The organism is Shewanella sp. WE21 (assembly GCF_002966515.1).
Classification (GTDB): Bacteria; Pseudomonadota; Gammaproteobacteria; order Enterobacterales; family Shewanellaceae; genus Shewanella; species Shewanella oncorhynchi.
Genome location: NZ_CP023019.1, coordinates 1326443 through 1384113, shown reverse-complemented (window position 1 = coordinate 1384113; position 57671 = coordinate 1326443). Strand labels below are relative to the sequence as shown.

41 protein-coding genes, 4 tRNA genes and 2 pseudogenes (1 of these 47 cut by a window edge) are annotated in these 57671 nt (G+C 46.2%); 25 read left to right on the top strand and 22 right to left on the bottom strand.

The annotated features are described in order from the left end of the window. The first annotated feature begins 30 nt into the window (after positions 1-30). Positions 31-639 (top strand): thiol:disulfide interchange protein DsbA/DsbL, encoded by a 609-nt coding sequence (locus tag CKQ84_RS05885; protein ID WP_105250483.1) that lies wholly within the window; start codon positions 31-33, stop codon positions 637-639. 157 nt (positions 640-796) lie between these two features. Further along, a pseudogene (locus CKQ84_RS05880) lies at positions 797-2013 on the top strand (IS3 family transposase). 62 nt (positions 2014-2075) lie between these two features. Here the strand turns inward: CKQ84_RS05880 and CKQ84_RS05875 are convergent. The 6 genes from CKQ84_RS05875 to CKQ84_RS05850 all read right to left on the bottom strand — a co-directional run bounded on the left by CKQ84_RS05875 (position 2076) and on the right by CKQ84_RS05850 (position 13946). After that, complete coding sequence (locus CKQ84_RS05875; protein ID WP_173913217.1) at positions 2076-6602, bottom strand: EAL domain-containing protein; 4527 nt, start codon at positions 6600-6602, stop codon at positions 2076-2078. Positions 6603-6972: 370 nt separating this feature from the next. Continuing rightward, positions 6973-8175 (bottom strand): 2-methylaconitate cis-trans isomerase PrpF, encoded by a 1203-nt coding sequence (prpF, locus tag CKQ84_RS05870; protein ID WP_105250481.1) that lies wholly within the window; start codon positions 8173-8175, stop codon positions 6973-6975. 93 nt (positions 8176-8268) lie between these two features. After that, on the bottom strand, positions 8269-10872 hold the full coding sequence (gene acnD, locus CKQ84_RS05865) for a Fe/S-dependent 2-methylisocitrate dehydratase AcnD (RefSeq protein ID WP_105250480.1): 2604 nt from the start codon (positions 10870-10872) through the stop codon (positions 8269-8271). An 80-nt stretch (positions 10873-10952) separates the two neighbouring features. Further along, the gene (prpC, locus tag CKQ84_RS05860; protein ID WP_011848086.1) at positions 10953-12080 is read right to left on the bottom strand and encodes a 2-methylcitrate synthase; all 1128 of its coding nucleotides are present in this window, start codon (positions 12078-12080) and stop codon (positions 10953-10955) included. A gap of 167 nt (positions 12081-12247) precedes the next feature. Next, entirely contained in the window at positions 12248-13126 is an 879-nt protein-coding gene (prpB, locus tag CKQ84_RS05855) for a methylisocitrate lyase (protein ID WP_105250479.1), read from the bottom strand. Positions 13127-13178: 52 nt separating this feature from the next. After that, positions 13179-13946 (bottom strand): GntR family transcriptional regulator, encoded by a 768-nt coding sequence (locus CKQ84_RS05850; protein WP_006084449.1) that lies wholly within the window; start codon positions 13944-13946, stop codon positions 13179-13181. 300 nt (positions 13947-14246) lie between these two features. Here CKQ84_RS05850 and CKQ84_RS05845 point away from each other — a divergent pair, with 300 nt between their 5' ends. Then, positions 14247-14741 carry a DUF523 domain-containing protein gene (locus CKQ84_RS05845; protein ID WP_105250478.1) on the top strand — a complete coding sequence of 165 codons (495 nt, stop codon included), beginning with the start codon at positions 14247-14249 and terminating at the stop codon, positions 14739-14741. A gap of 7 nt (positions 14742-14748) precedes the next feature. On the opposite strand, the gene CKQ84_RS05840 is transcribed toward CKQ84_RS05845, so the two are convergent. The 3 genes from CKQ84_RS05840 to CKQ84_RS05830 all read right to left on the bottom strand — a co-directional run bounded on the left by CKQ84_RS05840 (position 14749) and on the right by CKQ84_RS05830 (position 18242). Continuing rightward, entirely contained in the window at positions 14749-15693 is a 945-nt protein-coding gene (locus tag CKQ84_RS05840; RefSeq protein WP_105250477.1) for an acyltransferase, read from the bottom strand. A 13-nt stretch (positions 15694-15706) separates the two neighbouring features. Continuing rightward, entirely contained in the window at positions 15707-16603 is an 897-nt protein-coding gene (locus tag CKQ84_RS05835; protein WP_105250476.1) for an acyltransferase, read from the bottom strand. 112 nt (positions 16604-16715) lie between these two features. Continuing rightward, positions 16716-18242: a YifB family Mg chelatase-like AAA ATPase gene (locus CKQ84_RS05830; protein WP_105250475.1), complete on the bottom strand. Its 1527-nt coding sequence runs from the start codon at positions 18240-18242 to the stop codon at positions 16716-16718. A gap of 216 nt (positions 18243-18458) precedes the next feature. Between CKQ84_RS05830 and CKQ84_RS05825 the strand changes: the two genes are divergently transcribed. The 4 genes from CKQ84_RS05825 to CKQ84_RS05810 all read left to right on the top strand — a co-directional run bounded on the left by CKQ84_RS05825 (position 18459) and on the right by CKQ84_RS05810 (position 25229). Further along, positions 18459-19604 (top strand): DUF1963 domain-containing protein, encoded by a 1146-nt coding sequence (locus CKQ84_RS05825; protein WP_105250474.1) that lies wholly within the window; start codon positions 18459-18461, stop codon positions 19602-19604. A 694-nt stretch (positions 19605-20298) separates the two neighbouring features. Continuing rightward, positions 20299-21327: an ABC transporter substrate-binding protein gene (locus CKQ84_RS05820; RefSeq protein WP_105250473.1), complete on the top strand. Its 1029-nt coding sequence runs from the start codon at positions 20299-20301 to the stop codon at positions 21325-21327. A gap of 45 nt (positions 21328-21372) precedes the next feature. Beyond that, positions 21373-23157, top strand: a complete 1785-nt coding sequence (locus tag CKQ84_RS05815) for a GGDEF domain-containing protein (RefSeq protein ID WP_105253010.1) — start codon at positions 21373-21375, stop codon at positions 23155-23157. A gap of 755 nt (positions 23158-23912) precedes the next feature. Continuing rightward, entirely contained in the window at positions 23913-25229 is a 1317-nt protein-coding gene (locus CKQ84_RS05810; protein WP_105250472.1) for a hemolysin family protein, read from the top strand. A gap of 193 nt (positions 25230-25422) precedes the next feature. On the opposite strand, the gene ilvY is transcribed toward CKQ84_RS05810, so the two are convergent. Continuing rightward, positions 25423-26295 (bottom strand): HTH-type transcriptional activator IlvY, encoded by an 873-nt coding sequence (ilvY, locus tag CKQ84_RS05805; RefSeq protein WP_105250471.1) that lies wholly within the window; start codon positions 26293-26295, stop codon positions 25423-25425. Positions 26296-26514: 219 nt separating this feature from the next. Here ilvY and ilvC point away from each other — a divergent pair, with 219 nt between their 5' ends. From ilvC to CKQ84_RS05745, 11 genes are all read left to right on the top strand, one after another. Further along, positions 26515-27993 (top strand): ketol-acid reductoisomerase, encoded by a 1479-nt coding sequence (gene ilvC / locus CKQ84_RS05800; RefSeq protein ID WP_105250470.1) that lies wholly within the window; start codon positions 26515-26517, stop codon positions 27991-27993. A 691-nt stretch (positions 27994-28684) separates the two neighbouring features. Beyond that, positions 28685-30358: an acetolactate synthase 2 catalytic subunit gene (gene ilvG, locus CKQ84_RS05790; RefSeq protein ID WP_173913159.1), complete on the top strand. Its 1674-nt coding sequence runs from the start codon at positions 28685-28687 to the stop codon at positions 30356-30358. Continuing rightward, on the top strand, positions 30355-30612 hold the full coding sequence (ilvM, locus tag CKQ84_RS05785) for an acetolactate synthase 2 small subunit (protein WP_006083459.1): 258 nt from the start codon (positions 30355-30357) through the stop codon (positions 30610-30612). The genes ilvG and ilvM overlap by 4 nt, the downstream gene beginning before the upstream one ends. A 57-nt stretch (positions 30613-30669) precedes the next feature. Then, the gene (ilvD, locus tag CKQ84_RS05780) at positions 30670-32559 is read left to right on the top strand and encodes a dihydroxy-acid dehydratase (RefSeq protein ID WP_105250468.1); all 1890 of its coding nucleotides are present in this window, start codon (positions 30670-30672) and stop codon (positions 32557-32559) included. Between the two features lie 17 nt (positions 32560-32576). Next, on the top strand, positions 32577-34178 hold the full coding sequence (ilvA, locus tag CKQ84_RS05775) for a threonine ammonia-lyase, biosynthetic (protein ID WP_105253009.1): 1602 nt from the start codon (positions 32577-32579) through the stop codon (positions 34176-34178). Positions 34179-34372: 194 nt separating this feature from the next. Further along, a complete protein-coding gene (locus CKQ84_RS05770) occupies positions 34373-35506 on the top strand; it encodes an alanine--glyoxylate aminotransferase family protein (protein ID WP_105250467.1) in 1134 nt (377 codons plus the stop codon). Between the two features lies 1 nt (position 35507). Next, complete coding sequence (locus tag CKQ84_RS05765) at positions 35508-35768, top strand: hypothetical protein (RefSeq protein ID WP_105250466.1); 261 nt, start codon at positions 35508-35510, stop codon at positions 35766-35768. 501 nt (positions 35769-36269) lie between these two features. Further along, entirely contained in the window at positions 36270-36890 is a 621-nt protein-coding gene (locus tag CKQ84_RS05760) for a DUF1629 domain-containing protein (protein WP_105250465.1), read from the top strand. 47 nt (positions 36891-36937) lie between these two features. Beyond that, positions 36938-37456 carry a DUF4303 domain-containing protein gene (locus tag CKQ84_RS05755; RefSeq protein ID WP_105250464.1) on the top strand — a complete coding sequence of 173 codons (519 nt, stop codon included), beginning with the start codon at positions 36938-36940 and terminating at the stop codon, positions 37454-37456. A gap of 603 nt (positions 37457-38059) precedes the next feature. Next, on the top strand, positions 38060-38467 hold the full coding sequence (locus tag CKQ84_RS05750) for a hypothetical protein (protein ID WP_105250463.1): 408 nt from the start codon (positions 38060-38062) through the stop codon (positions 38465-38467). 303 nt (positions 38468-38770) lie between these two features. Further along, complete coding sequence (locus CKQ84_RS05745) at positions 38771-39634, top strand: Tim44 domain-containing protein (protein WP_105250462.1); 864 nt, start codon at positions 38771-38773, stop codon at positions 39632-39634. 240 nt (positions 39635-39874) lie between these two features. On the opposite strand, the gene CKQ84_RS05735 is transcribed toward CKQ84_RS05745, so the two are convergent. Both CKQ84_RS05735 and CKQ84_RS05730 read right to left on the bottom strand, forming a co-directional pair. Beyond that, a complete protein-coding gene (locus tag CKQ84_RS05735) occupies positions 39875-41239 on the bottom strand; it encodes a sodium-dependent transporter (RefSeq protein WP_105250460.1) in 1365 nt (454 codons plus the stop codon). Positions 41240-41579: 340 nt separating this feature from the next. Next, positions 41580-42080: an Lrp/AsnC family transcriptional regulator gene (locus CKQ84_RS05730; RefSeq protein ID WP_105253008.1), complete on the bottom strand. Its 501-nt coding sequence runs from the start codon at positions 42078-42080 to the stop codon at positions 41580-41582. A gap of 190 nt (positions 42081-42270) precedes the next feature. Between CKQ84_RS05730 and CKQ84_RS05725 the strand changes: the two genes are divergently transcribed. Further along, complete coding sequence (locus CKQ84_RS05725) at positions 42271-42996, top strand: ABC transporter substrate-binding protein (protein ID WP_105250459.1); 726 nt, start codon at positions 42271-42273, stop codon at positions 42994-42996. Positions 42997-43079: 83 nt separating this feature from the next. Here the strand turns inward: CKQ84_RS05725 and CKQ84_RS05720 are convergent, their stop codons facing one another. The 3 genes from CKQ84_RS05720 to CKQ84_RS05710 form a co-directional block, all read right to left on the bottom strand. Beyond that, entirely contained in the window at positions 43080-43862 is a 783-nt protein-coding gene (locus CKQ84_RS05720; protein ID WP_105253007.1) for a phosphatase PAP2 family protein, read from the bottom strand. A gap of 120 nt (positions 43863-43982) precedes the next feature. Further along, the gene (creD, locus tag CKQ84_RS05715) at positions 43983-45461 is read right to left on the bottom strand and encodes a cell envelope integrity protein CreD (RefSeq protein ID WP_105250458.1); all 1479 of its coding nucleotides are present in this window, start codon (positions 45459-45461) and stop codon (positions 43983-43985) included. 176 nt (positions 45462-45637) lie between these two features. Next, positions 45638-46168 carry a hypothetical protein gene (locus CKQ84_RS05710; RefSeq protein ID WP_105250457.1) on the bottom strand — a complete coding sequence of 177 codons (531 nt, stop codon included), beginning with the start codon at positions 46166-46168 and terminating at the stop codon, positions 45638-45640. 247 nt (positions 46169-46415) lie between these two features. Between CKQ84_RS05710 and CKQ84_RS05705 the strand changes: the two genes are divergently transcribed. Further along, complete coding sequence (locus CKQ84_RS05705) at positions 46416-47588, top strand: winged helix-turn-helix domain-containing protein (RefSeq protein WP_105250456.1); 1173 nt, start codon at positions 46416-46418, stop codon at positions 47586-47588. Here CKQ84_RS05705 and CKQ84_RS05700 read toward each other — a convergent pair. The 3 genes from CKQ84_RS05700 to CKQ84_RS05690 form a co-directional block, all read right to left on the bottom strand. Next, the gene (locus CKQ84_RS05700; RefSeq protein WP_105250455.1) at positions 47585-47932 is read right to left on the bottom strand and encodes a hypothetical protein; all 348 of its coding nucleotides are present in this window, start codon (positions 47930-47932) and stop codon (positions 47585-47587) included. The two genes, CKQ84_RS05705 and CKQ84_RS05700, sit on opposite strands and share 4 nt — an antisense overlap. Positions 47933-47968: 36 nt before the next feature. Continuing rightward, a complete protein-coding gene (locus CKQ84_RS05695; protein WP_105250454.1) occupies positions 47969-48334 on the bottom strand; it encodes a hypothetical protein in 366 nt (121 codons plus the stop codon). A gap of 93 nt (positions 48335-48427) precedes the next feature. Continuing rightward, positions 48428-48682, bottom strand: a complete 255-nt coding sequence (locus tag CKQ84_RS05690; protein ID WP_006083441.1) for an accessory factor UbiK family protein — start codon at positions 48680-48682, stop codon at positions 48428-48430. Positions 48683-48916: 234 nt separating this feature from the next. On the opposite strand from CKQ84_RS05690, the gene rep reads away from it, so the two are divergent. Beyond that, positions 48917-50929, top strand: a complete 2013-nt coding sequence (rep, locus tag CKQ84_RS05685) for a DNA helicase Rep (protein WP_105250453.1) — start codon at positions 48917-48919, stop codon at positions 50927-50929. A 47-nt stretch (positions 50930-50976) separates the two neighbouring features. Here the strand turns inward: rep and CKQ84_RS05680 are convergent. Continuing rightward, positions 50977-53624 (bottom strand): annotated as a pseudogene (locus CKQ84_RS05680) (diguanylate cyclase). Between the two features lie 206 nt (positions 53625-53830). Here CKQ84_RS05680 and CKQ84_RS05675 point away from each other — a divergent pair. The 4 genes from CKQ84_RS05675 (at position 53831) to CKQ84_RS05660 (ending at position 54278) form a co-directional block, all read left to right on the top strand. Further along, a tRNA-Arg gene (locus CKQ84_RS05675) sits at positions 53831-53907 on the top strand. A 53-nt stretch (positions 53908-53960) separates the two neighbouring features. Beyond that, positions 53961-54036, top strand: a tRNA-His gene (locus CKQ84_RS05670). Positions 54037-54068: 32 nt separating this feature from the next. Then, positions 54069-54145: transfer RNA gene (locus CKQ84_RS05665), tRNA-Pro, on the top strand. Between the two features lie 56 nt (positions 54146-54201). Next, positions 54202-54278 (top strand) — tRNA-Pro (locus tag CKQ84_RS05660). Positions 54279-54542: 264 nt separating this feature from the next. Here the strand turns inward: CKQ84_RS05660 and CKQ84_RS05655 are convergent. The 3 genes in view from CKQ84_RS05655 to CKQ84_RS05645 are tightly spaced (at most 19 nt apart) and all read right to left on the bottom strand, a layout consistent with a single transcriptional unit that may run on beyond the window. Continuing rightward, on the bottom strand, positions 54543-56462 hold the full coding sequence (locus CKQ84_RS05655; protein ID WP_105250451.1) for an EAL domain-containing protein: 1920 nt from the start codon (positions 56460-56462) through the stop codon (positions 54543-54545). An 8-nt stretch (positions 56463-56470) separates the two neighbouring features. Beyond that, the gene (locus tag CKQ84_RS05650) at positions 56471-57178 is read right to left on the bottom strand and encodes a transglutaminase-like cysteine peptidase (protein WP_105250450.1); all 708 of its coding nucleotides are present in this window, start codon (positions 57176-57178) and stop codon (positions 56471-56473) included. Positions 57179-57197: 19 nt separating this feature from the next. Beyond that, positions 57198-57671 carry the 3' portion of an OmpA family protein gene (locus tag CKQ84_RS05645; protein ID WP_105250449.1) on the bottom strand. The gene runs 135 nt beyond the window's last position, so only the last 474 of its 609 coding nucleotides appear in the window; its start codon lies off the right edge, out of view; the stop codon is at positions 57198-57200.

The following is a 57671-nucleotide window of genomic DNA, read 5'->3' as shown; positions in this document are numbered from 1 at the left end:
CAATTTATCAAAATGATTTAAGGAATTTTCATGAAAAAAGTATTACTCATGGCCGCGGCTCTGTTACTGGCGCCACTGGCAGTATCGGCTGTGGAATACCAAGAAGGTGTGCATTACACAGTGATTAACGATGGCCCAGCAACTGCGAAGCCTGAGATTACTGAGTTTTTCTCTTTCTATTGTCCGCATTGTTTTACTTTCTCTAAAACCGTAGTGCCAAAAATTCTCACCGATAAGCCAGAAGGTGTTGCGTTTAACCAAGCACACGTTGATTTTATCGGCAAAGAGATGGGGGTTGAAATGTCACGCGCATTTGCAGTCGCACATCAGTTAAACGTCGATGATAAAATGGATGCGGCGTTATTCTCTGCTATTCATGAGAAGAAACAGCATTTTACTAATCGCGATGATGTTCGTGCTGTGTTTATTGCTAACGGTGTCGATGGTAAAACCTTCGATGCGGCCGCAGAGTCTTTCATGGTAAAGGCACAAATGGCAAAGATGAAGCGTGATACTGAAAACGCTAAGCTGACGGGTGTACCTGCTCTGGTTGTTAACGGTAAGTACCGTGTTGAAACAGGAGCAATCAAATCCTACGACGAGCTGTTAGAAATTGCTTTCTACCTAGCAAAAAAATAGTTCGATAGGCGTTACCTGCACTGCTGTCATATGAGCGGATGATAATGCTGTATCGCTTCCATACAATAAAAAAGCGCAATGTAATTGCGCTTTTTTATGTTTTAATGACCCGTCCTAAATAGCGTTGACACTTTTCAAACTCATTTTGGAGAGTGTAATGACTTCAACAATTAAACGAACTCAACGTGATTATTCCCTCGCTTTTAAATTGGCCGTTGTCGACCAAGTTGAAAAAGGCGAGCTGACCTATAAGCAGGCCCAAGACAAGTACGGTATTCAAGGTCGTTCCACCGTGTTAGTTTGGCTTCGCAAACATGGAAAACTGGATTGGTCCCAAGGGACACCGTCTACATCAATGCGAGGACATTTAATGACTGAGCCCACCACTCTCACTCCCGAGCAAAAGATAAAAGCACTCGAAGCCGAACTTGAGGATACCCGTATGAAAGCCGCGTTCTTCGAAGCCATTGTCGAAAAACTTAGCACTGACTACGGGATTTCTGTCGTAAAAAAGCCACGCGCGAAACGCTCCAAGAAAAAACGGCCATAGGGTATCGCGTCACCCAATGCTGCCGCTACCTCGGGATTAGCCGTCAGGCGTATTATCAGCAATGTCAGCGGCAAAAAATATCAGAGCAGAGGGAGCAACATGTATTGCAAACGGTGCAATATGAACGCTTGTTTCAACCTCGAATAGGTACACGCAAGTTACAATATTTACTGAATAAATCGCATCAAATAGTGATTGGGCGAGACCGGTTATTTAGCAGCCTCAGAGCGCATCGTTTGTTGGTCGCGCCTAAACGGGCGTACCATAAAACGACTCACAGTCATCATCGATTTCGGTGTCATCCCAACTTGCTTAAGCCCAGTGAGCAACAAGTGGACATCACTCGCTCAGAACAAGTCTGGGTGGCTGATATTACCTATCTGCCACTGCAAAATAATGAAGCCTACTGAAGCCTGGTGACCGATGCCTGGTCACGAAAAATCGCGGGCTATCATGTTGATGATAATCTCAAAACAGATGGTGTGCTAACAGCGTACAAACAGGCACTGAGGCAGCGGCAAGACAAAGGTAAACCGCTGATACACCACTCAGACCGAGGAATACAATACTGCTCAAACGCTTATCAAGCGGTTCACACTCATCATGGTGTTACATGCTCAATGATAGACGGATATGACTGCTATCAAAATGCGTTAGCAGAGCGAGTAAATGGCATATTGAAGCAGGAGTTTTTAACACATAAGCCAGCAACGCTGCAGGAGGTGCGACAGATGGTGGCAGAAGCGGTCGCCATCTATAATCAACGACGGCCCCATTTGGCCTTAAAATACAAAACGCCCGATGAGGTTCATCAGGCGTTTTAGGTGGAAATAAGTGTCAACTTATTTCAGGACTAGACAAATGTTTTTGTTGGTAATGCCTTAAATCAAAGTGGCTGTGGCTTAGATTGATTTTTGAGTAAGGTTAAGCAATCTTCGGCATTTAAGGGTTTACTGAGTAAGAAACCTTGTACTTGATCGCAACCCTGCATCGCCAAGAAGTTGAGCTGTTCTTGGGTCTCTACGCCTTCGGCGACTACGTTCAAATCTAAACTGTGGGCGAGGGCGATAATGGCGCTGGTGATGGCCGCATCATCGGGATCATTGGTGATGTCTCTGACGAACTCTCGATCAATTTTCAGTGTGTCTATCGGGAAGCGTTTGAGATAGCTTAGGCTCGAATAACCCGTACCAAAATCATCCACGGCTATGGTCAATCCTAGGGCTTTGAGTTTAGATAGGATGCTGACCGACTCCTGCGGATTGCCCATGATCATTGATTCAGTAAGCTCAAGCTCAAGGGATTGAGCCGGGAGACCTGATACGGCTAAAGCGACTTCGATGGTGGAGATAATGTCCGCCTTCAGTTGGCGAGCCGATAGGTTGACGGCGATAGTGATCCCGTTAAATCCTAGGCTATTCCATTCGGCTAATTGCTGGCAGGCGTGGTTGATCACCCAGTGGCCAATTTGAGTGATGATACCCGTTTCTTCCGCCAGTGGAATAAATTCCACAGGTGAAATAGGACCAAGTTCAGTGTGATACCAACGCAAAAGTGCTTCCAGTCCTGTGAGTGAACCATCTCGTAAACAGAATTTAGGTTGATAAACCAAGCTTAGTTCTTTGCGTTGGATAGCTTCCTTTAAACCGCTTTCGAGTTGTACATGACGGGTGGCGATTTCATTCAACTTAGAGGTATAAAACTGAAAGTTATTTCGACCTGATGATTTTGCGTGGTACATGGCGGTATCGGCAAATTTAATCAGTGAGTCGGCATTGTCCGCATCGTTAGGGTATAAGCTGATACCTATTGAGGTCGAAATGGTCAGCGTTTTATCGTCTAATAGGAAGGGCGTTTGGAATGCTCTGAGTACTTTTTCTGAGATCAGGGTTGCGGCTTTTGTTTTCGCAACACCTTCTAAAATAATAGTAAATTCATCGCCACCTAAGCGTGCGACAGTATCGCCATCACGCACTGCATTTTGCAGTCGTCTTGCCACGGCTTTCAGTAACAAATCCCCGACATGATGACCCATAGAGTCGTTGATATGTTTAAAGCGGTCGAGGTCTAAGAACAGTAAGGCAACGATATTATTCGCTCTGTGCGCTTGAGTAATCGCGTGATTGAGCCTGTCTTGAAATAAGGTTCGGTTCGGTAAGCCAGTTAATGTGTCGAAGCTGGCGAGGAAACGCAGATCTTCTTCGGCTTTTTTCCGCTCTGTGATGTCAGTAAATACTGCAACGAAGTGACTGGTTTCGCCTTTGATATCGATCACTTGGTTGATTTCAAGCCAGACTAAAATGGCCTGACGTTGTTTATTGCGGATCCACAGTTCTCCGACCCAATGTTTGTGACGCAGTAGCTGTTGTTCAATTGTATTGAACAACTCCCGCTGTTGGCGACTAAAGGCTAAGTGAATGAAATGCCTGTCGGTTATTTGGCGTTCTGTGTACCCTGTAATGGCACAAAATGCTGGGTTGACCGAACGAATTCGATAATTTAATCCTCCCACTACAACGGCTTCGTTCATACTGTTGAGCACTTGTGATGACAGTACCAACTCGTTTTCAATCAGTTTGCGCGAGGTAATGTTACGGTTGGTCCCTGTCATGCGGATCGGATTATCTAGGCTATCTTTTTCCACCACTTTACCGCGGTCTAAAATCCATACCCAATTACCGGGGGAGCGTTCGACTCGGTACTCTGCTTCGAAGAAAGGCGAACGACCTTGAAGGTGTTCGTTAAGCTCAAATTTGAATCTTTCCCTATCCTCTGAGTGCATGCTCTCATGGGCTATATTGCTGCTATTCCAATGGGGGACTGAAGAATCCATATTGGTACGATAGACTCGATTTTCTGGTATGTTCCAGTCCCACATGCCATCGCCAGAGGCCCAAAGTGCAAGTTTGAGTCGCTCCTCTGAGGCGCGGATACTTGTTTCAAATTCGCGCTGTTGCTGACGTTTTCTTTTACGCCAGATAATGATCCAAGCCAACAGCCATAGAGAGAGCAAGCTATAGAGGGCGTAGGCGAACTGAGTTCGATAGAAGGGCGCTTTTACATGAAGATCGACAGAAAGGGCGTAGTCACCTTGAGTGTTGTATTGCAGCCCATGGCGAACATGCAGTTGGTAGTGACCAGGATTAATATTAGTGAAGGTGATTTCATTACCTGTGGGGAGCTCATGCCACTCGTTATCAAATCCCTCAAGAAAATAGCTGAAGCGGTTTTTACCCGTATAGCTGAAATCCAATGAGGTCACCTCAAAACTGATCAGCTGATCGCTATAGTCCATTACTATGCTAGGTGGATGACTTAAATCGAGAATAGTGTGCCCTTTACCCGCAATACTATAGCCAGTGAGTGCGACTTTAACATCGGGTCGTTGATCTGGAATTGACTTTGGATTGAAACGATTTATGCCATTAATGCCACCAAACCAGAGATCGCCATCGCTGTCTTCAAGTTTTACGCCACCGTTAAACTCCAGTGCTTGTAGCCCTTCTTGCTCATTAAATATGATGACACGATTGGTTTTAGGATTGAGCTTTCCTATCCCCGCATTACTACTAAACCAAATGTTGTGTTCTTGATCCTCGAGTAAGGCATAGATGGTATCACTTGGTAATCCCTGATTGCGGGTATAGTGGCTAAAACCTGCATCAGTCTCTTGAGACGGTAACTTGCTGATCCCACCATGGGTGGCAAACCATACCTCGCCCGACTTTGTGACTAAAATATCGCGGACACGGTTGTTGATCAGGCTGTTTTTGTCTGAGGATTGATGGAAGTAGGATTTACCTGTGCCTGTTTTCATATCCAGTTTAAGTAGGCCATCGAGAGTACCTATCCATAGCGTGTCTTTGTGTGTTCTGAGGATTAAAAACTGGTTTTGTGCCGGATAGAAATTATCAATATGTGCCAATGAGATAAAAGTAAATTCATCGGTATCTATCGCCTTACGGTAGAGGGCATTGGTTGTTGCCACCCAGAGGCGACCTTGCTCATCAATATCTAAACTACGGATATAATTGGTTTCTGAGCCTTGATCAGTGCGTTCTGTCACCTTGAGTAACTGGAATTGGCCATCTAGCGCCAGTCGACCTAGCCCATAGTTAGTGGCAAACCAAAGCACGCCATTTTTGTCTTGGTCTATATCTCGCAGGATAAGATTCAAGTTGCGTTGATGCATCCCTAAGGCGTTAGCAAAGAGCTCCGTGTAGTGTTCATATTTTCCATTGGCTAACATGCGTTTAAGCCCAGCACCTTCGGTGCCTATCCATAGCGCATTATCTTGGCTGCGGAACAAGGTGCGAATGTTGTTACTTTGTTGCGACAGGTTAGGGGTGGATTCGTAAATATGCTGAAAATACTGACGGCGCGTATTTATTTTATCTAGACCAGAATAACTGGCACCTAACCATAAATTGCCAAAGGGATCTTGCAGTAAGCTCAGTATGTTATTTTCACTGATACTGTTGGTACGCTTAGGATCATACCTGTGGTAAGTCGCAGTAAATGCTTTATCGTTTCTCTCGAGTTGAATGAGACCTGCTTCTGGCCCAACAACCCAAAAGTCACCCTGCTCAGTTTGGATAAAATCTTTAATGTAAAGCACATTATCGTCTGTCTGCCAGAGGATTTCGCCCTGTTGTGAGGCCAAGTTGTAATGCCATAATTGCTCTCCCAGAGCTAAAGTGATCGCATTAGCGGAATGTGCCCTAATTTGATGTGCAGTGAGATTCTGCGGGACATTTAAGCGAGTGATAGTATTGGCACTAACAGCAAAGGTGCCGCTATCTTGTGTTCCTGCCAGAAGGTAAGTGTCTTCAACATTGGCTAAGCTGGTGATGTGGGGTTGAACACTATTACCTAAGTTTACTTGGGTAATGCGTTTGGTTTTGGTCGATAGGGAAAATAGTCCTGCTTTAGTACCAATCCAGAGTGTATTGCCTACAACGCTGAGTTTGGTTGTGCGCGGATCGGTAAGCCCTTGTTCTTGGCCAAAGTGTTCAAAGGTCCCTGTGCTCAAATCGAGTCGATTTACCCCTTGGCTGAAAGTCGAAACCCAGATATTACCTTCTGAGTCTTGAATAATGTCAGAGACATAGCTCTCAGAAATACTCCTCGGATCATTGGGTGAATGGGGGAAAATATTGAAGCTGTGACCGTTATAAGCATGCAAACCATCTTGAGTGCCAATCCATAACATACCTGCATTGTCCATAAACAGGCTAGTAATCGTATTTTGGGTAAGGCCATCTTCACTGCGAATATGTTCAAATTTGAGCTGTGTAGAAGCCGCGCTCAATGGTTGAGCTAATCCATTGCACGAGATCCCCCACAAACTTAGGATAAAAAGCGTACTTAGCATTAGCTTGTGGATTAGTTGACTCAAATTTTCCCCTACCAAAAACGGACCCATCCTGATTAGGTTTCTATTTAGTTTAGTTCTTAGCCTAGACCTTACATGCCATTTTGCTGTAAAAATGCGACTTAAATTGCTGACTTGGTTTAAAAATAACCAAAATCGATGGGCGCGATTCTGTAATAGATCATGCAATATATTAACTGTACCGTTTCACTGCCAATATTCTTTTTATGACGGGTTTGTATTCTGGCGTTTTTGCTAAAGGATCTTAGCATTGTTTCAGGTATGTCAACATATCATGCTAAGACAAATACGGGCGAAGCAGATTAAAATGATGGGCGAGAATAGAAAAAAGACCTTGCCGGAAGGGGGAGAAGCAAGGTCTTTGGTTGAACAGTTTACTTAGATAAAATTACGCAGCGGGCACCCGCACAAAACCTTCCATCAGTACGCGAGCGCTGCGGCTCATAATGGCTTTAACGACTGTCCATTCACCATTCACTAAGTTTGCCTCGGCGCCAACGCGCAAGGTGCCAGAGGGATGACCGAAACGTACCGCATCTATTTTGTCCTTAGTGTCTCCGCCTGCGGCTAAGTTGACTAAAGTGCCGGGAATTGCCGCCGCCGTACCAATCGCAACGGCAGCCGTGCCCATCATAGCGTGGTGCAGTTTGCCCATAGACAAGGCGCGTACCAGTAGGTCAATTTCATCTGCATTGACGGTTTTACCGCTCGATGACACATAGGCTTTAGGCTTAGCGACAAAGGCGAACTTAGGCGTGTGTTGGCGTGCAACTGCTTCATCAATATGCGAAATCAAGCCCATACGCACGGCGCCATAGGCGCGAATGGTTTCAAATTTGGCAAGGGCGGCATTGTCACTATTAATATCATCTTGTAGCTCTGTGCCTGTGTAGCCTAAGTCTTCTGCGTTGATAAAAATGGTGGGAATGCCCGCGTTGATCATAGTAGCGTTAAAACTGCCAATGCCCGGCACTTCTAGCACATCGACAACATTACCCGTAGGGAACATGCTGCCACCGCCGCCATCCTCGTCAGCAGCCGGATTCATAAATTCGATTTGCACTTCGGCGGCAGGAAAGGTCACACCATCGAGCTCAAAATCACCGGTTTCTTGCACTTCACCCTTGGTGATTGGCACATGGGCGATAATCGTTTTGCCTATGTTGGCTTGCCATATTCGGACTGTGCAGATGCCATTGTGTGGAATGCGGGCCGTATCAATTAAGCCATTGCTGATGGCAAAGGCACCGACAGCGGCGGTCAAGTTGCCACAGTTACCGCTCCAATCGACAAAAGGTTTATCGATCGCCACTTGGCCGAAGAGGTAATCGACATCGTGATCGGTTTGGGTGCTAGGGGAGAGGATTACAGTTTTGCTGGTGCTCGAGGTGGCTCCGCCCATGCCATCGATTTGTTTACCGTAAGCGTCTGGGCTGCCTATCACTCGCAGTAACAAGGCATCACGTGCGGCACCTGCAACTTGTGCGGCTTTAGGTAAATCCTGTAGACGGAAAAACACGCCCTTGCTGGTGCCGCCACGCATATAAGTCGCGGCGACTTTGATTTGTGGCGGGAAAAAATTCTTACTCATGCTATTAACTCCAAGGGGAATAGCGATACAGGTTAGCGTTGCTATCAAAGGTGGCGATTCACGTGTGGAGTCGCCACCTGTTGAAAGCGAGTTTTACTTCAGATTCGACTCTAAAAAGTCCTGAGCAAAACGCTGCAATACGCCGCCCGCTTCGTAGATAGACACTTCTTCGGCGGTATCGAGACGACACGTCACCGGCACTTCGATGCGCTCCCCGTTTTTACGGGTGATAACGACAGTTAAGTTTGCTCTTGGCGCTGGTGTGCCGAGGACATCGAACACTTCTGTGCCATCTATTCCATAAGTTGCACGATTGTCACCGGCTTTAAATTCCAGTGGCAACACGCCCATACCGACTAAGTTAGTGCGATGAATACGCTCGAAACCTTCGGCAACAATGGCCTCAACCCCTGCTAAACGCACGCCTTTGGCAGCCCAGTCGCGGGACGAACCTTGGCCGTAATCTGCGCCCGCTATGATGATTAGCGGCTGCTTACGTTCCATATAGGTTTCAATCGCTTCCCACATACGGGTCACTTGACCTTCTGGCTCGATACGCGTCAGTGAGCCTTGTTGCACTTTGCCGTCAACGATTGCCATTTCGTTTTTAAGCTTAGGATTGGCAAAGGTTGCGCGTTGGGCGGTTAAGTGATCGCCCCTGTGGGTGGCGTAGGAGTTAAAGTCTTCCTCCGGCAAGCCCATTTTGTGCAGATATTCGCCCGCGGCGCTGTCCATCATAATGGCGTTAGAAGGCGATAAATGGTCTGTGGTGATGTTGTCACCCAGCACCGCCAGTGGTCGCATACCCTTGAGTGCGCGTTCACCCGCCAATGCGCCTTCCCAGTAAGGTGGGCGACGAATATAAGTAGATTGCGGACGCCAATCGTACAGCGGGCTGATTTTTTCGCCATAATCGACGGCTAAATCGAACATAGGTTCGTACACTTTACGGAACTGCTCAGGTTTAACACTGGTCGCAATGACGGCATCGATTTCTTCATCAGATGGCCAAATGTCGATAAGTTTGACGGGGTTGCCGTCTTTATCTAATCCCAACACATCCTTTTCGATATCGAAACGTATGGTGCCTGCAATCGCGTAGGCGACGACCAATGGCGGCGATGCTAAGAAGGCTTGTTTTGCATAAGGGTGAATACGGCCATCGAAGTTACGGTTACCCGATAACACAGCGGTGGCGTACAAGTCGCGGTCGATCACTTCTTTTTGAATCACAGGATCCAGCGCGCCGCTCATACCGTTACACGTCGTACAGGCAAACCCAACAATCCCAAAACCGAGTTGTTCAAGCTCAGGTAATAGCTTGGCTTCTTCTAAATATAATTGCACCGCTTTAGAGCCGGGTGCCAGTGAGGTTTTGACCCAAGGTTTGCGGCTTAAGCCTTTAGCATTGGCGTTGCGGGCAATGAGACCTGCAGCAATCACGTTGCGTGGGTTGCTGGTATTCGTGCAGCTGGTAATCGCCGCGATAATCACAGCACCATCGGGCATTAAGCCAGGCTCGTTTTCGACTACGCCGCTAATTCCGCGCTCAGCCAATTCTGATGTTGGCACCCGTGCATGTGGGTTTGATGGCCCTGCAATGGTGCGCACCACCGAAGATAAATCAAAACGCAGTACACGTGGATAGTGCACTTCGGTCAAGCTGTCGGCCCACAAACCTGCGGTTTTGGCATAGGTTTCAACCAGTTTAACTTGCTCGGCTTCGCGGCCAGTTAAGGTCAAATAATCTAAGGTTTGCTGGTCGATGTAGAACATGGCCGCAGTAGCGCCAAACTCAGGTGTCATATTCGAAATCGTGGCGCGATCGCCTAATGTCAGCGCCGCTGCGCCTTCGCCGAAGAACTCTAAGTAAGATGACACGACTTTTTGTGCGCGTAAAAATTCGGTCAAGGCCAATACGATATCGGTAGCCGTAATGCCAGGCTGCGGTCTGCCCGTGAGCTCAACACCGATAATGTCCGGTAGACGCATATAAGATGCGCGCCCTAGCATCACGCTTTCGGCTTCTAAGCCGCCGACACCTATGGCGATAACGCCGAGCGCATCAACGTGCGGCGTGTGGCTATCGGTGCCAACTAAGGTATCTGGGAAGGCCACTCCATTGCGTGAATGCACCACAGGCGACATACGTTCTAAGTTAATTTGGTGCATGATGCCGTTACCCTGAGGGATAACATCAATGTTTTTAAAGGCTTTTTGCGTCCAATCAATAAAGTGGAATCTGTCTTCGTTGCGTCTGTCTTCGATGGCGCGGTTTTTGGCAAAGGCGTCTTTATCAAAACCACCAAATTCGACAGCGAGTGAGTGATCCACAATCAGCTGGGTTGGCACAACTGGGTTCACTTTGGCGGGATCGCCACCTTTAGCGGCGATCGCATCACGCAGACCCGCAAGGTCAACTAAAGCGGTTTGCCCCAAAATATCATGGCACACCACGCGTGCAGGAAACCAAGGGAAATCCAGTTCTTGCTTAGATTCGATAATCTGTTTTAGCGAGTCGGTCAAAACGGCCGGATCGCAGCGACGGACTAAGTTTTCGGCTAAAACGCGCGAGGTGTAAGGTAGCTTGGCATACGAGCCAGCTTGAATGGCTTCTACGGCTTCGCGGGTATCGAAGTAATCGAGCTGAGTGCCGGGTAAGGGCTTGCGATATTGGGTATTCATAGCAGTGCTCATAACATCATCCATTTCGGAAAATGAAGTTGGCGCGAGACTTACATTGAGTGAAATCTCGCGCCAAGTGTGGTCAATTTTGCTTAACGGTTGGCAATTGGTACCACTTTGCGCGGCGCCACGCCCACATAATCGGCACTCGGGCGAATGATGCGGTTGTTAGAGCGTTGCTCCATCACGTGCGCCGCCCAGCCAGTGACGCGTGAACACACGAAGATTGGCGTAAACAACTTAGTCGGAATATCCATGTAGTGGTAAGCGCTGGCATGGAAGAAGTCAGCATTACAGAAGAGTTTTTTCTGTTCCCACATCAGGGCTTCGCAGGCAACTGATACTCGGTATAGGCGGTCGTCACCGTTGGCAGCCGCCAGTTTTTCTGACCATTCTTTGATGATGGCGTTACGTGGATCGCTGTCGCGGTAAATCGCGTGACCGAAGCCCATGATCTTATCTTTACGCTCGAGTTTGCCCATTAAGATGTCGCGCGCATCGGCTTCATCTTTCATATCTTGAATGAGTTCCATCGCCGCTTCGTTCGCGCCGCCATGCAGCGGACCGCGCAGTGAACCAATCGCCCCAGTGACGCATGAATGCATATCTGACAGGGTGGAAGCACATACGCGAGCGGTAAAGGTTGATGCGTTAAATTCATGTTCTGCATAAAGAATTAACGATACGTCCATCACTTTAGCATGCAGTGCCGACGGTGCTTTGCCATGCAATAAGTGCAGGAAGTGTGCACCAATTTGATCGTCATCGGTTTCAGTATCGATACGCACGCCATCGTGGCTAAAGCGATACCAGTAACAGATGATCGATGGGAATGCGGCGAGTAAACGGTCGGTGATTTCACTCTGTTCGGCAAAGCTGTGCTCGGCTTCTAAGTTACCTAGCATAGAGCAGCCAGTACGCATCACATCCATAGGATGAGTTTCAGCAGGAATGCGCTCTAATACTTCTTTTAATGCTTGTGGCAGACCGCGAAGGCCCTTGAGTTTGGTTTTGTAGGCATCAAGTTGGGCTTGAGTGGGCAGCTCGCCGTAAAGAATAAGGTAGGCGACTTCTTCGAAGGTGGCATTTTCACCGAGATCTTTCACATCATAACCGCGGTACGTTAGGCCCGAGCCTGACACGCCCACTGTGCTCAATGCCGTTTCGCCTGCGCTCTGGCCACGTAATCCTGCACCGCTTAGTTTTTTAGCTTCTGACATAATCCTTCCCTTCCGTTAACACTATGTGGTTATTGCTGGTGGATGAATGCACTTATTTTTGAGTGTTCATTCGCCGACATTTATTGGTTAAGGCTGCACTTTTTATGTAACGTGTTTAACGTTAAATCTGCATTAACGCCAAACCCTGTAGGGTTGCAGCTTTTCGGTTATTTATCTTGGCTGAACAGTTGATCTAACTTGTCTTCAAAGGCGTGGTAGCCCAAGTATTTATACAAGTCTTTACGGGTCTGCATAGTGTCTAGCACGTTGCGTTGATGACCATCATTCATCAGCGCTTGCATGACGTTCAGTGCGGCTTGGTTGGCTGCACGGAAAGTACCGAGTGGGTAGAGCACCATGTCGGCACCCGCCTCGGCGAGTTCTTCTTTATTGAACAATTGGGTTTGACCAAATTCAGTCATGTTGGCCAAAATCGGCGCTTTTACCTGTGCTTTAAAATGGCGATATTGGTTTAGCTCAGTTAAGGCTTCGGCGAAGATCATGTCGGCACCGGCGGCGATATACGCTTGAGCGCGTTCAATTCCCGCTTCTAAACCTTCCACGGCAACCGCATCGGTACGCGCCATGATCACAAAGTTAGGATCGGTACGGGCATCGACGGCCGCTTTAATGCGATCGACCATTTCTTCAATGCTCACGACTGCTTTGTTGGGTCTGTGACCGCAACGCTTTTGCGACACTTGGTCTTCCATGTGCACAGCAGCGACGCCGATTTTTTCGAATTCTTTGATGGTACGAGCAATGTTGAATGCGCCGCCCCAGCCAGTATCGATATCGACCAATAAAGGCACCTGCGTGGCAGAGGTGATGCGACCAGCATCTATCAGCACGTCATTCATTGAGGTCATGCCCAAGTCAGGCAAACCGTAGGAAGCATTGGCAACGCCAGCGCCCGAAAGATACAAGGCTTGGAAGCCAGTTTGCTCTGCCATTAAGGCAAAATAGGCATTGGTGGTGCCAACGATTTGTAACGGTTTGGCCTTAGCAAGAGCTTGGCGAAAACGTAATCCTGCGCTTTGGGTCATGGTTTTATCCTTTTCCATTTTATGGGAAGTGGGCATATTGAGCCGTAAGAACTTAGCTAATGTTGGCTAAGGTTTCTTTTGCGGCTGCATTGGCTTGCAATTCAATTAAGCGTAATTCGGTATTTTTACGCCCCTGTTCGATATGGCGGCGCATCAGCAAACTGGCCAACTCACCATCGCGCTGGGCAATGGCTTCGACTATGCGTCTGTGTTCGGCAATCGCTTTCACGGGGCGATTTTTATTAGTGCACTGGTAGCGATACATACGTAGCAAGTGATACAGACCACCGACTAAGGTTTCCTGCAGATGCTTGTTACCGCTGGCTTGAATAATTTGGTAGTGGAAGTCGACATCGCCTTCCTCTTGGAAGTAAGTATCGCCCTTGGCGAGCGCCGCTTCTTGCGTTGCGAGCAGATCTTCTAGCTTGGCTAATTGTTCTGGGGTAATACGGCTGGCGGCGAGTTCGCAGGCCATGCCTTCAAGTACGCTACGTAGTTGATATAAATCGTTAAGTTCACTCACCGTCAGTTGGGCGACGCGGGCACCAACATGGGGCGCACGCACCACTAAACGTTGTCTTTCTAAGGTTTGCAGTGCTTCGCGGGTAGGGCCGCGGCTGATGCCGTATTTTTCGGCCAGTGCTTGCTCGTTAATCTTGCTGCCTGCAGGCAGTTCGCCCTTGATAATGCTGGTTTGGATCTGCACCAAAATTTGATCGGCTAATGTGGTCGACGTCTTATCTGCCGAGGTCGATTTGACCTTGTGCAGGTGGGGAACTTGAGTGTCATCAGAAACGAACGTCGTGTCTTGCTTCAACATAGAGCGCATCACTATTAATAGGATTGTCGACAATGGGTAAAAAATAGCCCTCCCTTGGTGGATTGTCAACAATGTGTTTACTTAGACGTAAGTCTATATTTCAATGGCTTTCTATTTTTATAATTGATTTTTATCATTTTATTTTTATTATCTCGTTATTAATATTTTATGTTATGAATATTTAAATATTAAATTGTCAACAATAGCGTGATTTTAACCTTCCAACCTCGTTGCGGATGTTGATGGTTTTGGAGAAAATCGTCCAAATGCATTTGGCATGTTTATCCTTCGCGTTATGCTATGGGCGGAATGAGACATTTGGGGATGATAGTGGAAAAAGTGTTAGTGAGCAGTTGTTTACTCGGACAAGCGGTGCGCTACGACGGTGGCCATAACTTGATGGAGAGCGAGCTGGTGCAAACGTGGCTCGAGCAAGGGCGGATTGTGGCGATTTGTCCCGAATGTGCAGGCGGTTTGCCAACACCTAGACCGCCAGCGGAGCGGATTGGACAGCGCATCTTAACTGCCCAAGGTGAGGATGTGACCCACGCTTTTAGTCTGGGAGCCGATCTCGCGCTTAAGCTGGTGCAGCAACACGGGATTAAAGTGGCGATTTTAAAAGCCCGCAGTCCATCCTGTGGTAATAGGCAGATTTACGATGGTCAATTTGTAAAACAGTTAATTGCGGGACAAGGATTAACAGCTGAAAAACTCAGCGCCGCAGGAATAACCGTATTCAATGAATTGGAGTTATCCGCTGCAGCGGCATGCGTTGCTGAACTAGAGCAAAGCTAGAGACGAGCTAGCTTGCTTGAGTGTGATTTGGGCTGGTGGCCTTATTGTTCACACTTTGATGTGTTTGGAGTAAAGCATGAATTTGTTGATCTTTTTCCGCCCACACTTGGTTTAACCAGCGCTGGAATTCGACGCGGTACTCAGACTCAGAGAAATAACGCGCCGCATCGACCTGAGGCACGGGCAGGGCGTTAATTCGCACAATAATCTTACTGACCTTACCATTCATCACCCCAAACAGAATATCTTCAGGCGCATCTGGGTAGACGATTGTCATATCCAGCAGGTTAGTAAATTGTTCGCCCATGGCTGATAAGGTAAAGGCGATACCACCCGCTTTAGGACGTAACAAATGTTGATAAGGCGAGTTTTGGCGCTGATGTTTATCTTGGGTAAAACGGCTGCCTTCAACATAGTTAATGATTGACGTGGGCATATTGCTAAACTTGGCACAGGCGCGGCGTGTGGTCGCTAAATCTTTGCCCTTAAGCTTTGGATTCTTTTTGAGTTTTGCTGGGCTGGTTCTATTCATAAATGGCATATCCAGCGCCCAACATCCTAGGCCCATGATGGGCACATAGGCGAGTTCTTTTTTGAGGAAGAACTTCAGCATAGGGATGTGGTTACGTAACACGTAAGTTTGCGCGGCGATATCGAATCCACTGAGGTGGTTGCTGATCAGTAAATACCAGCTGTTTTTATCGAGTCCTTCGAGCCCTTTGACATCCCACTCAATTTTAGCGATCAAATACAAAATGCCACCGTTGCAGCAGGCCCAAGCCCACATAAAACGGTTCATGACCGCAGTCACCGCATTGCGCGCACCTTGTGCTGGCATCACAAGTTTCACTAATCCGCCAATGCTGATAAGCGAGCCCCAAACGGCAGTATTAATGATCAGCAAGCTTAAGCTCAGCATAAACAACACTGAACCAGGCAGGAAATTCAACATAGTGGCGTTACCTTTATTCTTTATTCGCTTGGCTAGCGAGTTGGCTTAACACTTGATCCTTAGTGAGCCAGAGTTGATTCAGTTGTTCTTGGAAGCCAATTTTAAAATCGCGGTCATTCATATAATCGCCGCGCATTGCAGGATCAATATCGGAGACCTTGATGTGTACTTTAACGCTTGGCAACTTGCCTGTCAGGTAGTCCCAATAGCTCGGTACTGCGTCTGGGTAGTAAATGGAGACATCGACTAGCTTGTGGATCTGTTCACCCATGGCTGATAGCGCGAAGGCCATACCGCCAGCTTTAGGTTTTAGCAAATGTTGGAACTGTGAGTTTTGTTTTTGATGCTTAGCCTTGCTGAAGCGCGTGCCTTCGACAAAGTTCATCACACTCACAGGCTTAGCCTTAAACTTAGCACAGGCTTTACGTGTAATTTCAATGTCTTTGCCCTTTAACTTAGGATTCTTACGCAACTGCGCTGTGCTATAACGACGCATAAAAGGAAAATCGAGTGCCCACCAAGCTAGGCCTAATACAGGTACAAAAATCAGCTCTTGCTTGAGGAAAAACTTTAAGAAAGGAATTTTTCGGTTAAAAATCCGCTGCAGGATCAGGATATCGACCCAAGACTGGTGGTTGGCAATCACCATGTACCACTCTTTAGTGGAAAAGTCGGTGTCACCACTCAGTTCAATCTTAACGGGATGTAAGCAGCGTTCAATTACGCCATTAACACTGATCCAAGCGCTGGCACAAAAATCGAGTACATGGCTAGTCGCAGTCCTTAATGGACTGATAGGTATCAGTTTTATAAAACTGATTAACACGATTGGGATAGTCCAAAAGACGGTATTTATAACGTAACCTAAAAATGCAATACAGCCTTTTATCTGTGAAAACAGCATTCCCATCCGAGCCCCCTGACAAAAATTGGAGGCCTATGTTACTCGGTGTAGGCGTTTGGCTCAATCTTAGGCACTGCTGGTCGGTGCATTTGTTCATCTTCACTGTAAAGCTGCTGACTCAATATTGCTGGGATAGTCGTGCCAGCAACCTATCCATAGCACGATAACCCAGTGCTTGGGCAAGATGGCGGCGTTCGGTGTTAGGTGCTTGTTCAAGATCGGCGATAGTGCGGGCGACTCTTTGTATACGATGAAAACTGCGAACAGATAGGCCAAGCTTCACCACGCTTTGCTCCAAAAACACTAAATCAGCATCACTGAGCCCGCTGAAGCGTTTCAATTGTTTCCCTGTAAGTTCGCTATTGAGCACACCAGCACGGGCGAGTTGTAGCTCACGTGCTAGCTTAACTCGTTTGGCGATATCTTGGCTGGTTTCTGTCTGCGGCGCGGCTTGAGTCAAAGTGCCCGCGGGAAGTTTGGGCACTTCTATGGTCAAGTCGAAACGATCGAGAAACGGACCTGAAAGCCGCGAAAGGTAACGTTGGATTTGTTCAGGGCTGGATCTATGATGGCTATCTAAGTCGCCACTAGGGCTAGGATTCATCGCTGCGATTAATTGGAATCGACTCAAAAATGTCAGTTTAGCGGCGGCGCGGGAAATCACTACTTCGCCGGTTTCCATCGGTTCGCGCAGGCAATCTAAGACTTTACGCGGAAATTCAGCCACTTCATCCAAGAATAATACACCGCGATGGGCGAGGGAGATCTCCCCTGGTTTTGGGATACTGCCACCGCCCACGAGGGAAATCGAAGAACTCGTGTGGTGCGGCGCCCTAAATGGTCGCTGTAAAAAATGCTGCGGTTTAATGTCGAGTCCAGCAACGGAATGAATTGCCGCCACTTCTAACGCTTCCTCATAATTGAGCGCGGGCAATAGCGCCATCATGCGGCTGGCAAGCATGGTCTTGCCAGTACCCGGCGGGCCTAGCATCAAGAGGTTGTGGTTACCCGCAGCGGCAATTTCGAGTGCTTGCTTGGCCTGATATTGGCCAATCACATCGCTCAGGCAAGTATGGGACTCGGGTGTCTCTTGGCTTACCCATTCTAACTGTGGCGCCAGTGTGGGCAGTTGGTTTTGCCCTTGTAAATACGCGGCTAGACTTTGCAGATGCGAACCAAATAACACATTGGGATAGCCGACTAGCTCGGCATCGTGGCGGTTATCTAGCGGTAAGACCAAGGTATGGTCTTGGCGCTTCGCAGCGATAATCGCGGGCAATAACCCTTGGCAGTAACGTATGTGCCCTGACAGTGCCAGCTCGCCGACAAACTCGATATTTTTTAAACTGTTAATGGGAATCTGTTCCGAAGCGGCCAATATGCCCACGGCGATGGGTAAGTCGTAGCGGCCACCTTGTTTAGGTAAATCAGCTGGCGCGAGATTGACTGTTATCCGCCGCATTGGAAACTCGAATCCCGCATTGATCAAGGCACTGCGTACTCGCTCACGGGCTTCTTTTACCGAAGCTTCGGGTAAGCCTACAAGATTAAATGCTGGTAAGCCGTTGCTGAGATGCACTTCAACTGTGACTTGAGGAGCTTCGACCCCACAACTGGCTCGGGTATTGACGCAGGCAATCGCCATAAACAAATCCTTTTGTTGATCTTTTTCGCTGAATTTGAGTGTAGCAGTAATTAATGGGAGGGGTTTCCTATCGCCTAGGTCGTTGTCCTTCTCATTAGCAAGCCGTTGACTCCGGCTTTGCTAATCGTGTGATAGGCTTGGCAATTTGCCTTATTTGAAGATGGCAAATAGTTGATAGAAATGATAAAAAACAAACATTGGAGTCGTGAGGTAAATATGGATATATTTTTAGCAGAAAATTCCCCCATTCGTCGGCAGTTGTTAGAGCAAAAGCTGGCGCAGTTTAAAGACCCACATCTTGCCCATACGCTTTCGGCATTTATTCGAAGTAGTGTCGATCTCTATCCCTGTGCAATCGAAGATTATGGCCAGTTAGGTAATAGCCGACTGGGTGGATTGCCGGATTTGCCTGTTGGCATGGATTATCCGGTGACTTTGGTCGGAAGGGAGGAGATGTTGGATGGCTATGTTGAGAGCTTTGGCCATACCCGCGAGTTTATTAATGAGCATTGGCGGGAGGACTGGCAGGACGATTGGGAGACTGATGAGGAGCATAATTGGGATTGGGACGAGGCGGCGCAAGCCTTCCGTGTGCCCATGCAATTTATCGCACAGCTCAACTGCAGCGACCTGAAGGCGTTTCAATCTTATTTGCCTCGAGAAGGGCGATTGTTGTTCTTTTTGGAGCGCTGGCGATTCTCGGAAATGCTTCGCGGCCATGTCTATTATGTCGCTGAGGATCAGCAACTGAACTCTGGAAAAGCGATTGCCGAACCTAAGTTCGACGATGCGGTATGTGCAAACTATGAGTATGAAGAGGCTTATCAACTTCAGGGAATTGCCAGCATTAAGATGATAGCCCCTGACATGATTAATAGTGACAACCCGCATTTAGTAAAGTTAGCCAAGGCACGTTTACAAGCGCTACCAGAACCGCAACAAGCTATGGTGCTGGAGGCCCTAGCGGTTGTGGATGATGAATTGGCACCAGAGTGGCAAGATCAGCTCAAGGGCTATGAGCTGATACAATTGAATGAGCACGGGTTTATCCCTGGTCAGATTCTCACTCAATCGCAATGGGCTAATACCGACTGGCAGTCATCCAACCTGCAGGAATTGCTCGTTCCCGAGCAGCCGCTGCCGTATTACGATGGTATCGCCAGCATTAATGGCCATGGTGATAGCCGCTATAAAGCCCCCGAACTCCGCGCCGCGGCTGAATTAGGCGGCAATGCCGAAGATTATCTAGTACTGTTCAAAGTCGTCTACAGTGAGCATTCTATGCAATTGAATTTTATTATCCACCGGGACGATCTCGCGTCGGGTCAATTTGAACGCATTTACTGCATTTATGATTATTAGTTCATTGATAAGGTTGGCTACTGCCAACCTTTTTGTTTGGCGATGCGGGTTACACAGCAATCGGAGTACATCGAGACGATTGAAGGTGTATGTTGCGACCGATTAAAAGAAGAGTCACAAGCACAATTTAGTGCCTTTGAATGAATATGAGTTATAAATGATTGATTCTGGGAGAAATGATTACGACTGAATAGATTGAGCGTTTGATGATTATATTTAATTTTTTCAATTAGTTAATAGAAATTGGTTAACCTATGCCATTATATGAAGGCATCGTTGAGCAGCCTCATTTGGTTTACCCTCCACTGAAAATCATGGTTCCCCTATCCACGACCTTGATTCAACTCGACCGCTAGGCTGCATTAACGTCTGAGTTCTAACTTGTATTCCTTTTAAGTCCCCGTCATTTTCTCCGTGGTTAGGTCGCAAGACTGACCATAAGGCCGCCACTTACATCCCCATAAACATTCTGCTACTGAGCCACTCGAACCCCCTATACCGACAGGGTGTCGGAATAAATAGTCAGCATATAAAGTATACTTTGTATCATTTTGTGGTTTAATCGAAACATCTGCTGCCGATTTTAGCAACATTTTTGGCGGCGATGCGGTAACAAGGTTGTGAATCGATAATAATAAAGTGACCTCTTGTGAAGGATGACATTTGAGGGAACATGGTCGAGGAGAACTCGCCTATGCGTTCGTGGATGTTAGCGTGTGTGTTTATCTGTACTGCGGGTTTTGGTGGGGCGGCTTGGGCAAAACTCGATGTGGTTTTCTTTAATCCAGGGGCTGTCGATGACAGTTTTTGGGGGGACGTCGACCAATTGATGTTGGCGGCATCGACGACACTCAATATTAAGCTCGAAATCATTCATTCCGATCGCAATCATTTCAAGATGATCACCCAACTCGATGAGTTGTTAGCTTCCGCAAAGGTACTGCCCAATTACGTTATTCTGGTTAATGAAAAACAATCCGCGATAAAAATGCTGCAAGCGCTTTCCCCACATCCTATCTACGTGCAATTGATTTTAAATGATATTTCCCCTGGCGAGCGTGATGCGCTACTGCAAGATCCCCATTGGCAAGAATATCTGTTACCCGCCATTATTCCCGATAATTACGCTATTGGTTCGGCAACCGCTAAGGCCTTAATGGACGACTTAGAGGGAAAGGCGGCTAAAGTTCTGTTGATTTCGGGCGATAAATCGACGCCTGCGTCAGTGTTACGTACCCAAGGCGCCAGCGACTATTTCTTTATGCAGTCCAATGCCACTCTGACTCAAACGGTTTATGGCCAATGGAGTGAGGCAGTGGCTTATGGGCAATCGTTAACCCTGCTGAATCGTTATCCTGATCTGAATGTGATTTGGACCGCCAGTGATCGTATGGCGATTGGGGTGCTTAAGGCATTGAAGGAAAAAGGTTTGGTGTCTGGTAAAGATGTATTTGTCGGTACGATCAATACTTCACCTGAGATTTTACAGCTTTGTCGCCAGCACTCTGTGAGTGTTATTGGTGGCGGGCATTTTTTGGTTGGCGCTTTAGGTTTGGTCGAATTGCAATATTATCAGCAGCATAAAAAATATCTCCCCTATGACAATGTTGCCTTGTTCGGTGTTTTGCAACCAGATTCGGCATTTTATCAAATGTTAGTTGCTCGAGATTGGCCACAGATTTTCCAGTCTCAGATTTTGAATAAGTTGCCCCTCAAGGCGTAATAACAGGTGTACATGAAGCATCATAATCATTCTATTAGCCACAAGATGACGCTGATTATTATTGGGGTGAGCTCGTTTTTTGCTGTGTTAACTATGCTGGTACAGTTGATTTGGAACTATCAGGATAGTATCGATAATGCGACTTCGGATATCCGCGAGTATTCAGAATCTATTTTGCCAAGCGTGGCGAAGTCACTGTGGGACGTCGACCGTAGCTTGTTATCGGATTTGCTCTCTGGACTGGGGATGATGCCATTAGTGTCGAGTGTACATTTAGACAGTATCGATGGCGTCACTATGCATCTGGGTAAACCTTTGTTAACCGATGACGAGTCGCAAACTCTATTTCACTATCCTGTGACCTATCAAGAGCAGTCGATAGCGACTTTGACCGTAGGGTTAGATACCAATCGGCTTTACTACGAGCTGTGGAGGCAGTTGATTTTTATCGTGCTCGGTAATGGGTTAAAGACCCTATTGATGATTTATTTGATTTTGACCTTAGTGCGACTCATGGTGACAGATAGATTGTCGGCACTGGAAGATTTCACTAATAAAATCAATCTTAACTCGTTAAAAAAGTTATCTGTGCCCGAGACGGTAACCGCAAGACCCGATGAAATAGCCCATGTGGCATTGTCACTTAAGGGCATGTATCAAAGGATACGTAATGATTTAGCCATCAATAAACGTCAGCAACGTGCACTGCAACAACAACAGCATTTATTGTCTGACTTAGTCAAAGAACGAACTAAAGAATTAGATTGGCAGTCGCAGTCGAATCAATTGTTGGCTGAGATTTCGTTGCAATTTTTGAGCATAGATACCTGCAATGTGGATAAAACCTTAACTGAGGTATGCCACAAAATAGGTCAGTTATTTGATGTTGAAAGGGTGAGTCTTCTCGAATTCAATCAGCAGCATGCCTATTACCGCAGCTTTTGGACCAGTGACTTACACGCAAATAAGGTCCAAGTGATTTCGGTAGATAATATTGCTCAACTGGCTAAAAAATTCGAGACGGAATCGACCTTAGTGATTGAGGATCTTGAGGCGTTAAAGGCTTTTTCACCACAGGAATATGAGGTAATGAAATCCGTGGGGATATGTTCGATTGCCGCCTTTGCGATTAAAAATGCTGGGGAGTTATTGGGATTGCTCTCGCTGTCGACTGTGTCGCGGCCATTAAATTGGAACGCCCAGAAAAAGAATATGCTGACCCAATTCGCCTCCGCATTGAACGAGTTACTGCTACGCGAACAGAAAGAGCGTCAGATGATAGTGCTACAACAAGCGCTGGTTGCCGCGAATAGCCAATTAAAGGTGATGGCTGAAACCGATGAGTTAACTGGCTTAGCTAATAGACGACCCTTTACCGAAAGATTAGCTACTGTGCTACAAGCTAACACTCCAGCGGGATTGTTAATGTTGGATATCGATTATTTCAAATCCTACAACGACACTTATGGTCATCTTGAAGGCGATACTGTGCTCAAGCGAGTGGCAGATGCCTTAGCACAGTGCGATATCCTGCCGCATAATGCTCTATTGGCTCGCATTGGTGGTGAAGAGTTTGCTTTGGTCGTCGAGCAGGTCACGCCAGCACAGTTAACGGCTATTGCTACGCAACTGTGTTATCTCGTTGAGCAACTCAATATTCCCCATCAAGTATCTCCCTTGGCTGTGGTGACGATCAGTATTGGCAGCGTGTTTTTGCCATTAGATAAGATCTCGGGGTTTAAGATGGCCGACGTATTACGCCGCGCCGATGTTTGCCTCTATCGCGCTAAGGATAAAGGTCGCAACAGAGTCGAGGTTGAAGTGATTTAATGGGAGCCGGTTGAAGGTGACGTTACTCTTTCGCCAAGATATCCCAACGCGTTGCTGGATTGGCTACTGAGCTTCAAGAGTCTAGGCTCTATGCTGCAAAATTGGAGACATATTCGGTTAGCATCACCACGCCACAGACGCCCTCAATCATGCTAACTAATTGATAACATTTATGTGAAACATAGCGGTAGATAAGTCGCTAAGATAAAAATTACCCAAGGTGAGGTAATATTAGGCGGCAGATGAGATATAATCTGCCGCCTAATGTCGATTTAGCGATGCACTCTGAGTGACATCCATGCTGCCATTCTGGACGTATTTTACGTAACGCAACTAAGCAAAGCCACGACTGCATAGTCAATTCTATTGGTTTAAATGTACGTTCTAGCAGCTCAATATCAAAGCCACCGCGCTCGGATGTCTAATGCCATCGAGTCGAGTAAAATAATTAAATGCTGTATATTCAGTCGCTTCGACATAAAACATTACTTAAATGATGCAAGTGCATTAGCGCTATGCGTGGGCTGCGAGAGCGGAGTCACGCATAACTCGTGAATTTGCAGATATACTGAGTGCACCCTAAGGATTGTCATCTAAGCGATCATTCATCTTTGGGGTGAAAGTGGTCAATACAATCTTGTTGTGCAGCGACCAGACAAAGCAAACTTTGCTCAAATACAATGAATTCAACTGACTCGCGAGCAATAAAGCGCGAGTTGGTCCTAGTTAGTCCAGTGTTAAATGAAAGGTGTTACATGAGTCTCTTTGATAACGTGATGATTATATTGTGTCTAATCGGCGCGAGTTGTTTTTTCTCTATGTCAGAAATTGCACTTGCCGCTTCACGTAAAATTCGTTTACGTCAGTTAGCCGATGAGGGCGATGCACGAGCAGAAAAAGTGCTGCAGTTACAAGCCGTTCCCGGTAGCTTTTTTACGGTAGTACAAATTGGTCTTAATGCCGTTGCCATCATGGGCGGTATTGTGGGTGAGTCGGCATTTCGGCCTTACTTCTATCAGTTGCTTTCCCCTTTAGTTGCCGAGCCTTGGCTGAGCCAATTGAGCTTTGTTTTATCCTTCATAACGGTAACCAGCGCCTTTATTTTAGTCGCCGATTTAATGCCAAAACGCATTGCCATGGCGATGCCTGAGCCTGTCGCTTTAGCTGTTGTCGGGCCTATGTCTTTCTGTATTGTGCTATTACGCCCATTAGTGTGGTTTTTCAATGGCATGGCGAGTGGTATCTTTAAACTGCTGCAGATCCCAACCGTGCGTAACGATGCCATCACCTCCGACGATATTTATGCCGTCATGAATGCGGGCGCCGAAGCTGGGGTGCTAGATCGCGGTGAGCAACAGATGATGGAAAATGTGTTTGAAATGCAAACCGTTTCTGTGACTTCGGCCATGACGGCCCGTGAAAGCTTAGTGTACTTTTTACTGCAAGACAGTGAAGAAGATATCAAGCGTAAAATTTCTGAAGATCCCCATACTAAGTTCCTCGTCTGCGATGGTCAGTTAGATATGATCAAAGGCTTCGTGGATGCGAAAGAATTGCTGATCCGTGTGATCAACGGTGAGAATATCATCTTAAAAGGCAGTAACTTAATCCATACTTCGCTGATCATTCCCGATACGCTGAGCCTGTCAGAAGCGATGGAATACTTTAAAAATAGTCGCGCCGATTTTGCCGTGGTCATGAACGAATACGCCTTAGTGGTGGGGATTGTCACGACTAACGATCTACAGCGCGCCGTAATGGGGGCTTGGTCATTGCACGAGAGCGAAGAGCAGATCATCGCCCGTGATAGCAACTCTTGGTTAGTCGACGGTGTGACGCCTATTACCGACGTAATGCGCGCCTTTGGTATTGAGGAGTTTCCGCATAATCAGAACTACGAAACCATTGCTGGTTTTATGATGTATATGCTGCGTAAAATCCCTAAGCGTACGGATTTCGTGAACTATGCGGGCTATAAATTTGAGGTGGTCGATATCGATTCGTACAAGGTCGATCAGCTATTGGTGACCCGTATCGATCCTATTGATAAGCTCAACTCGCCGGATGTGTAATCCTGTCATCTTGTGTTGATTGCCTTGCGATAGAAATCCTGTGGCAATAGCTCGTTAGCACCAATTTGATCGCAACTGTTCGATAGTGAAGCGGTTCTCTTTAGCTAAGTTTTTAGCCTTTTGAGAGCCGTTTCGGTTTTCTATCTCGTTGAAACTATTCACTCGCACTTTTATTTTGTATTACTTTCCCCGTTTAAATCACATCCAAAAACGCATTAACGATGGGATCATCAAGTCGTTTCACTTTGCAGCAGCAACCTAACTCGAACGGTGGAATCGCCACCGGCGACGAGAGCAGCTGAATGCGATCACGCACTGGGCTGTTATTGATCACCACTTCTGGGCTCATGCTCACGCCACAACCTAACGCTACCATAGAGGCGATCGCTTCCTGTCCCGAGACTTGGGCGTAAATATTAGGGCTGATGCCCATTTGTTTGAACCAGTTATCGGCGCGGCGCCGTCCTGGGCCGTGATCTGGGATGATAAAGGGCACGCTCGACCAATCTATGGGCGTTTGACTCACTTGTTGCTGTACTGCACAGCGGATCGTCGGTGCGATAATCGACAGTGGCACATCGTCGATTTTGGCAAAATGTAAGCTGCTGGGGAAAGGATCGGGCAGGGCGGCGATGGCGATATCGGCGCGATTCTGCTGCACTTCTGCTAGCGCGTTGGCTGCATCTCCCGTGGTTAAAGCAATCTCGACGAAGGGATGTTCTTGGCGGAATAAATCCAATAAACCCGGTAAATGACTGTAAGCAGCGGTGACCGAGCAATACAGATTTAACCGACCGCGTAGCACGTCCTGCTTGAGATCGATACTGTGCTTGAGGGTGCTCCAATGGTTCAAGGTCTGCTCGGCGAAGCGCTTAAACTCGTGTCCCGCGTGGGTTAAGGTCACGCTGCGATTATCCCGCTCTAACAACTTAGCGTTCACTTCCTCTTCTAATCTTTGCAGGGCTCGGCTTAAGGTCGATGGGCTCACATGCATCTGCTCCGCGGTCTTGGCGAAGTGCAAACTGTCACATAAGTGCAGGTACAATTTGAGGGTACGAATATCCATAACTTATCCTGTTTAGCCTGAGCTTGAGTGCTGCATATTGCCGCCGATGTTGCTGAGCGTTATTGTGGTTGACGTTGCGCATAATGCAATATGAAATTCCGAATATATCATTTTAAGCAATGATAAGCATGGGTTATAGTGATTTCAATCACAACCAAGTCGTAACATTATGTTAGTTTGGTTGCGTCCAAAATTTCTGACTTATAGGTGGTATATCAGATGGCTAACTATTTTAACTCTCTGAATTTACGTCAACAATTAGCACAGCTTGGCCAATGTCGTTTTATGGATCGTTCTGAGTTTAGCGACGGCTGTAACTACATCAAAGATTGGAATATTGTTATTTTAGGTTGTGGTGCTCAAGGTCTTAACCAAGGCTTGAACATGCGTGATTCGGGTCTGAATATCTCTTTTGCCCTGCGTCCTGAAGCGATTGAACAGAAACGTGCCTCATGGCAAAAAGCAACCGATAACGGTTTCCGTGTCGGTACCTTTGAAGAATTAATCCCTGCGGCGGATCTGGTCCTTAACCTGACGCCGGACAAACAGCATTCAAACGTGGTTAACGCAGTTATGCCACTGATGAAGCAAGGCTCTACCTTGTCTTACTCACACGGCTTCAACATTGTTGAAGAGGGTATGCAAGTTCGTTCCGACATCACTGTGGTGATGGTTGCGCCTAAGTGCCCAGGTACTGAAGTGCGTGAAGAATACAAACGTGGTTTTGGTGTGCCTACCCTTATCGCTGTTCACCCAGAAAACGATCCAAACGGTGATGGCTTAGAGATTGCTAAAGCCTACGCTAGCGCAACGGGTGGAGACAGAGCCGGTGTTTTACTGTCGTCTTTCATCGCAGAAGTGAAGTCGGATCTGATGGGCGAACAGACCATTCTGTGCGGTATGTTGCAGACGGGTGCCATCTTAGGTTACGAGAAAATGATCGCCGATGGCGTTGAGCCAGGCTATGCGGCCAAGCTTATCCAGCAAGGTTGGGAAACGGTCACTGAAGCACTGAAACACGGCGGCATCACTAACATGATGGACCGTTTGTCTAATCCAGCCAAGATTAAAGCATTTGAAATTGCAGAAGATTTAAAAGAAATTCTGCAACCATTATTTGAAAAGCACATGGATGACATCATCAGCGGCGAATTCTCACGCACTATGATGGAAGACTGGGCAAACGATGATGCGAACTTACTGCGTTGGAGAGCCGAAACTGGCGAAACAGGTTTCGAAAATGCGCCCGTATCGAGCGAGCATATCGACGAACAAACCTATTTCGACAAAGGTATTTTCCTTGTCGCTATGATCAAAGCGGGTGTGGAACTGGCGTTCGATACCATGGTGTCTGCGGGTATTGTGGAAGAGTCGGCTTATTACGAGTCACTGCATGAAACCCCACTGATCGCTAACACGATTGCTCGTAAGCGTTTGTACGAAATGAACGTAGTGATTTCAGACACAGCCGAATACGGTTGCTACCTGTTCAATCACGCCGCCGTACCTATGCTGCGCGACTATGTTAATGCCATGTCATCTGAGTATTTAGGTGCTGGCCTGAAAGACTGCGCAACTGGTGTCGACAACCTAACGCTTATCGCAGTTAACGAAGCGATTCGTGAAACGGCAGTGGAATATGTTGGCGCTGAGCTTCGCGGTTATATGACAGATATGAAGAGCATTGTTGAGGCTTAATTGATAGTGAGTTAAGCCCAGCATTGGGGGAGAGGGTTGATACTCAAAGGACTTGGGTCTCAGCTCAGTTCCCAAGCAAGCTCAAGATAGTGAAACGCGCATCTTGAGCTTGCTTAGTGATGAATCAGCTTAGTGATAAATCAGTTAGTGAGAAACAAATTTTTTCCTGTTCAGTGGGTTGTCGAGCGGGCAAAAACGACACAGTTAGTGAGTCTATCGTTAAGTAGGTGAATCGCGCCGACTGAGGCTCAACAGTTAACGTTTTACTTTGTTGTTTTGCATTGTCTCGGCAGGGAAGCTGAATTTTTTTTGACAAAAGATATTTTTTATTGTGTTTGGCCGTTGCTTTATGGTAAAGCTAATAGCTCGCGCTAGGGCAAAGCCCAAAGCGAAACTAACTTTCATGCAATACCCAAATTTTAGAAACACCGATTAGGAATCCATATTGATGTTTAACCAAGCTGCCAAGCTCATTCTCGTGATTATTACCGTCGTGATTATTAAATCACAGCGGGGGCGGCGCATGGCGAACTGATAGACCTAAAAGGTTAAAAGTTTCGAAAGAACCCCCCGCTCCGAAAGGACCGGGGGGTTCTTCGTTTCAGGGCCTAGAGTAAGGTTCTAAGCTTCGAAAGAGTAAAAAATTAGCGTCGATTTTCGGCAATTCAGGACTAACGTAGCGAGAGAGAATATGGAACCAGGGCAGATGATCAGAGGTGCAGACGCGGTAATCAAAGTGTTAGCAGCACATGGAGTCACCACAGTGTTTGGTTACCCAGGTGGTGCCATTATGCCAATATACGATGCCCTCTATGGAAGCCCTGTTGAACATCTCTTAAGCCGTCACGAACAAGGCGCCGCCTTTGCCGCCGTAGGATACGCAAGAGCCAGCGGTAAAACCGGCGTGTGCTTCGCGACCTCAGGCCCAGGCGCGACTAACCTGATCACTTCCTTAGCCGACGCGCTGTTAGATTCAGTGCCTATCGTGGCCATCACAGGCCAAGTCTCCACCGCCGTTATCGGCACCGACGCCTTTCAAGAAATCGACGTGCTGGGCATGTCACTGAGCTGCACTAAGCACAGTTTTATGGTGACAAACATCAACGACCTTATCCCAACCTTGTATCAAGCTTTTGAGATCGCCGCATCCGGCCGCCCTGGCCCTGTGTTGGTCGATATCCCGAAGGATATCCAACTCGCTCACCTCGAATACCGTACACCTTTGCTGGCCGTCATGAACGAACCCCAAGCCGAGATGAGTGATATCGAGGCTGCCCGTGCGCTGTTGGCAGAAGCGAAACAACCTATGTTGTATGTCGGTGGCGGTGTGGGCATGGCGGGCGCGGTCGATCAACTGCGTGAGTTTATCAAAGTAACGGGTATACCTTCGGTCGCGACCTTGAAAGGGCTTGGCAGTATCGCCCACGGCACGCCAGGTTACTTAGGCATGTTAGGCATGCATGGTGGCAAAGCGGCTAACTTAGCGGTACAGGATTGTGATTTGCTGATCGTGGTTGGCGCCCGTTTCGACGACAGAGTCACCGGCCGTTTAGCGAGCTTTGCCGACAAGGCCAAAGTGATCCATTTAGACATAGACGCCGCTGAGCTGGGCAAGTTACGTATGCCAGAGGTGGCGATAGCCGGTGACTTACGTCAAATCTTGCCTGCCTTAGCCATGTCGATGAACATCACGCCTTGGCAGGCCGAGGTGGAGCATTTATCCCGTAAGCATCAATGGGATTATCAACACCCCGGCAGTTTGATTTACGCCCCTGCGCTGCTGCGCCGTTTAGCCAATAAGTTACCCGAGGACAATGTTGTTTGTTGCGATGTGGGCCAGCACCAAATGTGGGTGGCCCAGCATATGTGGTTCCGCCGTCCAGAGGATCACCTGTCCAGCGCGGGCTTAGGCACTATGGGCTTTGGCTTACCCGCCGCGATTGGTGCGCAAGTGGCCCGTCCCGATGCGACTGTGGTGACTGTCTCTGGTGATGGTTCTTTTATGATGAATGTGCAGGAGCTGACTACCATCAAACGCCGTAAGCTGCCGGTGAAAATCGTGCTGGTTGATAACCAAAAGCTTGGCATGGTGAAGCAGTGGCAACAGCTATTTTTTGAAGAGCGCTACAGCGAAACGGATTTATCAGATAACCCTGATTTTGTCTTATTGGCCTCTGCTTTTGATATTCCCGGCCGGACGATTTTTTCTTCCGACGAAGTGGAAGAAGCCTTAACCGAAATGTTAGCGGCTAAGGGCCCGTATTTATTACACGTTGCAATCGACGATGCTTTTAACGTTTGGCCACTGGTGCCCCCCGGCGCATCAAACAGCGATATGATGGACGAAATGGAGAAACAAACATGATCCACTCTCTGGAATTAACGGTTCAACAACGCCCCGAAGTGCTTGAGCGTGTTTTGCGCGTGACTCGCCATCGCGGCTTTACGATTACCCAAATGCAGATGCGTATGAATGACGACGCTAGCCTGTCGTTGGATATGGAGGTCGATAGCGAACGTGCCATCGAACTGTTAAGTAATCAGCTGAATAAACTGATTGATGTGACCCAGTGTAAGGTATTGTTACCACTGAGCTTGCAACAAACGGCAAATGCTTAAGCATTCGTCATGTGAATTAAGAATACCATTTTCGATTTGAGATAAAGGATACAGTCAATGCCAAAGTTACGTTCAGCTACCAGTACCGAAGGCCGCAATATGGCGGGTGCCCGTGCGCTATGGCGCGCCACAGGGGTGAAAGACAATGATTTTGGTAAGCCAATTATCGCCATTGCTAACTCCTTTACTCAGTTTGTACCGGGTCATGTGCACTTAAAAGACATGGGGTCACTGGTGGCGAGCGCTATCGAAGAAGCGGGCGGTATCGCCAAAGAATTCAATACAATCGCAGTCGATGACGGTATCGCCATGGGCCACGGCGGCATGCTTTACAGTCTGCCATCGCGCGAGCTTATCGCCGACAGTGTGGAATACATGGTTAATGCCCACTGCGCCGATGCTCTAGTCTGTATCTCCAACTGCGACAAGATCACCCCTGGCATGTTGATGGCGGCGCTGCGCCTCAATATTCCTGTGGTATTCGTGTCTGGCGGACCGATGGAAGCGGGCAAGACTAAGCTGTCGGATAAACTCATCAAGCTCGACTTAGTCGATGCCATGATAGCGGGCGCCGATTCGAATGTGAGCGATGAAGACAGTGCCAAAATCGAGCGTAGTGCTTGCCCAACCTGTGGCTCTTGCTCTGGCATGTTTACCGCCAACTCAATGAACTGTTTAACCGAAGCTTTAGGGTTATCGCTGCCGGGTAATGGCTCTATGCTGGCAACCCACGCGGATCGTCGTGAGCTGTTTTTGGAAGCGGGTCGCCGGGTGATGGCGTTGGCCAAGCGTTATTATCATCAAGATGATGAATCGGCATTGCCACGCAATATCGCTAACTTTAAAGCCTTCGAAAATGCCATGACCTTAGATATCGCCATGGGCGGTTCATCTAATACCGTATTGCATTTATTGGCCGCCGCGCAGGAAGCCGATGTCGATTTTACCATGGCGGATATCGACCGTATGTCGCGCCTTGTGCCACACCTTTGTAAGGTTGCGCCCTCGACGCCTAAATACCATATGGAAGACGTGCACCGTGCGGGTGGCGTGATGGGGATTTTAGGTGAGCTCGACAGAGCCGGATTACTGCATACCGATGTGTTCCATGTGGCGGCCGATAATGACGGTACTTTTGCTGGTGGCGCTGAGGGTGGCGGTACTTTGAAGTCGGTATTGGCCAAGTACGACATAATGCAAACCCAAGATGAAAAAGTAAAACACTTCTTTATGGCGGGGCCTGCGGGCATTCCGACCACTAAAGCCTTTAGCCAAGATTGTCGCTGGCCGTCACTGGATAACGACAGGCAAGAAGGTTGTATCCGTAGCCGTGAATTTGCCTTCAGCCAAGAGGGCGGCCTTGCCGTATTGTCGGGTAATGTGGCCGAAAACGGCTGTATCGTTAAAACTGCGGGCGTAGATGAATCTAATCTGACCTTCATCGGCTCGGCGTGCGTTTATGAAAGCCAAGATGATGCAGTGGCGGGCATTTTAGGCGGCGAAGTGGTGGCGGGTGATGTGGTGGTTATCCGTTACGAAGGCCCGAAAGGTGGCCCAGGTATGCAAGAAATGTTGTATCCAACCAGTTACTTAAAATCACGTGGTTTAGGCAAGGCCTGCGCGCTGATAACCGACGGTCGTTTCTCTGGTGGTACTTCTGGTTTATCTATCGGCCACGTCTCACCCGAAGCTGCCGCTGGCGGTACAATCGCCTTGATTGAAAATGGTGATCGCATCGAAATTGATATACCCAAGCGCAGCATCAAGCTGGCGGTAAGCGATGCTGAACTCAATGCTCGCCGTGAAAAAATGCATAGTCTTGGCCCAATGGCGTGGAAACCTATTGGTCGCCAGCGTTATGTGTCACTCGCGCTTAAGGCCTACGCCATGCTCGCCACCAGTGCCGACAAGGGCGCGGTGCGCGATCGCAGTAAACTGGAGGACTAATTATGTTTACTGCATCTATGTTGCCACTCTCATCGCAAACTCAGGCGGATTTAACTCATTTTCAGTTGGCACAAAGCTATCTGCAAAAAATCCTGTTGTCATCCGTGTATGACATAGCGAAAGTGACGCCGCTTTCCAGCATGAACAAGTTATCGGCGCGTTTGGGTTGTCAGGTATTTTTGAAGCGCGAAGATATGCAGCCAGTGCATTCCTTCAAGTTACGCGGTGCCTATAACCGTATCGCCCAGCTGACGAAAGAAGAATGTCAGCGCGGTGTGGTGTGTGCTTCGGCAGGCAATCATGCTCAGGGTGTGGCGATGTCGGCGGCGAGTCGCGGTGTGGATGCTGTGATTGTGATGCCTGAGACGACGCCCGATATTAAAGTCGATGCGGTGCGCCGTTTAGGTGGCAACGTGGTATTGCACGGCCAAGCCTTCGATCAAGCCAATGGCTTTGCGATGGCGATGGCTAAAGAAGAGGGCCGAGTCTATATCGCGCCCTTCGATGATGAAGCTGTGATCGCAGGCCAAGGCACTATCGCCCAAGAGATGTTGCAGCAGCAGCGTGATCTCGAAGTGGTATTTGTGCCCGTGGGCGGCGGCGGTTTAATCGCGGGTATCGCAGCCTATTACAAGGCGGTAATGCCGCAGGTGAAAATTGTCGGCGTCGAGCCAGAAGACGCCGCCTGTTTAAAGGCTGCGATGGAAGCGGGCGAACCTGTGACGCTGGCGCAAGTCGGTTTATTTGCCGATGGCGTGGCGGTTAAACGTATCGGCACTGAGCCGTTTCGAGTCGCGAAACTTTATGTCGATGAAGTAGTGACTGTCACTTCGGATGAAATCTGCGCTGCGGTGAAAGATATCTTCGAAGACACCCGTGCGATCGCCGAACCCGCAGGGGCCTTGTCCTTAGCTGGGCTTAAAAAATATATCAGCGCTAATGCCCATGGTGATTGCGGCAATGGTGAGAAAGTCGCCGCGATTTTAAGTGGCGCCAATGTGAATTTTCACAGTCTGCGTTATGTGTCGGAACGCTGCGAACTCGGTGAGCAGAAAGAAGCGGTACTGGCGGTGAAAGTCCCTGAGCGTCCGGGAAGTTTCTTAACATTCTGTGAGTTGCTCGATAAGCGGGTGATGACAGAGTTTAACTATCGTTTCAGTAGTCGTGATCTTGCCGTGGTGTTTGCCGGCATTCGCTTAAGCCGAGGCCAAGGTGAGCTAGAACAAATCATTGCCACCTTAGAGGCTAATGGTTTTGAAGTTCAGGATTTATCCGGGGATGAAACCGCGAAATTGCATGTGCGTTATATGGTCGGTGGTCATCCACCAGAGCCTTTAGAGGAGCGTTTATTTAGCTTTGAGTTTCCTGAACATCCCGGTGCGCTGCTGAAGTTTTTAACTACCTTGCAGAGCAAATGGAACATCAGTCTGTTCCATTATCGTAACCACGGCGCGGCCTTTGGCCGAGTGCTGGCGGGATTTGAAGTGCCCGCGAGTGATGCCTTGCCGTTCCAACAGTTTTTAACTGAGTTGGGTTTTGTCTATCAAGAGGAAACTCAAAGTCCTGCCTATCAGCTGTTTTTAAATGCGGGTAACGGCAACAAGGCGTTACAACCTTAGCGCACCATGCGCGTGATAGTTATGTTAGTCATAACTAAGGCTAAAGGAGGAGCGCACAGGCGCTCCTTTTTGTGGTAGTTTTGTAGACTTAATACTCTAGCCGCCGATTAGCGCGCCACAGTTAAGTCGCTGACGATTGGCTAACGAATAATAACTAGACTTCGACCTACACCTACACGCATTAAGGAGACATGATGTTACCAGCACCGCGTTTTACCGCTTTTAATCCTCCTCGCCGTATTTTAATGGGCCCTGGCCCGTCGGATGTTTATCCCGAAGTGCTTGCGGCGCAGTCCAGACCTACGGTTGGCCACTTAGATCCGCTGTTTGTGGGCATGATGGATGAGCTTAAGAGCCTGATCCAATACGCCTTCCAAACTAAAAACGAAATGACCATGGCGGTATCAGCGCCGGGCAGTGCGGGCATGGAAACCTGTTTCGTTAACTTAGTCGAGCCGGGTGAGAAGGTGATTGTCTGTCGTAACGGTGTGTTTGGTGAGCGTATGCGCCAAAACGTCGAGCGTATGGGCGCCATTGCCGTGCTGGTGGACAATGAGTGGGGCACACCTGTTGATCCTGCAGCGGTTGAAGCGGCACTGAAAGCCAATCCCGATGCCAAATTTTTAGCCTTTGTGCACGCCGAAACCTCAACTGGCGCCTTGTCCGATGCCAAAACTCTGTGCGCATTAGCCAAAACCTATGGCTGTTTGAGCATAGTTGATGCGGTGACTTCCCTTGGCGGCGTTGAGTTAAGAGTCGATGAATGGGGCATAGATGCTATTTATTCTGGCAGTCAAAAGTGCCTTTCCTGTGTACCGGGTTTATCGCCCGTGTCTTTCTCGCCTGCTGCCGTCGAAAAACTCAAGAATCGCAAGACCCCAGTGCAAAGTTGGTTCCTCGATCAAAGCTTAGTGATGGCCTATTGGACTAGCGCGGGCGGCAAACGTAGTTACCATCACACTGCGCCAGTGAATGCGCTTTATGCACTGCATGAATCCCTGCGTATGTTGGCGGCCGAAGGCTTAGAGAATGCGTGGCAACGCCATCACGAGATGCACTTAGTGCTGCGTGCTGGGCTGGAAAAGTTAGGGCTAAATTTTGTGGTGGCCGAAGATTCGCGTCTGCCACAACTTAACGCAGTTTATATTCCTGCAGGTGTCGATGATGCCGCGGTGCGGGCTCGTTTGCTCAAAGATTATAACCTCGAAATCGGCGCCGGCCTTGGCGCCCTTGCGGGTAAAGCATGGCGCATTGGCCTCATGGGTTTTGGTGCCCGTCGTGAAAATGTCGCCTTATGCCTCAAGGCATTAGAAGAGGTGTTGAACTAATATGCCAAGATTACGCCTTGCCTTTTGCGGGCTAATGATCGCTTTGCTCAGTGCCTGCTCGGTGAATAATACGAGCAATGTCTCCTGCGATTTTGTGCGCGGAACCAACAATAATCAAAGCATGCGCGACGCGAGCGGCCACGATACGGGCAGCGCCGATGAGCGGCAAAAAGATGTCGGTATCGGCTTCTTGAATGTCATCTTCGGCGGCATCAGTCGAGCACTTTCTTCCGATGATTCATCGGATGGAAAGTGTTTGTAACTTAGTTAGTTTTAGTGGTTTTGATTAAACGAAAATCCCCGAAATGCGGGGATTTTTTAATTTTGTTAATAAAGTCGCTTTTGGCAGCAAGTAATATTGATTTAGCACTGTCATTCCAGTGACTCGCCGACTTTAGTTTAAAAAATAAGTTGACCCTATCGGCCCTACGGCGGTATCTGCTGTATATGGCTAGATTTATAACAAGCATAGAATGTCGCGAACACATGGATGTGAATGAGCGACCATGCCGCCAATGGTCACTTCCACGACAGTGCTTAATCCCGTTAAACCCTTGGTATACCTGATAGTCTGTTATTTATAATGATGCATTCCGAGAATTTAATACCAAGAATTTAATAATGGTGGTTCGTTAAGCTTTTTTGACTTGCGAGGGAATATTATTGCTGGCAACAGAGTAAAACGATGTTTAAAATAAATTCAAGTTTGTGCTAATGCTTTCTTAGGGACATTAAACTTTTAACCTATTACAGGGTAGTTATTATGAGTATAAATCTACAGCCATTTTTTATTGTGCAATCAGATCCTGATGGTAAGGGAATACCGTATTTTATGGATAAACATTGGACTCCTGAGCTACCTGACTATGAGTTTTATGACTCATCACCATGTGAGGGTGATTTTTTAACTGCTTATTCTCTTAAAGCAAAAACATATCAACTGAATGGTGATTATTTGGTTGATGAAAATTTAGTTTCTAATGAAATGTTATACTTGTGTGAAAAATTAAATATTAAGTGTATTCGTATTCCTGTCGATATTAACCTGCATCGAGGAGTTCGGCCGCAGAAAAAGTATTTTTTATTTTTTCCACTAAGTTATTTATCTATCTTAGATAAGAATGAGTCCATTTATACTATTTCGATTGACTTAGATTCTGGGAAATTGAACACGCAAGAGGAACGTGGGTTAAAGAAGACATATTATGAGTCTATAGATAAATTTAAAATAAAGAATAATATACGTGAACATTTATTCTTTTGTAACGAGATAGCGGCTTCTGTATGTTCTATTCAGTTTAAAAATGAGTACGAAGCTCTTGGTTTAACAGGGGTGAGTTTTAAGGAGATAAATGATAATTATCAGTATTCTGCATGGAGCTGAGTGCATCATAAAATGAAAATATTGAAGCTAAGTACAAGGAGTGAATAATGGACTGGATTGAGTTAGAAGAAAAATGCTTTGAAATTACATACGATACAATCAAGATGTTATTGTTAGAAAATAAAGATGAGGCATTCTATGCGGTATCTCTTTACACTGACAGTAGTGCCATGTCAGCATCATTAAGTGCTAGCTCTGAGGGTAAGCTTAAAAGCATTCTCGCTGCTGAAGAAGATCAGAGCATAGAGTGTGAAAATTACTATAGATGGGCAGTATCTGAGTGGTTTTATGATGGGTATAATGCGGGAGCCTTCTCCAAAATAAGCAAGATGCTTCGAGAGGACTCATCTCGAGAAATAAACTTTGCAAAGTTTAAGAGTGAACTCATTCTGACATTATCAAATGTACTGGTCAGAATAAAAAGAGAACTGCCTATTGAGTTAAATTCGACAGTGTGTTTTGTTTCAATTACTGACGACGATGAGTCTGAGGAAATAGAAAACTCTTCTGCAAAATTAATAAACGATGCACCACTTTTAATGGCATTTATTTCAAGATTTGACTAATTAACTGTACAGGTTTATCTATTAAAATAGAAACTAAGTATCTTTTTGAAAAGATGAAAAAGATAGGACAAACGCATCTTTTATTCATGGCGATTATTCTAAATCTTGATTCAAAAGATATGACTGCTGAGATGGTCACCTCTGTCTGGACTTCGGTTTGGGTAGTTCAGGTTATCAGAATGTACGGCAGTTTATGGGATTAAGCACTGGCATGTAAGTGACTGTTGGCGGCCTGGACGCTCTTTCACGTCCTGTGATCGCGGCATTCGCACTTCCGTGTGCAGCAGATGACGCCGTCGAGCCCGCATGGATGACTTATTTTTAAACCAAAGTTGGCGCGTCACTGGAATGACAGTGCTTAATCACTTCTCACGTCACAGAGTCTAATTGTCATATCTTTTGACGCATTCTTAGTTGAGCCATGTTGAACAATCAGAAGACATAAATCAGACCACCCAAGATAAACTGCAACATAGTTAAAAAGACAGGATGATAGTGGCATAGTAGATACATGAATAGTGCTTGAAGCAAAACATAAATCGAATTATGTTATTGCTTTATATGGAGTATTACTCCGCTGAATTTATCACTAAGGATTTTTTGATGATTAGAATATTGTGTTTAATTTATTTGATTTTAGTGTCATATAGTTCAATTGCATCATCACCTATAGTGGAGGAAATAGTGACTTCTGAATTGGCGAAGGAGTTAGGCTTTATTATAAAAATTGAACCTCAAGGTGATATAGGTCAGTCAATCGAAGTTGTTGGGCCTTTAGTTATTAATTCTGATTGCCGTCCTTTTAGAACTGGCAGTTTTTTTGCTGAAAAAAATGACAACCAGATTGCTGCATTTTTGACTACATTACCACTTTCCGATGAAGCTCCTAAAGTTTTAGGATTTACTCCGAATGATAGCTTTTATACCGTTAAGATGGTTATTGATTACACCTGTCCATCCCCTTACGAATCTGCAAGTCGAAGGTACGTGTTGCCAGTAAAGATAGAGTGAACAGGATAGGGGAAAAGACAGGGAAAGGTTAACTGTTTCATCCATGCTAATGAATTCACATTGATATGGAAGTGACCGTTGACGGCATGGATGCCGTCGTCGAGCCTATAGGGATATATTTACGGCGTGTCACTGGAGTAGCGATGTGAATTGAGTTGTGCAGTCATTTTAAGCTAGCTGGATTAAACGTTTTGATGCAAGAAGGAAGTCCTCGCTCCGCAGCCTCCGATTTTTGCTAATTGACATATAATGTCATCCCGCTATTATGGCAGCACCTCAGATTACACGAACAAGATCCTATAAATGAAAAAGTTATTTATTATGCTGGCGATGATTTTTGCGGTTAGCTTAGTTACTAGCCCAGTCGTTGAAGCGAAAAAATTCGGCGGTAGTAAATCTATCGGCAAAAGCCATCAAACGGCTCCGGCTCAACCAGCGGCGACCAACACACCGACTACGGCGCCAGCGGGAGCACCGGGCAAAAAAGGTATGATGGGCGGCATGTTAGGCGGTTTATTAGCAGGTGGCTTATTGGCTGCGCTGTTTATGGGCGGTGGTTTTGAAAATATTCAAATCATGGATATTTTGATTATCGGTTTGCTGGCATTCGTGCTATTCAAAATCGTCCGTACTGTGATGGCCTCAAAAGCGGGGGCGCAGCCAAGACCTGCCTATGCAGGGGCGAGTCAGCCAAGTCCTAATCTACAGCGCCAACAGACTGAACAAACAGGTTTTGCTACCAATGCAAACAGCGGCAGCAATGGTTTTGGCCAAGCGACAAGTGATGTGCCCTTTAATTTACCTGCGGGTTTTGATTTACCCGGCTTTTTGGAAGGTGCTCGCAGTCATTACAAAACTCTACAATTGGCTTGGAATGAAAATGATCTAAGCAAAATCCAAGAATATGTTTCCATTGAACTATTCAACGAACTCAGCAACCAACGCCGTGAATTAGTGGGCGACCAACACACAGAAGTGATGTTTTTGGATGCAGAACTTGTCCGCGCCACACACAATGCAAATCTTGCGGAAGTGAGTGTTAAATTTAGCGGCCGCTATCGCGATACCGTTGAAGGCGTAGAAGAGGACATTAAGGAAATCTGGCATTTAGAGCGTAACGTAACACAAGCCAATTCACCTTGGTTAATTGTGGGTATCGAACAGTAATCAGCTCAGTGTTTAAAGCAGCCTTAATCTCTTAAGGCTGCTGTTTACATCCCCTTTCGTTTCAATCCAGTCTTCCCTAATAGTTCAACGTCATCGATAGATTGAAAAAATCCGGCTGTCATCGCATTCACTATTGGCGGCAGCAAGACTTTGCTGATTATTTTAAAGTAGTTAATTAGTGCATCAATTGCTAAATAAAAAAACCAGCACTTAGCGGGGATTTTGTTATTTTTCAAATTGTTACACAAATTGTCTGGTGGCTATGGCGATAATCAGCACAGGGCAAACATACTTCACATACCTTGGCCAAATGCGCCAAAAGAGTCCTGTGCTATTGACACCTTCTTGCCCACGAATTGCCTTGAGCAGCTGGGTTTGGTGCCAAATCCAACCTAAGTAAACCGCAATACCGAGGGCTACCAGTGGCTGGGCGATTTGGGTGGTCAGCATTATAGTGAAACTAAATAGCGTCTCAAAAAATACCGCCAGCAATAGGGATAATGAGGTCAACAATAGGCCGATGATCAAGGTGGCGCGTTGACGGCTGAGTCCGAACTTTTGCATCACATAGCTAGTTGGTACTTCGGCGATGGATATGGCCGAGGTTAAACCCGCGATGATCAGCAGAATAAAGAAAATCACGCTGATGATGAGGTTGGCCGTATCGCCTAAGGTCGAAAATAACGCGGGTAAGACAGTAAACACCAATGCATCCGAATCGAGTAACTTGCCCTCAGCGTTAAAAATCTCCACGCCATTGTGCTGGGCCACATACATGGCCGGGATAATCAAGAAGGCGGCGAGAAAGGCGATGCCGCTGTCGGTAAAGGCAACCCAGACGGTCAGTTTAGCAATATTCTCTTTTTGGCTCAGATAACTGCCGTACACCATCATGGCACCTGTGCCTATGGTAAGGGAGAAGAAGGTTTGTCCGAGCGCGCTGATCAAGGTATCTGGCGCTAGCGCCTTGGTAAAGTTAGGCGTTAGTAGCGCGCTTATCCCTTCGCTCGCACCATTTAGGGTGAAGATATACGCCACGCCCGCGATCAGCATGATCAGTAATAACGGCATTAAGCGTTTCGACCATTTTTCTATGCCTTCTTGCACGCCTTGCAGTAATACCAGAAAAACCAGCGTGCTGAAGATCAGTGTAAACACCAGATTACGTGACAGCGAAAAATCCACTAGCCAAGCGGCGGTATCATTCGAGCCAAAGGCTGTGGCGATAGGCGCGATGGCAAAGCTGACAAACCAGCCGGAGAGAATACTGTAGAAGGTATAAATCAATCCCGCTGTCACTATGGAAAGCAAACCTATGCTCTTGCCTAAACCGCGGGTGAGCGAGTTGAAGCCGAGTTTGCCCATGGCATCGGCGGGGTTGGTTTGCCCGTGGCGACCTATCATAAGTTCGGCCATCAGCATGGGAATGCCTAGGATGAAAATCAGCACTAGGTACACAAGTAGAAAGGCGCCGCCACCATGGGTGGCCGCTTGGGTGGGGAATCCCCAAATGTTGCCGACGCCAACGGCGCTACCAGCGGCCGCCATGATAAAACCTAAGCGTGAGCTGAAGTGGTTAGTTGAACTTGTATTGGCCGATTGCATTGTGCCTCCCGTAAAAAGAAGGCGTATCTTAGGCGGATAAATTAGGATTTCAACGCAATTTTAGTGCGTTAATTTGATGTTAATCTGCAATAATTTATCGGTTTTTGGCTATAGGTTGATGTTGTGTGCCGCCTATCTGTTTTGTGCGAGATTTTATTGCTATCAGGTGCGACTGATGGTTGAGATTTGGCGAATCATTGCGATGATAAAAATTCATTGAATTGTGATCTTATGGTCAAAAAATGCCGTATGGCAGATGTCTAACTGCTATTTTGTGCTATGACTGTTACTTGTGCCGCTGCCTTGTTTGCGGTGTTTACTGTGACTGTTGGGTGTTGGCTTATGCTTGAATGTTGACGTGCCCTAAGGGAATGGCCGTGTGGTCCTTAACCTTTTTGAGGACAAAGCTGGAATGCACCCCTGCGATATGCACGTTGGTCGTGAGTTTATCTAACAGGAAAGTGCGAAAGTGCGCCATATCTTGTACTAGTACTTTAAGTTGATAGTCGGCCTCAGAGCCCGTGATCAGCGCGCATTCTTGGACTTCTTCGTAGGCGAGTGCATTGGTTTCAAATTGATTGAGAATCGCCGGCGTATGTTTCTCCATTCGAACATGGATATACGCGGTCAAATGCAGGTTGAACTTATCCGCCGACAGACGCGTTGCATAATCGGCAATATAACCCGCTTCTTCTAAGGCTTTAACACGGCGCGAGCAAGGAGATGGCGATAGTCCGACTTTATTGGCCAGTTCGAGATTTGATAATCTGCCGTGGGTTTGCAGTAAGCGCAGAATCGTTAAATCGAGTTGATCGAGTTTGTAGGGGTGAGTGTCTGTCATCGAAAGCTTAGGGTTAACTGAGTCAGCCTCTAGTTTGCCAGTCTTAGCCGACTTTGCCAAAAATCTTGATCAAATGAGATATTTTAAAGGTTGTGACAGTGATAACGGATAGAGATTTTGGGAGTCGCGCTGTTTGGAACTCCCGTTATTTACCGCTATTGTTATGATACTAATAAGAGTGAGACACTGTATGCGCTTGAGTTTGTTGCTAATCTGCTTATTCATATTACCGACTTATGTATTTTCTGCATCGTTAACCATTGGTAGCGCTCTAAATCGACCGCCTTATATTATCGAAGATGCTGAATCAGGGCTTGAGATCGATATTATTAAGGCCGCGTTTAAGGAAATGGGGCAGCCAGTCCACTTCAAATTCTACTCTCGTAAACGCCAAGTTTTATATTTCAATAAAGATCGATTAGATGCTGTAATGACGATGAACCCTGCAAATGGCGTCGATGGTTATTGGTCTAATGATTATGTTGAATATACCAATGTGGCGATCAGTTTGTCCGAACAACGCCTTGAAATAACACGTATTGTGGATCTTAAAAAGTACAGTGTCGCCGCTTTTGAAAATGCTCGCTTCTTACTTGGCCCTGAGTTTAATGCCGTAGCGCAACAGACTATTTATCGCGAAGTCGATAGCCAATTAAGCCAGAACCGTATGTTGTACTTAGGTCGCATTAATACTGTGATTGCGGATCGTTATATATTCGCTCAACTGAATAAGTTCGTTGAGGATGATGTTGATACCCAGCAAGCATTAAGCTACCACTTTATTTTTCCCCCAACATCCTATCGAATGGTGTTCCACAACTCAGTGGCGCGGGATACTTTCAATCAAGGGCTCGCTAGAATTAAGGCCAATGGGATTTATCAGGCCCTAGTGGCAAAATACTTAGGCAGTGCTTAGCAATGCCTAAGTATTTAACTTCATAGTGTTTGAAGCTGTCGTATGTGAGTCGACAGCCAAATCCAGACGCTGAATTAACAGCGTTAGCGCTCAGATCCTTTAGCAAACGCATGGGAGAGTGGACGCAACTTACTGACAAAGAACACGCTACATCCGCTGATGATGGCGGCTAAAAAGGTTGAAAACAGTACATCCTGTGGCCAATGCATGCCAAGCAGCATACGGCTTAATCCCATCAAAAATCCCCAGCTCCATAACGCCATGACTAAGCTAGGTAATCCAGCGAGTAGCAAATAGTAGCTGGCGGTAAGCACTAGCGTCACAGCAAAAATGGTATGTCCCGAAGGAAAAGAATAGCCGATTTCATCTTCCCAATGCTGATGGATCCGTGAGTCGAGTTTCAAGGCAGGTTCTGCAGCGATCAAGCCATCGAGTGCATTGGCAATTGTCTTTGAACGTGACTGTTTATCCAATTGATAAAAGGCATCGAGTGAAAGCGGTTCATGCTTAGGCAGTGCTTGTTCTGCTAGAAAAACGAGATTAGGTCTGGGTTCTTTAAAATAGGATTTGAGGGTGTGGCTTAAGCCTAAACTGATAACTTGGCTGAGGCTGATGGCAAAAAATAAACTTATAAAGAGTGGTTTAGGCATATGACGATAGGCGATCGCCAATACAAACAAGACTGTTGCGACGCCATAGGGCGCAGTGCCAGTCATGGTAATCCAATATAAGGTTTTGGCTAAGGTAGAGTGCAGATCGATCAGTGGAAACAGCTGATTCTGTGTCAGTAATAGTAAGCCCGGAATGGTTGCCAACAGTATCCAAGCTAAACCTAAACGGCGTAAAAGATAGACGCTATGGGTCAAAATATAAGCCTCTTCATAAAACGCCATAGGCTACAACGCGGCAATGGTTTTGCCAATAAAAAAATCCCGACAGCAAAAGATGGCGCTGTCGGGGGTCTTCAAGGGTGGATCGGTAGGGCGCTATTGCACCGTGTTCTTAGGGTGATGCCTAGTCACGAACATCAAAATCAACAGTACGACTAACAGTAAACCTGAACCCATCAATAGGGCGTAATCTTCCAGTTGCAGTATTGAGTACAGCACTGCATATAAACTCACCAGCATAATGCCCACTAATGCACCGCGCTTAATACTTGCTGTGGCACTCCCTACATAAGCCGATACCGACAGCACGGGAATACAAGCGGCAATTAAATAGGCATGCAAGAAGGCTAGATGCTCAGATAGCGAGAGTAGTAGCAAATAGAACAAGGCCATGGCGCTGCCGACTAACACATATTGAATCGTGCTAAGGCTGGTTTTTTGTCCAATTTCGAAGATAAACAACATGATAAAAGTCAGCACGATAAACAGTAGGCCGTATTTTACCGAGCGATCAATCTTGCCGTAGTGAGTCACTGGTTCGAATAAAATCGCATTAGCCGACACTTCAGTCAGAGTCGATTGATTACTCTTAATAAACTCTTGTGGATAGTTACGGGTTAAGTGGCTGATATTCCAACTTGCAGTAAAGCCTTGCGCGTTGATGTCCCGTTCTGCGGGTAATAATCCCTTAAAGCTTGGATGCGGCCAGTCGGCGCGAATATTGATTAGCGTTTGCTCGCCTAGTGGCAATGCGCTGATAGACTGAGATCCGCGTAGTGTCATAGCAAAATCCACACTAAAATCACTCGCTTCGCTGACTTGGATCTTTTGATTAAAGCCTTTTTCTAAACCGCCAGTGGTTAACCCCGTGCCCGACATCAGTGAGCCAGAGAGTAAGGTTGACTCACCGGTGATTTCAATTTTTTCTACTTTATCAATTGCTTGATTCGATGACACCCCAAAGACTAACCGGGCATTTTTGTTATCGAAGGCGATAAGGTTAGGAATATCATAACGGTTAAGGCTGAAGTCGGCCTGACCTTGTAGAGCTGCGTTATACACCAGCGATTGATAAATGCCACGGGTGCGAAAATCATGTTTTAGGTCTAAGTCGAGGGTGAGCTTTTTCGGTAGGATCACTAGCTCATCTTGATAGGTACGCTTCACTTCATGGCGAGTTTTACCGTCGTTACTGACTTCTTCTTGTAACACAAAATAGCTGTAAGGGATCACCAGCGCAGGACCTGAGAGGGTTTGCTGCTCACCCCATGAACGGCCGATTTCATCGACAACGCTGTGGTAAAGGGCTTGGCGATCAGAAGTCATATCCATAATGATCCCCAGCGGGATCAACGCGAGGATTGAGAGTATGCCAATGGTTAAGGCTTTTAATAAGGTGGTGTTTTTTAATGCAGTTCCCTTTGCGGTGGCTACTGCCAACGGTTCTTGTGCTGACATATCGATTCCTTGACTTCGATTAAATTTTTTGAGGAGTGCTCGCACCACTAAATAGGCTGCGCTACCAAATAAGGCCAAACTAAGTAGGGTGAGTACCCAGAAAATAATGCTGAACATTGAATTTCATTCCCTATGAAATACGACCGAGACTTATCCGCTAAGATTGTGCAGAGTTAACTCGGTATCACGGCGGGTATTAAAACAGATTTTCTTACAAAAGTTGCGGGCAAGTTGCTGATCAATAGTGGCAACATTATGGCGATTGCCGCTAAACCCATACTCATTATTCAAGTTTATGAATCTGATAGTGGGATGTCTTTGCTAAATTTGGGGTGTTTTTTCTCGTAGTCATTTTCTTTTTTAATATGCTTGAGCAGTGCTTCGAAGCTTTGCTTAAAGACGTCAAGTTCTGCGGAATAGACTACGGCATGGTGGGAAAACCAGTGGTGTTTTTCTCTATCACGGTTACTGTAATCAGGCCAAATACGTAGCTCATACTCATCACCCATGACGACAATGACATAGGCAATGGCGCCATTGCTAAAGATGATACATTGGGGCAGGTACACCAGCTCTTCGCCTTTAAATAACTCATACTCTATCGCTTCGGTGCGCCAACTCACTATCGGTAGCGGCGCCTCGATAGAGCAACCAATCGACTGATGCTGATTAAACAGTACCGCGTTAATGTCATCCATTGAAAAGGGCTGGTGATCGCCATTTTTAGCAGCAAGTGAATACAAGATATTCATTAAAAATGGCAGCTTAGTGCCATTACCTGTTTTGCGGCCGCAGAGTTGTGCTTGGCGATAGTAGATATTCATCATCAATCCTTAATGAAGAGCCTATGCCAGATAGGCTCTATTTCGAGTCGTGAAACTAACGGGCAGGTAAACCGATAGCCGTTAAGGTATAAATGGCTTATGTTATCCGAAGATATTGCCTAGTGAGTAGACTTGTGCGTACATTTCACAAACCTGCTCGTTGAATAGTGTGCTAAATACTTTTATTTTCAGTTTGTTATATTTTTCTCTGGTCTGGTATTTGCTTGTCGTTGAATTTGGAGAATCGATGTCTAATCCCTTTTCACCCCGCGAGTGGCTGCAATTAAATATGCAGCAGCAAGGATTATTGCAACCATATACCTCTGTCACCGAGGCAATTTCACGTCTCAGTTATGTACAAATTGACTCTATCAACGTGGTTGAACGAGCGCATCATCATGTGCTGCATAGTCGTATGCCAGAATATCAGCCAAAGATGCTCGATATGGCTTTAGCCAAAGGAGAGATCTTCGAATATTGGTCCCATGCGGCAGCTTATTTACCTATTGCCGATTACCGTTTTAGTTTGCAGCGTAAACAGCAGCTGCAAAATGGCGGTAAGCATTGGTTTGAGCCCGACGATAAAATAATGCAGGAAGTGCGGGCGCGAATCCTCGCAGAAGGGCCACTCAAGGCCAGTGATTTTGAACATAGTGAAGCTAAAAACGGTACCTGGTGGGATTGGAAACCCGCGAAAAAAGCCCTAGAGCAGCTCTTTATGCGTGGTGAGTTGATGGTGGTGCGGCGGGAGAAATTTCAAAAGGTTTACGATCTTACCGCGCGTGTGTTGCCACAAGATGTAAATGCCAAAGCACCGACAGATAGTGAATTTACCCGCTATCTAATTGATCGTTATCTTGATGCCCACGCCTTCGGTACTGCGGCGCAAATGGCTTATTTACGCAAAGGTATGAAATCAGCTGTAGCCCAAGAATTGGCAGAGTTGTTAGCTCACGGGCTATTAGCGTGTTTTAAGACGGCGGGCCAAAGCTACTTTTATCGCCCTTCATTACAGCTAAATGCACCATTACCTAATAAAGTGTGGCTGCTTAATCCCTTCGATAATTTATTGATCCAACGGCAAAGATTAAAGCAATGGTTTGATTTTGATTATCAAATTGAAGTCTATGTCCCAGCCGAAAAGCGTCAGTATGGTTATTATTCTTTAGCGATTCTGTGGCGCGACATTTTTGTTGGCCGCGTGGATGTTAAAGCCGATCGCCAAGCTAACCTATTGCTATTACAGCAATTGACCTTAGAAGAGGGCATGATGGTGAATGGCTTAGATGAGGATTTCTGTGCGGCCTTTGATATCGCCGTCAGTGAATATGCTCGTTTCAATGGCTGTGATCGCTGGAAGTTAGTTAAGGCTAACCATAAAGGCCTTAAGCAAAAGTATGCTCGCCAACAAAAGCTTTAATTATTTGTCTCTTTAGTTGGAGCATCCATAAAGCGAAAGCAGCCATACAGTAAGATTAGATACAGCAGTGGCAACGCAGCAATGACTAAAGATGAAGAAGTCGCAGTACTATCGCTAGTAATGCGATAACAGGGAATATACACGGCGGGATAAACTAGGCTTCCCCATAGAAAACACTGATTCATCAATCGATAGATAAAAGCGGGTTTAATGCTTGATTGACTGGCCATTCCCATCAAACTGGCGAGAAGCACACCGGGATAAGTGAGTAGCGGCAGGCCACCAAGCAACAATAATCCCCAAAGAAGATAGTCCTGATAGTGTGTGCTGATTGTGACATCCATTGTAGCTTCATTCCTTGATTGTTCGACGCTAAAGCATTAAGTCTGTTTATGCTCTGGTTGCAGCGGTGGCTTTACTGCCAGCCCTTGCTGCATCTTAAGCCAAAAGCTTTGCTGACATAGATTGCTAAAGGATTTTTGCTGCGACGAAATCGCAATATGAGCTGTTACAACCCGATAGCTGAGCCAATAATCTTCACAAACCATGTCTGACTCATAAGCTTGTTTATCTTGCTCGCTTAGCTTGCTAATCACAACCCCGTTATCGAAGTGATAAAGCGTTATGGACTCACAAATCTCCACATTATCATCGTGATAGGTTTGCTGCTCGTTTGATTGGCTTACCACGTAGACAGGGCTTGGATAGCCTTCAATAGCAAGGATATAGCTGGCGAGTTGTTGCATTATTTCCCCAAGTGACTCAATGCTTGAAGTGTTAAAAACAAAAAGCACAGCTGCGCTATCGCTAACTGTGCTCTTTCAAACATGCATGATAAGTTAGCCCGCTGCGTTGAGCTTTTTTTCTAACTCATTGACTTGAGCTTGTAGGGCTTCTAATTTTTCGCGGGTTTTCAGTAGTACATGTTGCTGCACATCAAATTCTTCACGGGAAACCATATCCAACTTGAGCAATTGATTTTGCAGTACTTGCTTACTGCGCTCTTCAAATTCACCGGCAAATTGCTTTAGACCGCTGGGCAAACTTTCGCTCAATTGTTTCGCCATTTCTTCGATTTTCTTTGGATTGATCATAATCTTGTCCGCCTCTTTACTGAATAGCTCAATTGTAACTCAGTACGTTAGCTTTCAAAAGTAAAGCAGACGCGTGAACACTTTAGTTGGCTGTTGTTGGGGTTTATATCACGGAGAGGCTTATCTACAGAGTTGAGTTCTGCTCAACCTAAGCGGGGATTTGTTAGCCTTAAAACTGTCGATTCTGCTATGATCCCATCCCTTTCTGTCGACTTGTTTGGATATTGCGCAAAGATGAAACTCAATCCCGCCCAAAACGATGCTGTTCATTATGTTTCAGGCCCTTGCCTAGTATTGGCGGGTGCGGGTAGTGGTAAAACGCGCGTAATTATCAATAAAATCGCTTACTTGGTCGAAAAGTGTGGCTATAAGGCGCGTAATATCGCGGCGGTGACCTTTACCAATAAGGCTGCCCGCGAGATGAAAGAGCGGGTCGCTCAGTCGATGGGCCGCAAGGAAGCCAGAGGTCTGTGGATTTCAACCTTCCACACTTTAGGGCTTGAGATCATTAAACGCGAGCATAAGGTCTTAGGCTTAAAGCCAGGCTTTTCGCTGTTTGATGATCAAGATACCTTGGCACTGCTCAAAGAGTTAACCCAAGACGAGTTGGATGAAGATAAAGATTTACTCAAAGCGCTTGCCAGTACGATTTCAAACTGGAAGGGTGGCTTAGTTATTCCCGAGCATGCACGCAAAATCGCTAAAGATGAGCAACAGCACTTATTTGCCATGTTGTATCAGCGTTATGCTCAACATATGAAAGCCTATAACGCTTTAGATTTTGACGATTTAATCCTGATGCCAACCCTATTGTTGCGGCACCATGAAGAAGTGCGGACGCGCTGGCAAACCAAGATCCAATATTTGCTGGTGGACGAATATCAAGATACGAATACCAGCCAATATGAAATGGTAAAGCTGTTAGTGGGTGATCGGGCACGCTTTACTGTGGTGGGGGACGACGATCAGTCTATCTATTCATGGCGCGGTGCTAAGCCACAAAACCTCGTGTTATTGGGTAAAGATTTTCCGCAGCTTAAGCTGATTAAACTGGAGCAGAACTACCGTTCTAGCCAGCGGATCCTACGGGCTGCTAACATTCTTATCGCTAATAATCCCCATGTTTACGATAAAGCCCTGTTTAGCGAGCTTGCCTATGGTGAGCCGTTGCGGGTGCTGTTTGCCGCCAATGAGGAGCAAGAGGCTGAACGTGTTGTTGCCGAAATTGTGCGGCACAAGTTTGTCGGCCGTACTCAGTTTGGCGACTATGCGATTCTGTATCGGGGCAACCATCAATCACGGTTACTCGAACGCGCACTGATGACGAATCGTATTCCTTATAAATTGAGTGGCGGTACATCATTTTTCGCCCGTGCTGAAATTAAAGACATCATGGGGTATTTGAAGTTAGTGGTGAATCCCGACGACGATAACGCTTTCCTGCGTATCGTTAATTTACCTAAACGTGGCATAGGGCCATCGACCTTAGAGCGTCTAGGTAATTTTGCCAACGAGAAGCATATTTCTATGTTTGCGGCGATTTTTGAGCCTGAACTGAATCATCATTTACCGCCTGCGGCTATGTCATCTTTATATCAATTTGGTCGTTTTATTGTGGAGACTGGGGATCATGCTGAACGTGGTGAACCCGTCGAGGCGGTGAAGCATTTGATCCGTAAGATCAATTATGAAGATTACTTATACGAAACCAGCACCAGTGCCAAGGCCGCTGAAATGCGGATGAAAAATATCTCAGAGCTTTACCGTTGGGTGACTGAGATGCTCGCGGGTGATGAGTTAGATGAAGCTATGACTCTACCAGAGGTGGTGACTCGATTGACGCTCAGGGACATGATGGAGCGCAATAGTGAGGATGAAGGTGGCGATCAGGTGCAGTTGATGACCTTGCATGCTTCTAAGGGCTTAGAGTTTCCCTTCGTGTTTATGGTTGGAGTAGAAGAGCGTATTTTGCCCCATCAAACCAGCATAGACGAAGATAACGTCGATGAGGAGCGTCGGTTGGCGTATGTGGGTATCACTCGAGCTCAACGAGAGCTTTGGTTCACCCTCTGCCGCGAAAGGCGCCAATTTGGTGAAACCATGCGTTGTGAGCCAAGCCGTTTCTTACTTGAGTTACCTCAAGATGATGTGGTGTGGGAAAATCGTAAGCCACAACAAACGGAACAGGAGCGGATGCAAACGGGGCGGGCAAATATTTCTAGCTTAAGAGATATGTTTAAAAAATAGCGAGTGGTTTCGCTTACTATTCTTTTAAATCAGCTACTTATTTTTTACTAGGCATATTCGAGCTGAGCACATATCTGTGGTTGGGTTTCACATAAGGTAAAAGTGTCGGCTAAAGCAGCCCCTGGCCCAGCTGATAACCCAGTTCACTGAAGATACGTTTTTGTTCAGGGTTATCAATGCCATCGACAAAGGTTTGAAGCTCTAAGGTTGATGCCGTTTTTTGATAGGCTGACATTAACTTAAGCTGTTGCTCGCCTTGTATTTGTTTGGTGAGGTTGGCATCGAGTTTTAAGCCTTTTATCGGCAGAAACAATAAGCTATTTAATGCACTATAGCCGCTACCGTACTGGCTGATACCGAGTTTTACCCCGAGCTTCTGCAACAATTCAAAGCCATTGATATGATTTTCAGTTTCCTGCACTAGGGCTTTTTCATTGAAGAATAACCACAAATGGCTCAGGTTTAACTGGGTTTGCTTGAGAGTGTTTTTCAAACTGCGCAGTACATGCTTATGCTTGAGATGTTGGCTCGAAAGCATGACATGTAATTCAACAGATTCATCATATTGCTTGAGGAGTTGGGGATAGCTGCTATCTATGATGTTGATCGTATATTTATCGAGCTCAACGGTAAGGTGTGACTGTTCAGCAAGCGTGCTAAGTTGTTCCTGCTGTAAGAGCCCACGCTGCGGATGTTGCCAGAACAGGCGGCTTTCTAATGCATGCACTTGACCTGTTTTAAAATTGACTACTGGTAAGTAACTAAGCTGGATTTCAGCATGGTGTAATGCATGTCTAAATTCAGTTTCTAACTCGACATCCTGCATGGCCTGATGTTGGGCGTTATCATCAAAAATAACATAGCAGCCTTTACCATTGGCTTTCGCCTGATACATGGCAGTATCTGCATTACGTAACATAGATTCACTGGTATCAATTCTGTGCTTGCCACTGATGGTGATACCGATACTGGCTCCAGAACTAAATTCCATTGTGCCAAGTCGATAGGGCTGGGATATTTTTTGGATCACTCTTTCTGATATATCTTTCGCGTCGTTGATGTTGTTAATGCTATCGAGCAGTATCACAAACTCATCGCCACCGAGTCGCGCTAAGGTGTCATTATCACGAATGCAGGACTTGAGGCGGCTTGCCGTCTCAATTAAGAATTTATCGCCCTCTAGGTGTCCCATAGTGTCGTTAATCTGTTTGAAGCGGTCGAGGTCGATAAACAGCAGGGCAAACTGTTCTAAGCTATGGCGACGAACATGTTTGATCGCTTGAGATAGACGCTCCATAAACATAGCGCGATTAGGCAGGCCTGTAAGTGCATCATGTTTGGCATCGTGAACTAGCTTGGCTTCCATACTACGGCGTTGTTGAATTTCCTTCTCAAGACTTTTATTCAGTTCGGCTAACGCTTTGGTACGATCAATAACCTTTTCTTCTAGCTCTTCATAACTGCGTTGTAAGGACTCTGCGGACAGCTTTTTCTCGATAGCCGAGCCTATATGTTGTGATACAAATGTCAGTAATTCTAAGTCTTTAACTTGGTAATTCTGTGTCATGCTAAAACTGTAAATCGTTAACGCACCACGAACTTGATCATGGATAAAAAGCGGGATTCCGATCCACTGATGCATGGTTTGAGTATGATTTAACGCTGGCGCTTGGGAATACAGCTCACCAGAGGCAATTAATGCATTGATACTGCTTTGATCTAGCAATAGTGGGCGCTTATGTTTGAGCACATATTCGGTTAAGCCGTCTTGTAGCGGCCGAGTGCCAGGGTGCTTATTGGCTAATTGCGATACATAAAAAGGAAACGTGAGGTGGGTTTCTGTGTCATCCAAAAGCGCGATATAGCAATTGTTGGCGGGAATGAGGTGTCGAATAACATTATGCAATTGGGCATAAAAGTCTGGGTTGTCTGCACTGGAACTTGCTAGCTCGGCGATTTCGAACAGTGATTTTTGTAAGCGTTCAGCTCTACGCCGTTCATAGACTTCTAGTTTTAACTTATCGTAGGCTTGGCTGAGTTCTTTTGTCCTTTGCTGGATAGCTTGTTCTAATTGTTCTTGATGTTTTAGCCGTTCCATTACCCCAGCAATATGGTGACAAATGAACGTCATTAACTCGAGTTCGATTTCACCATAACTGATGTTTGTGTCATAGGTTTGCACCACTAACACACCCGTTACTATGTCATCTTGTTTGATGGGCACGCCCAGCCACAGATGACAGGGAGAACCTAAATTAACAATTTCTCCAGCGGCAATCAGTTCATTGACTGTGTCATTGTTACACAACAAAGCTTTCCCAGTTCTGAGTACGTAGCCTGTTAATCCTTGCTGTAATAATGTAGATAGTGATTGTTCAGGATAAAGCTCCGCTGGATGGGCATCTTTCTCATCAGCGAAAAAGGGGATGGCGAGTTCACCTGTGTGAGTATCCAGGGTTGAAATAAAAAAATTATCAGCGGGAATGAGCTGTTTTAGATGGCTATGTACGCCGACATAGAATTCTTCGAGTGAAGAAGCATGAGTCGCAATATTGGATATTTCGAGTAATGCGTTTTGAATGATCTCAGCATGCTTATATTTATGCGCTAATTGTTTTAAGCGAATAATTTTTTTGCGTAAGCGTTCAATTTCACTCACACGCGGCTGGCCAGTTTCATCTTCATCCTTAAACATGATACTCACTAGTTAAATATATGTTTGCTTTTACCAAAGTCTATAATTAGCATGAAATACTGTAACATCCAAGTCATATTTTGGCTGCATTCCGCTTTAAAAGTCAGCTAATGTGATAAAACTTGAGCAGTCAGTAAAAAAAGTGCAAAACAGCTATAGACTCAAAGGGGATTTGACCCTAGTATATGCGGCGCTAACCAAGGTGAGCGCCCATAGCTCAGCTGGATAGAGCGCACCCCTCCGGAGGGTGAGGCCGAAGGTTCGAATCCTTTTGGGCGCACCACTTCCGAATAGAATTGTGAGCTTTAAGGTTAGCAAAGTAAGTGAAAATCAGTGGTGATTGTAGCTCAGTTGGTAGAGTCCCGGATTGTGATTCCGGTTGTCGTGGGTTCGAGCCCCATCAGTCACCCCATTCATTTACTTTGATATAAAGATTTTTATTCTCGGTGATTAGCGCAGTCCGGTAGCGCATCTGGTTTGGGACCAGAGGGTCAGAGGTTCGAATCCTCTATCACCGACCAAATTCTTCGCGTGACTAGCGAGCTTAATTTAAGTTAAGTAAATAGTTAATGTTTTACGGTGATTAGCGCAGTCCGGTAGCGCATCTGGTTTGGGACCAGAGGGTCAGAGGTTCGAATCCTCTATCACCGACCAAATAAGTAGAAAAGCCTCAGTATTCATTAATGAATACACTGAGGCTTTTTTGCATTGGCGAAATGGAACTACTCACTGACATTATCATGTTTGTTGTCGCTTGATAGCGTATCCTCAATGAGTATAGAAGTTGGCCACAGTTCTTATTTACACCTGACAGACTTGCAGAGCAGAACTGTATCGTCATAGTCACTCAACCGTAGAAAAACAAAAAGCTCCTTACGGAGCTTTTTGTTTGCAAACATCACTTCTTAATAATACGGCTTAGTCAAGATTCACTGGCGGGGCGATAAAGCCTTGATAGGCATCTGTTCTAAGCTCGTTAAAACGTTCTAGCTGAGCTTTTTCTTGAATACCCGTCACTATGACTTGAATGTCCAATCCTTTTGCTACGTTGATTAGGGCGCGGCACAATTCGCTGTTGTGGTGTGTCTCATCATAGTAGGCGAAGGATTGATCCAGCTTCACATAGCTAGGTCTTAATTCCTGTAGATAAGACATAGAGCCAAACTGACGACCAAAGTGGTCAATACCAAACTTAGCACCGTTATCGCGAATGATGTTACATAAGTGCTGGCATGACTTAAGATCACTATAAACACCAGCCTCAGGGATTTCGAAGCAGATGCGCTCAATAAATGTGGCATTTCGCAAAAATTGATTTAGCCACTCATGGAACTGAGGATCGTTAATACTTTGGTGTGTTAAGTTAATAGCGAGCGGTTCATAGCTCCGCTCGAGCAGTTTTTGCTCGTAGACAGTTTCAATTAAGCATTTATCGAGTAAGGCACCAAGTGATAATAACTCGATATACGGCATAAATTGCCCTGCATGGGCGAGTTGATCGCCAAGCTCTAATTGGCAATACAATTCCCGTTGCGCTATGCCATCACCATCGCAAAATTGGATGGGTTGCCATCTAAACTTAAACTTCTTATTGCTGATGGCATGGCTGAGGTTATCGCGCCATTGCTCGCGGGTGAATAATTGCTGCTCTGTGGTTTCAAACCAGTGGAAGGTTTTATTTTCTTGTAACGCTTTTTGAAGGGCATTGTCGGCTTGGGCCAAAATATCAGACACATTCATTTGCCCAATACGTTCTGCAATACCGATAGCAAAGTCTTCGTTGGGCTTACAGCCTGCTTTTGACATTTCTTGATTGATGGTACGGATAAGTGTTTGTAAATATTTACTGATCTGATCGTGTTCAACATCGGTCACTAAAAATGCAAATTCATAGGCGGCAATACGCCCTATGACTGAAGGCGTTATTTCGTTTAATTGCTGTTGAAACTTTTCTGCGAGGATCCGTATGGTTTCATCTCGGACTTGATAGCCATATTTACTGTGCACTTCTTCGAGCCAGTCGAGCTTGGCGAGGAATAAAGCGCCGCTGCTAGGTTCACTTAACCAACCATTTAAACGGCTTACTACATATTGGCGGTTAGGCAGGCCTGACGCCGGATCGACAAGATTCTTCTTACGTAACGCGCCAACCTCTTCGTCAAGAGAATGGAACACTTGTTTCAATTGAGCTGACATGCTGTTAAATGCAGTCACTAAGTCTTTTAATTCGGTTGTTTTGGGTAGTGCCATGTCTGGACCAAATTGGCGTGCTGCGATACTTTTCGCGTGTTCAGACAGGGTGTGGAGAGGTTTCAATATCCATGTTAAGCCTACTCTTGCTGTAAAAATAGCAACGAGAAAAAGTAGTGAGAAGGCTATGATGGTATTGGACATGATTCGCCATAGTTCATGATAACCAAAACCAGGATGAGCAGTGATTTCAAGCTGTGCTAGCTGCAGCCAACCCGAGGTGATAGTGCTTTGTTTTTTGATGGTTTTAAACAGATCTAGATTGATAAACCATTGAGGGACATCTTCAATTTTTAAAGGATTATTCCACTCTTGTTGCTTACCATCGACCATCCAAGTCAATTTTACATTTTGATAGTAACCACCTTCAAAAATAACATTCACTAAGGTTTCTGCTGCTGCGGTATCGCCGGCTTCGAGTGCTGGGGTAAGCATTAGACCGAGTGAAGTGCTGGCATTGTTTAGATCGGACTCCATTTGCTTTGTTAAAAAGCTTTGAGTCTCAGTGAATTGCACATAGCCAAGGCTTGCAACTACAAGCAAGAACAGGCTAAAAAGCAGCGAATAAATCTGTCTAAACAGTGTCATTTTTGGTGCTACTCCAGTTTTAATTTTGGTTGCCTAAGACGGTCAACACCTAATCTATGGTTAAGATCGTTCCATTTTTCTAATCGTTTTGAGGACCCTGCCAGTACGCCTCGACCTTGCTCTTTATTGAGCCATAACTGTTTACCGTTAAAGCTATAAACAGGCAGTAGATCTTTTCTTTTTGTGGCGGGTTTTATTTCATGGTCAAGATTATCGAGCACTAAAGGAATTGATGATGGTGTTTCATAGTAAGCCAATACCATATGGTATTGATTAACCGTAGTGGCTTTAACCATAGTGATCCGCATCTTGTCCTCTTGAACACCAAGTTGGAGTAGGGTGAAGTATTTTGCGATCGAAAAGTCTTCGCAATCACCGCCATTCACACCAATAAACTCCATCGGCGTTGCCCAATAATTCGAGTCTCCCCATAATTTACTGTCATCCACAAAACGGAATAAATTAAAAAAGTTATTCACCTTCAATAACTTTTCTTTTTCATCTAGCGTACTCGCTTCCGATAACACTTTGAACCAAGCCCTTGCTCGCATTCCAGCACGTTCGCCGTAATGTTTTTCTAGGGTTGAAGTTATCTTCACTTCATCAAGGTTTTGTGTGGGGGCCGCATATAGGCAACATATGCCTAAGGCTGACGCTATTAGGCTAAAGCGGCAGACTCGCAATAATGAATCTTTATAATCAAGTCTGCCGTTCATAACCTAATGTGTTAGTCCTTTATTTTGAGTTGTCATCGACCGAGTAAATTGTCCATTTCATGTCTGCTGCCGTATCATCACCAGTGACTTCTGCAACAACACGACGGTTACGAATTTCTGCTTCCGGCGTCTGTTCTAAAACAATTGGGCGGCTAGAACCATATCCAATAGCAGTTAATCGACTTCTATCAATACTAAAGCGTTCAGCCAGTACTGCGGTGACAGCATTTGCACGTTCTTGAGATAATACTGTATTTCGTTCATCGGTTCCTGTGCGACTCGTGTGACCTTCGATAGTCACTTTGGTCGTTGGATACTGACGTAGAAAAATAGCCACCTCTTCAATTTGAGGATAGTACTCAGGCGCAATATAAGCAGAGTCATTCGGGAATAAAATATTTATTTCCTTTCGCTCGTTAATCGCTTTTATTTTGCCACAGCCATAGTTATCAATACCTGCCCCTTGGGCGGTGTCGTTGCAGCGTTCACGGGC

Coding starts and splice junctions, on each gene's coding strand:
- CKQ84_RS05885 (WP_105250483.1), top strand. CDS start 31: ATGAAAAAAGTATTACTCATGGCCGCGGCTCTGTTACTGGCGCCACTG.
- prpF (WP_105250481.1), bottom strand. CDS start 8,175: ATGAGTAAGAATTTTTTCCCGCCACAAATCAAAGTCGCCGCGACTTAT.
- acnD (WP_105250480.1), bottom strand. CDS start 10,872: ATGAGCACTGCTATGAATACCCAATATCGCAAGCCCTTACCCGGCACT.
- prpC (WP_011848086.1), bottom strand. CDS start 12,080: ATGTCAGAAGCTAAAAAACTAAGCGGTGCAGGATTACGTGGCCAGAGC.
- prpB (WP_105250479.1), bottom strand. CDS start 13,126: ATGACCCAAAGCGCAGGATTACGTTTTCGCCAAGCTCTTGCTAAGGCC.
- CKQ84_RS05850 (WP_006084449.1), bottom strand. CDS start 13,946: ATGTTGAAGCAAGACACGACGTTCGTTTCTGATGACACTCAAGTTCCC.
- CKQ84_RS05845 (WP_105250478.1), top strand. CDS start 14,247: ATGGGCGGAATGAGACATTTGGGGATGATAGTGGAAAAAGTGTTAGTG.
- CKQ84_RS05840 (WP_105250477.1), bottom strand. CDS start 15,693: ATGTTGAATTTCCTGCCTGGTTCAGTGTTGTTTATGCTGAGCTTAAGC.
- CKQ84_RS05835 (WP_105250476.1), bottom strand. CDS start 16,603: ATGGGAATGCTGTTTTCACAGATAAAAGGCTGTATTGCATTTTTAGGT.
- CKQ84_RS05830 (WP_105250475.1), bottom strand. CDS start 18,242: ATGGCGATTGCCTGCGTCAATACCCGAGCCAGTTGTGGGGTCGAAGCT.
- CKQ84_RS05825 (WP_105250474.1), top strand. CDS start 18,459: ATGGATATATTTTTAGCAGAAAATTCCCCCATTCGTCGGCAGTTGTTA.
- CKQ84_RS05820 (WP_105250473.1), top strand. CDS start 20,299: ATGCGTTCGTGGATGTTAGCGTGTGTGTTTATCTGTACTGCGGGTTTT.
- CKQ84_RS05815 (WP_105253010.1), top strand. CDS start 21,373: ATGACGCTGATTATTATTGGGGTGAGCTCGTTTTTTGCTGTGTTAACT.
- CKQ84_RS05810 (WP_105250472.1), top strand. CDS start 23,913: ATGAGTCTCTTTGATAACGTGATGATTATATTGTGTCTAATCGGCGCG.
- ilvY (WP_105250471.1), bottom strand. CDS start 26,295: ATGGATATTCGTACCCTCAAATTGTACCTGCACTTATGTGACAGTTTG.
- ilvC (WP_105250470.1), top strand. CDS start 26,515: ATGGCTAACTATTTTAACTCTCTGAATTTACGTCAACAATTAGCACAG.
- ilvG (WP_173913159.1), top strand. CDS start 28,685: ATGGAACCAGGGCAGATGATCAGAGGTGCAGACGCGGTAATCAAAGTG.
- ilvM (WP_006083459.1), top strand. CDS start 30,355: ATGATCCACTCTCTGGAATTAACGGTTCAACAACGCCCCGAAGTGCTT.
- ilvD (WP_105250468.1), top strand. CDS start 30,670: ATGCCAAAGTTACGTTCAGCTACCAGTACCGAAGGCCGCAATATGGCG.
- ilvA (WP_105253009.1), top strand. CDS start 32,577: ATGTTGCCACTCTCATCGCAAACTCAGGCGGATTTAACTCATTTTCAG.
- CKQ84_RS05770 (WP_105250467.1), top strand. CDS start 34,373: ATGTTACCAGCACCGCGTTTTACCGCTTTTAATCCTCCTCGCCGTATT.
- CKQ84_RS05765 (WP_105250466.1), top strand. CDS start 35,508: ATGCCAAGATTACGCCTTGCCTTTTGCGGGCTAATGATCGCTTTGCTC.
- CKQ84_RS05760 (WP_105250465.1), top strand. CDS start 36,270: ATGAGTATAAATCTACAGCCATTTTTTATTGTGCAATCAGATCCTGAT.
- CKQ84_RS05755 (WP_105250464.1), top strand. CDS start 36,938: ATGGACTGGATTGAGTTAGAAGAAAAATGCTTTGAAATTACATACGAT.
- CKQ84_RS05750 (WP_105250463.1), top strand. CDS start 38,060: ATGATTAGAATATTGTGTTTAATTTATTTGATTTTAGTGTCATATAGT.
- CKQ84_RS05745 (WP_105250462.1), top strand. CDS start 38,771: ATGAAAAAGTTATTTATTATGCTGGCGATGATTTTTGCGGTTAGCTTA.
- CKQ84_RS05735 (WP_105250460.1), bottom strand. CDS start 41,239: ATGCAATCGGCCAATACAAGTTCAACTAACCACTTCAGCTCACGCTTA.
- CKQ84_RS05730 (WP_105253008.1), bottom strand. CDS start 42,080: ATGACAGACACTCACCCCTACAAACTCGATCAACTCGATTTAACGATT.
- CKQ84_RS05725 (WP_105250459.1), top strand. CDS start 42,271: ATGCGCTTGAGTTTGTTGCTAATCTGCTTATTCATATTACCGACTTAT.
- creD (WP_105250458.1), bottom strand. CDS start 45,461: ATGTTCAGCATTATTTTCTGGGTACTCACCCTACTTAGTTTGGCCTTA.
- CKQ84_RS05710 (WP_105250457.1), bottom strand. CDS start 46,168: ATGAATATCTACTATCGCCAAGCACAACTCTGCGGCCGCAAAACAGGT.
- CKQ84_RS05705 (WP_105250456.1), top strand. CDS start 46,416: ATGTCTAATCCCTTTTCACCCCGCGAGTGGCTGCAATTAAATATGCAG.
- CKQ84_RS05700 (WP_105250455.1), bottom strand. CDS start 47,932: ATGGATGTCACAATCAGCACACACTATCAGGACTATCTTCTTTGGGGA.
- CKQ84_RS05695 (WP_105250454.1), bottom strand. CDS start 48,334: ATGCAACAACTCGCCAGCTATATCCTTGCTATTGAAGGCTATCCAAGC.
- CKQ84_RS05690 (WP_006083441.1), bottom strand. CDS start 48,682: ATGATCAATCCAAAGAAAATCGAAGAAATGGCGAAACAATTGAGCGAA.
- rep (WP_105250453.1), top strand. CDS start 48,917: ATGAAACTCAATCCCGCCCAAAACGATGCTGTTCATTATGTTTCAGGC.
- CKQ84_RS05655 (WP_105250451.1), bottom strand. CDS start 56,462: ATGACACTGTTTAGACAGATTTATTCGCTGCTTTTTAGCCTGTTCTTG.
- CKQ84_RS05650 (WP_105250450.1), bottom strand. CDS start 57,178: ATGAACGGCAGACTTGATTATAAAGATTCATTATTGCGAGTCTGCCGC.